This is a genomic window from Terribacillus saccharophilus (assembly GCF_000725365.1).
In the GTDB taxonomy this organism is placed as follows: Bacteria; Bacillota; Bacilli; order Bacillales; family Amphibacillaceae; genus Terribacillus; species Terribacillus saccharophilus.
Genome location: NZ_CP008876.1, coordinates 285,845 through 343,515, shown reverse-complemented (window position 1 = coordinate 343,515; position 57,671 = coordinate 285,845). Strand labels below are relative to the sequence as shown.

The 57,671-nt window shown below is 43.8% G+C and carries 60 protein-coding genes, 1 pseudogene and 1 riboswitch (2 of these 62 running past the window's edge); of the genes and pseudogenes, 18 read left to right on the top strand and 43 right to left on the bottom strand.

All coding sequences use genetic code 11. The annotated features are described in order from the left end of the window. Positions 1-217, bottom strand: the 5' end (the start) of a protein-coding gene (locus tag GZ22_RS01775) for a bifunctional ADP-dependent NAD(P)H-hydrate dehydratase/NAD(P)H-hydrate epimerase (RefSeq protein WP_038558129.1). It extends 1,295 nt beyond the left edge of the window; 217 of the gene's 1,512 nt are visible here — the first part of the coding sequence; it begins with the start codon at positions 215-217; its stop codon lies beyond the left edge, outside the window. Positions 218-278: 61 nt separating this feature from the next. Continuing rightward, the gene (acpS, locus tag GZ22_RS01770) at positions 279-644 is read right to left on the bottom strand and encodes a holo-ACP synthase (protein ID WP_038558127.1); all 366 of its coding nucleotides are present in this window, start codon (positions 642-644) and stop codon (positions 279-281) included. A 157-nt stretch (positions 645-801) separates the two neighbouring features. Here acpS and GZ22_RS01765 point away from each other — a divergent pair, with 157 nt between their 5' ends. After that, positions 802-1,572 carry a rhomboid family intramembrane serine protease gene (locus GZ22_RS01765; RefSeq protein ID WP_038558125.1) on the top strand — a complete coding sequence of 257 codons (771 nt, stop codon included), beginning with the start codon at positions 802-804 and terminating at the stop codon, positions 1,570-1,572. A gap of 26 nt (positions 1,573-1,598) precedes the next feature. On the opposite strand, the gene GZ22_RS01760 is transcribed toward GZ22_RS01765, so the two are convergent. The 6 genes from GZ22_RS01760 to GZ22_RS01735 form a co-directional block, all read right to left on the bottom strand. Continuing rightward, positions 1,599-3,041 (bottom strand): PH domain-containing protein, encoded by a 1,443-nt coding sequence (locus tag GZ22_RS01760; RefSeq protein ID WP_038558123.1) that lies wholly within the window; start codon positions 3,039-3,041, stop codon positions 1,599-1,601. After that, positions 3,034-3,513 (bottom strand): PH domain-containing protein, encoded by a 480-nt coding sequence (locus GZ22_RS01755; RefSeq protein WP_038558121.1) that lies wholly within the window; start codon positions 3,511-3,513, stop codon positions 3,034-3,036. Before GZ22_RS01755 ends, GZ22_RS01760 begins: the two co-directional genes overlap by 8 nt. Positions 3,514-3,651: 138 nt before the next feature. Continuing rightward, positions 3,652-5,157 (bottom strand): degradosome RNA helicase CshA, encoded by a 1,506-nt coding sequence (gene cshA / locus GZ22_RS01750; RefSeq protein WP_038558119.1) that lies wholly within the window; start codon positions 5,155-5,157, stop codon positions 3,652-3,654. 328 nt (positions 5,158-5,485) lie between these two features. After that, entirely contained in the window at positions 5,486-6,178 is a 693-nt protein-coding gene (locus tag GZ22_RS01745) for an alpha/beta hydrolase (protein ID WP_038558117.1), read from the bottom strand. A 26-nt stretch (positions 6,179-6,204) separates the two neighbouring features. After that, complete coding sequence (locus GZ22_RS01740; RefSeq protein ID WP_038558115.1) at positions 6,205-6,732, bottom strand: YppG family protein; 528 nt, start codon at positions 6,730-6,732, stop codon at positions 6,205-6,207. A 104-nt stretch (positions 6,733-6,836) separates the two neighbouring features. Beyond that, a complete protein-coding gene (locus GZ22_RS01735; RefSeq protein ID WP_038558113.1) occupies positions 6,837-7,112 on the bottom strand; it encodes a glutaredoxin family protein in 276 nt (91 codons plus the stop codon). 193 nt (positions 7,113-7,305) lie between these two features. On the opposite strand from GZ22_RS01735, the gene GZ22_RS01730 reads away from it, so the two are divergent. Next, positions 7,306-8,193 carry an SDR family oxidoreductase gene (locus tag GZ22_RS01730; protein WP_038558111.1) on the top strand — a complete coding sequence of 296 codons (888 nt, stop codon included), beginning with the start codon at positions 7,306-7,308 and terminating at the stop codon, positions 8,191-8,193. A 31-nt stretch (positions 8,194-8,224) separates the two neighbouring features. Here the strand turns inward: GZ22_RS01730 and abc-f are convergent, their stop codons facing one another. The 6 genes from abc-f to GZ22_RS01705 all read right to left on the bottom strand — a co-directional run bounded on the left by abc-f (position 8,225) and on the right by GZ22_RS01705 (position 14,160). Next, positions 8,225-9,847 carry a ribosomal protection-like ABC-F family protein gene (gene abc-f, locus GZ22_RS01725; protein WP_038565440.1) on the bottom strand — a complete coding sequence of 541 codons (1,623 nt, stop codon included), beginning with the start codon at positions 9,845-9,847 and terminating at the stop codon, positions 8,225-8,227. Positions 9,848-10,014: 167 nt separating this feature from the next. Then, positions 10,015-10,122: an RAxF-45 family protein gene (locus GZ22_RS19075; RefSeq protein WP_353615327.1), complete on the bottom strand. Its 108-nt coding sequence runs from the start codon at positions 10,120-10,122 to the stop codon at positions 10,015-10,017. Between the two features lie 63 nt (positions 10,123-10,185). Beyond that, positions 10,186-11,079 carry a YegS/Rv2252/BmrU family lipid kinase gene (locus GZ22_RS01720; protein ID WP_038558109.1) on the bottom strand — a complete coding sequence of 298 codons (894 nt, stop codon included), beginning with the start codon at positions 11,077-11,079 and terminating at the stop codon, positions 10,186-10,188. An 87-nt stretch (positions 11,080-11,166) separates the two neighbouring features. After that, positions 11,167-12,507, bottom strand: a complete 1,341-nt coding sequence (locus GZ22_RS01715; protein ID WP_038558107.1) for an Nramp family divalent metal transporter — start codon at positions 12,505-12,507, stop codon at positions 11,167-11,169. A 128-nt stretch (positions 12,508-12,635) separates the two neighbouring features. Then, positions 12,636-12,956 carry a thioredoxin family protein gene (locus tag GZ22_RS01710; protein ID WP_038558104.1) on the bottom strand — a complete coding sequence of 107 codons (321 nt, stop codon included), beginning with the start codon at positions 12,954-12,956 and terminating at the stop codon, positions 12,636-12,638. 64 nt (positions 12,957-13,020) lie between these two features. Further along, positions 13,021-14,160: a CapA family protein gene (locus GZ22_RS01705; RefSeq protein WP_038558102.1), complete on the bottom strand. Its 1,140-nt coding sequence runs from the start codon at positions 14,158-14,160 to the stop codon at positions 13,021-13,023. A gap of 132 nt (positions 14,161-14,292) precedes the next feature. On the opposite strand from GZ22_RS01705, the gene GZ22_RS01700 reads away from it, so the two are divergent. Beyond that, complete coding sequence (locus GZ22_RS01700) at positions 14,293-14,814, top strand: cupin domain-containing protein (RefSeq protein ID WP_084160615.1); 522 nt, start codon at positions 14,293-14,295, stop codon at positions 14,812-14,814. On the opposite strand, the gene argS is transcribed toward GZ22_RS01700, so the two are convergent. Beyond that, on the bottom strand, positions 14,758-16,440 hold the full coding sequence (gene argS, locus GZ22_RS01695; protein WP_038558100.1) for an arginine--tRNA ligase: 1,683 nt from the start codon (positions 16,438-16,440) through the stop codon (positions 14,758-14,760). The two genes, GZ22_RS01700 and argS, sit on opposite strands and share 57 nt — an antisense overlap. Positions 16,441-16,806: 366 nt before the next feature. Here argS and GZ22_RS18400 point away from each other — a divergent pair, with 366 nt between their 5' ends. The 4 genes from GZ22_RS18400 (at position 16,807) to GZ22_RS18950 (ending at position 20,590) form a co-directional block, all read left to right on the top strand. Then, the gene (locus tag GZ22_RS18400; protein WP_174416608.1) at positions 16,807-16,944 is read left to right on the top strand and encodes a hypothetical protein; all 138 of its coding nucleotides are present in this window, start codon (positions 16,807-16,809) and stop codon (positions 16,942-16,944) included. A 103-nt stretch (positions 16,945-17,047) separates the two neighbouring features. Beyond that, positions 17,048-17,746, top strand: coding sequence for an ABC transporter ATP-binding protein (locus GZ22_RS01690; protein ID WP_038558098.1), 699 nt, complete (start codon positions 17,048-17,050; stop codon positions 17,744-17,746). After that, on the top strand, positions 17,743-19,059 hold the full coding sequence (locus tag GZ22_RS01685) for an ABC transporter permease (protein ID WP_038558096.1): 1,317 nt from the start codon (positions 17,743-17,745) through the stop codon (positions 19,057-19,059). Before GZ22_RS01690 ends, GZ22_RS01685 begins: the two co-directional genes overlap by 4 nt. Positions 19,060-19,165: 106 nt before the next feature. Then, a complete protein-coding gene (locus GZ22_RS18950) occupies positions 19,166-20,590 on the top strand; it encodes a collagen-like domain-containing protein (protein ID WP_051747940.1) in 1,425 nt (474 codons plus the stop codon). Positions 20,591-20,619: 29 nt separating this feature from the next. Here the strand turns inward: GZ22_RS18950 and GZ22_RS01675 are convergent, their stop codons facing one another. The 4 genes from GZ22_RS01675 to GZ22_RS01660 all read right to left on the bottom strand — a co-directional run bounded on the left by GZ22_RS01675 (position 20,620) and on the right by GZ22_RS01660 (position 24,963). Beyond that, positions 20,620-20,922 carry a YkvA family protein gene (locus GZ22_RS01675; protein WP_038558094.1) on the bottom strand — a complete coding sequence of 101 codons (303 nt, stop codon included), beginning with the start codon at positions 20,920-20,922 and terminating at the stop codon, positions 20,620-20,622. A 108-nt stretch (positions 20,923-21,030) separates the two neighbouring features. Then, positions 21,031-22,857, bottom strand: a complete 1,827-nt coding sequence (gene typA, locus GZ22_RS01670) for a translational GTPase TypA (RefSeq protein ID WP_038558092.1) — start codon at positions 22,855-22,857, stop codon at positions 21,031-21,033. A 100-nt stretch (positions 22,858-22,957) separates the two neighbouring features. Next, positions 22,958-24,274, bottom strand: a complete 1,317-nt coding sequence (locus GZ22_RS01665) for a sensor histidine kinase (protein WP_038558089.1) — start codon at positions 24,272-24,274, stop codon at positions 22,958-22,960. Next, the gene (locus GZ22_RS01660; RefSeq protein ID WP_038558087.1) at positions 24,271-24,963 is read right to left on the bottom strand and encodes a response regulator transcription factor; all 693 of its coding nucleotides are present in this window, start codon (positions 24,961-24,963) and stop codon (positions 24,271-24,273) included. The genes GZ22_RS01665 and GZ22_RS01660 overlap by 4 nt, the downstream gene beginning before the upstream one ends. 179 nt (positions 24,964-25,142) lie before the next feature. On the opposite strand from GZ22_RS01660, the gene GZ22_RS01655 reads away from it, so the two are divergent. The 3 genes from GZ22_RS01655 (at position 25,143) to GZ22_RS01645 (ending at position 28,753) form a co-directional block, all read left to right on the top strand. Then, positions 25,143-26,537: a S1C family serine protease gene (locus tag GZ22_RS01655; RefSeq protein WP_084160614.1), complete on the top strand. Its 1,395-nt coding sequence runs from the start codon at positions 25,143-25,145 to the stop codon at positions 26,535-26,537. A gap of 177 nt (positions 26,538-26,714) precedes the next feature. Then, a complete protein-coding gene (locus GZ22_RS01650; protein WP_038558085.1) occupies positions 26,715-27,161 on the top strand; it encodes an NUDIX hydrolase in 447 nt (148 codons plus the stop codon). Positions 27,162-27,202: 41 nt separating this feature from the next. Beyond that, on the top strand, positions 27,203-28,753 hold the full coding sequence (locus GZ22_RS01645; RefSeq protein WP_038558084.1) for a glycosyltransferase: 1,551 nt from the start codon (positions 27,203-27,205) through the stop codon (positions 28,751-28,753). Here the strand turns inward: GZ22_RS01645 and GZ22_RS01640 are convergent. Then, positions 28,719-29,387 carry a class I SAM-dependent methyltransferase gene (locus GZ22_RS01640; RefSeq protein ID WP_051747938.1) on the bottom strand — a complete coding sequence of 223 codons (669 nt, stop codon included), beginning with the start codon at positions 29,385-29,387 and terminating at the stop codon, positions 28,719-28,721. The genes GZ22_RS01645 and GZ22_RS01640 overlap by 35 nt on opposite strands. A gap of 114 nt (positions 29,388-29,501) precedes the next feature. Continuing rightward, positions 29,502-30,215, bottom strand: coding sequence for a TraR/DksA C4-type zinc finger protein (locus tag GZ22_RS01635; RefSeq protein ID WP_038558082.1), 714 nt, complete (start codon positions 30,213-30,215; stop codon positions 29,502-29,504). 106 nt (positions 30,216-30,321) lie between these two features. Between GZ22_RS01635 and GZ22_RS01630 the strand changes: the two genes are divergently transcribed. Continuing rightward, on the top strand, positions 30,322-30,987 hold the full coding sequence (locus tag GZ22_RS01630) for a Type 1 glutamine amidotransferase-like domain-containing protein (RefSeq protein ID WP_051747935.1): 666 nt from the start codon (positions 30,322-30,324) through the stop codon (positions 30,985-30,987). Between the two features lie 18 nt (positions 30,988-31,005). On the opposite strand, the gene GZ22_RS01625 is transcribed toward GZ22_RS01630, so the two are convergent. Then, complete coding sequence (locus tag GZ22_RS01625) at positions 31,006-33,222, bottom strand: ribonucleoside-diphosphate reductase subunit alpha (protein ID WP_038558079.1); 2,217 nt, start codon at positions 33,220-33,222, stop codon at positions 31,006-31,008. A gap of 479 nt (positions 33,223-33,701) precedes the next feature. Between GZ22_RS01625 and GZ22_RS01620 the strand changes: the two genes are divergently transcribed. After that, positions 33,702-34,580 carry an NAD(P)-dependent oxidoreductase gene (locus tag GZ22_RS01620; protein ID WP_038558077.1) on the top strand — a complete coding sequence of 293 codons (879 nt, stop codon included), beginning with the start codon at positions 33,702-33,704 and terminating at the stop codon, positions 34,578-34,580. A 26-nt stretch (positions 34,581-34,606) separates the two neighbouring features. Here the strand turns inward: GZ22_RS01620 and GZ22_RS01615 are convergent, their stop codons facing one another. The 4 genes from GZ22_RS01615 to GZ22_RS01600 all read right to left on the bottom strand — a co-directional run bounded on the left by GZ22_RS01615 (position 34,607) and on the right by GZ22_RS01600 (position 36,690). Then, complete coding sequence (locus GZ22_RS01615; RefSeq protein WP_038558075.1) at positions 34,607-35,509, bottom strand: AEC family transporter; 903 nt, start codon at positions 35,507-35,509, stop codon at positions 34,607-34,609. A 19-nt stretch (positions 35,510-35,528) separates the two neighbouring features. Then, positions 35,529-36,104, bottom strand: coding sequence for a xanthine phosphoribosyltransferase (locus tag GZ22_RS01610; protein ID WP_038558073.1), 576 nt, complete (start codon positions 36,102-36,104; stop codon positions 35,529-35,531). Position 36,105: 1 nt separating this feature from the next. Beyond that, the gene (locus tag GZ22_RS01605) at positions 36,106-36,411 is read right to left on the bottom strand and encodes a hypothetical protein (RefSeq protein ID WP_038558070.1); all 306 of its coding nucleotides are present in this window, start codon (positions 36,409-36,411) and stop codon (positions 36,106-36,108) included. Positions 36,412-36,492: 81 nt separating this feature from the next. Then, positions 36,493-36,690, bottom strand: a complete 198-nt coding sequence (locus GZ22_RS01600; RefSeq protein ID WP_038558067.1) for a cold shock domain-containing protein — start codon at positions 36,688-36,690, stop codon at positions 36,493-36,495. A gap of 462 nt (positions 36,691-37,152) precedes the next feature. Between GZ22_RS01600 and corA the strand changes: the two genes are divergently transcribed. After that, on the top strand, positions 37,153-38,121 hold the full coding sequence (gene corA, locus GZ22_RS01595) for a magnesium/cobalt transporter CorA (protein ID WP_038558065.1): 969 nt from the start codon (positions 37,153-37,155) through the stop codon (positions 38,119-38,121). 113 nt (positions 38,122-38,234) lie between these two features. Further along, positions 38,235-39,197 (top strand): oxygen-dependent tRNA uridine(34) hydroxylase TrhO, encoded by a 963-nt coding sequence (gene trhO, locus GZ22_RS01590; RefSeq protein ID WP_038565423.1) that lies wholly within the window; start codon positions 38,235-38,237, stop codon positions 39,195-39,197. Between the two features lie 27 nt (positions 39,198-39,224). Here trhO and GZ22_RS01585 read toward each other — a convergent pair whose 3' ends face one another. Next, positions 39,225-39,593, bottom strand: coding sequence for a VOC family protein (locus GZ22_RS01585; protein ID WP_038558061.1), 369 nt, complete (start codon positions 39,591-39,593; stop codon positions 39,225-39,227). Between the two features lie 105 nt (positions 39,594-39,698). Here GZ22_RS01585 and GZ22_RS01580 point away from each other — a divergent pair, with 105 nt between their 5' ends. Then, complete coding sequence (locus GZ22_RS01580) at positions 39,699-40,187, top strand: glutathione peroxidase (RefSeq protein ID WP_038558059.1); 489 nt, start codon at positions 39,699-39,701, stop codon at positions 40,185-40,187. Positions 40,188-40,249: 62 nt separating this feature from the next. On the opposite strand, the gene GZ22_RS01575 is transcribed toward GZ22_RS01580, so the two are convergent. Continuing rightward, complete coding sequence (locus tag GZ22_RS01575; protein ID WP_038558057.1) at positions 40,250-40,453, bottom strand: hypothetical protein; 204 nt, start codon at positions 40,451-40,453, stop codon at positions 40,250-40,252. Positions 40,454-40,625: 172 nt separating this feature from the next. On the opposite strand from GZ22_RS01575, the gene GZ22_RS01570 reads away from it, so the two are divergent. Then, a complete protein-coding gene (locus GZ22_RS01570; protein ID WP_038558055.1) occupies positions 40,626-41,396 on the top strand; it encodes an SDR family NAD(P)-dependent oxidoreductase in 771 nt (256 codons plus the stop codon). Positions 41,397-41,425: 29 nt separating this feature from the next. Here GZ22_RS01570 and GZ22_RS01565 read toward each other — a convergent pair whose 3' ends face one another. From GZ22_RS01565 to ribE, 8 genes and pseudogenes are all read right to left on the bottom strand, one after another. Next, a complete protein-coding gene (locus tag GZ22_RS01565) occupies positions 41,426-42,052 on the bottom strand; it encodes a hypothetical protein (protein ID WP_038558053.1) in 627 nt (208 codons plus the stop codon). Continuing rightward, positions 42,049-42,498: a permease prefix domain 1-containing protein gene (locus tag GZ22_RS01560; RefSeq protein WP_038558051.1), complete on the bottom strand. Its 450-nt coding sequence runs from the start codon at positions 42,496-42,498 to the stop codon at positions 42,049-42,051. Before GZ22_RS01560 ends, GZ22_RS01565 begins: the two co-directional genes overlap by 4 nt. After that, on the bottom strand, positions 42,498-42,794 hold the full coding sequence (locus GZ22_RS01555) for a PadR family transcriptional regulator (RefSeq protein WP_281176665.1): 297 nt from the start codon (positions 42,792-42,794) through the stop codon (positions 42,498-42,500). Before GZ22_RS01555 ends, GZ22_RS01560 begins: the two co-directional genes overlap by 1 nt. A gap of 140 nt (positions 42,795-42,934) precedes the next feature. Beyond that, positions 42,935-43,480, bottom strand: a complete 546-nt coding sequence (locus GZ22_RS01550; RefSeq protein WP_038558047.1) for a P-loop NTPase family protein — start codon at positions 43,478-43,480, stop codon at positions 42,935-42,937. Then, positions 43,477-44,304, bottom strand: coding sequence for an alpha/beta fold hydrolase (locus GZ22_RS01545; RefSeq protein ID WP_038558045.1), 828 nt, complete (start codon positions 44,302-44,304; stop codon positions 43,477-43,479). The genes GZ22_RS01550 and GZ22_RS01545 overlap by 4 nt, the downstream gene beginning before the upstream one ends. Positions 44,305-44,380: 76 nt before the next feature. Continuing rightward, a complete protein-coding gene (gene ribH, locus GZ22_RS01540; RefSeq protein WP_038558042.1) occupies positions 44,381-44,845 on the bottom strand; it encodes a 6,7-dimethyl-8-ribityllumazine synthase in 465 nt (154 codons plus the stop codon). 106 nt (positions 44,846-44,951) lie between these two features. Then, positions 44,952-45,554, bottom strand: a pseudogene (gene ribB / locus GZ22_RS01535) (3,4-dihydroxy-2-butanone-4-phosphate synthase); the annotation flags it as partial. A gap of 11 nt (positions 45,555-45,565) precedes the next feature. Then, a complete protein-coding gene (ribE, locus tag GZ22_RS01530; protein ID WP_038558040.1) occupies positions 45,566-46,213 on the bottom strand; it encodes a riboflavin synthase in 648 nt (215 codons plus the stop codon). A gap of 333 nt (positions 46,214-46,546) precedes the next feature. Beyond that, positions 46,547-46,687: riboswitch (FMN riboswitch) on the bottom strand. Positions 46,688-46,843: 156 nt separating this feature from the next. On the opposite strand from ribE, the gene GZ22_RS01525 reads away from it, so the two are divergent. Together GZ22_RS01525 and GZ22_RS01520 are read left to right on the top strand one after the other, a co-directional pair. Further along, complete coding sequence (locus tag GZ22_RS01525; protein ID WP_038558038.1) at positions 46,844-47,464, top strand: ArsR/SmtB family transcription factor; 621 nt, start codon at positions 46,844-46,846, stop codon at positions 47,462-47,464. Positions 47,465-47,466: 2 nt separating this feature from the next. Then, entirely contained in the window at positions 47,467-48,735 is a 1,269-nt protein-coding gene (locus GZ22_RS01520; RefSeq protein ID WP_038558036.1) for an MFS transporter, read from the top strand. Here the strand turns inward: GZ22_RS01520 and GZ22_RS17910 are convergent, their stop codons facing one another. The 7 genes from GZ22_RS17910 to queE all read right to left on the bottom strand — a co-directional run. Beyond that, complete coding sequence (locus GZ22_RS17910) at positions 48,736-49,308, bottom strand: VanZ family protein (RefSeq protein ID WP_051747931.1); 573 nt, start codon at positions 49,306-49,308, stop codon at positions 48,736-48,738. 148 nt (positions 49,309-49,456) lie between these two features. Beyond that, positions 49,457-50,407, bottom strand: a complete 951-nt coding sequence (gene argF / locus GZ22_RS01510) for an ornithine carbamoyltransferase (protein ID WP_038558034.1) — start codon at positions 50,405-50,407, stop codon at positions 49,457-49,459. Continuing rightward, positions 50,404-53,607, bottom strand: coding sequence for a carbamoyl-phosphate synthase (glutamine-hydrolyzing) large subunit (carB, locus tag GZ22_RS01505; RefSeq protein ID WP_038558031.1), 3,204 nt, complete (start codon positions 53,605-53,607; stop codon positions 50,404-50,406). Before carB ends, argF begins: the two co-directional genes overlap by 4 nt. After that, positions 53,600-54,685, bottom strand: a complete 1,086-nt coding sequence (locus tag GZ22_RS01500) for a carbamoyl phosphate synthase small subunit (RefSeq protein ID WP_038558029.1) — start codon at positions 54,683-54,685, stop codon at positions 53,600-53,602. The genes carB and GZ22_RS01500 overlap by 8 nt, the downstream gene beginning before the upstream one ends. Positions 54,686-54,774: 89 nt before the next feature. Continuing rightward, positions 54,775-56,190, bottom strand: coding sequence for an argininosuccinate lyase (gene argH, locus GZ22_RS01495; protein ID WP_038558027.1), 1,416 nt, complete (start codon positions 56,188-56,190; stop codon positions 54,775-54,777). Further along, entirely contained in the window at positions 56,187-57,446 is a 1,260-nt protein-coding gene (locus GZ22_RS01490) for an argininosuccinate synthase (protein WP_038558025.1), read from the bottom strand. Before GZ22_RS01490 ends, argH begins: the two co-directional genes overlap by 4 nt. A 186-nt stretch (positions 57,447-57,632) precedes the next feature. Beyond that, positions 57,633-57,671, bottom strand: partial view of a 7-carboxy-7-deazaguanine synthase QueE gene (gene queE, locus GZ22_RS01485; protein ID WP_038558022.1) — the end only. 693 nt of this gene lie beyond the right edge of the window; only the last 39 of its 732 coding nucleotides appear in the window; its start codon lies beyond the right edge, outside the window; the stop codon is at positions 57,633-57,635.

Genomic DNA, 57,671 nt, shown 5'->3' with positions numbered 1-57,671 from the left:
CTTCATTCAGCAGCGTCCTGGCTACTACATATCCATCGCCGCCATTATTGCCGGAGCCACAGAGAACTAGTATCTGGTCCGTGGTTCCGATCAGCGGTTTCATTCGTCCTGCAATGGCTCGGCCGGCAGATTCCATTAAAATGCTGCCGCTGATCCCTATTTCCTCCATCGCATAACGATCCACTTCGTACATTTCCTTTGCGGTGACAATATACACGCTGTTCCCTCCTACCCGCACTACAATTTATGAGACAGGCCCAAATAATATGCAAACAAGTCTATTTATCCTGTGTAATGATCACTTGCGCAGCAGCGTATGAATCCGAATGGGTAATCGATAGGAAAACATGCTCGCCTTCTGCTTGATCGCTAGCTGTAAGTACTGGTGCACCTGCTTCATTCGGCATTATCTCGATATCATGGAGACCCAATTTACCTAATCCGGTTCCCCTTGCTTTTGCGTAGGCCTCCTTTGCGGCAAAACGCCCCGCAGCAAATTCAACTTTACGTTTATCAGACACCAGTGAATCATAGTGCGTTTGTTCTGATTCGGTCAGGATCCTGCTCAGGATCCGCTCACTGTGCACAATCGCTTTTTCGATACGTGCCAATTCTGTAATATCTAAACCGATACCCTTAATCATAATAGTACAACCCACCTTCCTTTTAGAATTCTCTACCGAGTATTGTACCCTATATGTATAAAAGCAGGGGGGAAAGTTATAAGATGTTATGACAAGCAATTTGCATTGGTTTACGCTATGCTGATAGCTAATAGAAGGTAATGAAGGAGGGATTGGATTGTTCCGCAGAAATGAAAGCTTTAAAGAATATTTATATGCCTATCCTGTCATTAGCTTAATCGTAGCAGTTAATCTGCTGCTTTGGATCATAACAGGACTTTTCCCAACTGAATACGGAAGCAGCCTCTATCAATTAGGAGCAGGTGTGAATCTATTCATCTCGAGCGGAGAATACTGGCGGCTCGTTACACCTATTTTTCTGCACGCACCCGGAAGCATTTCACATGTTCTTTTCAACTGTTTCTCCCTGGTAATATTCGGACCCGCTCTCGAGCAAATGCTTGGGAAACTGAAGTTTACCTTGTTTTACTTGCTTGCTGGTATTATTGGAAATGCCGTCACTTATGTAATGGATCCTTATAGTTTTGTCAGTCATATAGGGGCATCCGGCGCTATCTATGGATTGTTCGGAATCTATCTGTTTATGGTTTATTTCCGCAAGCACTTGATAGATCCCGGAAATGCGCAATTAATCGTCATCATCTTCATTGTCGGTATCGTCATGTCCTTATTCACTGCAAATATAAACCTAACAGCGCATCTGGCAGGAGCTGTGGCAGGGTTTATACTTGCTCCGATCTTCCTTATTAAAGCAAAGCCTTTCTCCATCTATCGGAACAAACGTCCACGCCAGCGTGATGACGATGTAGGTTTTGATGCAGACCGCTGGAAAAAGCGTCCTTATGGAAAGCGCACCAATAAGAAAGTTATTTTGTGGATTATTATTGCAGCTTTAGTGCTTATCGGTATCTACGATTATATGAATTGAACCGCACAAATATTGTGCGGTTCTTTTTAAATGCGGAATGAATACCAGTCAAAGGCATCCTCTACATCATGTTCCTCCAAATGCTTCACTTTGAATCTGCTTCCCATAGTCCCGCCCGATGCAACAGCAATTTTCAAGGTACCAAGCTGTTTTTTTGATTGAAAGTAATGCTGTGATCCATAGAAAGCCTGCACCTTTTTACGATTCACATGGACAGTAACACGCGTAAGCTCCCGATAACGCATTGTAAGCATATCTGTCGTCCAGGATACGCCAGCATCCCGATAGCTTAAGATACTGAATATAACAGTCAGTAAGACGAGCGGAATAGCAAATAGTCCATACCCGCCGAAATAGTAAATAAGTATTCCAGTAACTAAAACAGTGATGATGGATGACAGAAATAGATACCGAAGTAATGCCCGTTTTGGCGGCTTCTTGTATTCTGGCTGCACGACAAATTCAGGTAACAGCTCATCCAAGAAGGCGCTGAGCTCAGATTTTTTCAACAACGGAAATAGAACAGTAGAAAAGCTATGCTTGTCAGCATCAGCTGCTCCGCCTGCAATTTCTGCGCTCACTGCAAGTAAGCCAAACGGCTGGCGAAAAATATTTTCTTCTACTTTCAACGCTTGGATTCGGTGCAGCGGTATAGTCATTTCCCTTTTTTCAAGCAGCCCTCTTCGTATGAAGAGCTCGTTTCCTTGCTTGGTTATTTCAAAGAAGCAATATTTTAAAATGGTTCCAATCATGGCTACCATCCACGTAACCGCCAAGCTGCCAATAACAAAAATAACTGATAAGAACAAGCTCTGTTTTAATAACCAATCATAAGCAAAGGAATAGATGTTTATATTGACTACCTCATCTGCTTGCTGCGTAATTGCAAAAAGAAACCCAAAAATGACCCCTGTGCCACCTGAGGTAGCAGCGGCTACTAGTAAACGACGGAAACTTAGCTGGTAGCTGGTCCGTTCCTCTCGAACCTGCACATTTTCCGTATCTTCCTGTAAAACAATATTCTCTTTCCTTTTTACAAATTGCTGTATATCCGCAGCGTCCAGCTTGGAAAGGGCCGGAATCATCCCTTCAGCCTCTTTTCCGCCGCCGGCTGTCTGCACTTCCAGTTTGACCAGACCAAAAAGTCTGTGAAGGATATTTGCACTTGTATTCACAGAGTGGATGCGATGTCTGGATATATAACGCTTTTTCCGCACAAAAATGCCGGATTCGATTCGAAGTTCATCTTCTTCCATCCGATATGTAAACCGGTACCAATATAAAAATCCAAACAGACCGCTCAGCAGCAATATAACTCCAACAAGTGCAAACGGACTCCACCAAAATAGCTTAGTCATATCCCTTAGTAATGCGATAAAAGCAATAGCAAGCGGCACGATGGCGTCTTTGATGAGCTTCAGCATCCGGAGGACGATACTGATTGGATGCATCCGTTTTGGTTCAGACATCTTCTTCCTCCACACGAGCGAGTATTCCGATTCGATCGCGCAGCTCCAACGCTTCCTCCAAAGCTAGAGCAGGTATATTGTGCGTCGTTGCAGCTGTAGATACAGAGACCGTGGCTAAACCGAATTTCTTCAGCACCGGTCCTTGCTCGGTATCGACATGCTGCACCCGGATCATCGGTACAATTGTCTGCGTAACAACAAAAATTCCACTTTGTATGTATATTTCTTGCTCAAACACTTCATAACGCCACCTTCTCCATCGCAGCGCCGGAAGCAGCCATATAAAGAAAATTAAACAAGCAATGATGATAACCCAAGCAATATAAATGAAAGAATCCGGAATGGACCAGGTATTCCAGAAATACGTAAGAACCCCTGCTGCAATGACCGGCAGCAGCATATACAGACTTGCATTGATACGCCAGACCTTCTTTGCATTGACTGCGATTCTGTTACGTGGCTGTGACTTCATGTTCTCCCCCCTCTTCCAGTCTTACCATACGTTTAGCCTAAGAATTTGTTTCGTTTTTGAAAGAAAAAAGAGCCTTGGAAAAAATCCTCCAAGACTCTTGCCATAAAAAAAGACACCCTTTCAGGTGTCTTTTTTTAATTAGTTATCGTTATTGCGCTTGCCACGGTAGCCGCCGCCACCGCCGCCATTACGTTTGCCTTGTCCTTGGTAGTTACGGCCACGCGAGTTGCTGTTACGGCCATAGCCGCCGCCACGTCGGTCACCATTACCGCCACGGGAACCGCCGCCACGATATTTCTTTTTGTCTTTGAAGTTGCCTTTTACGCTGATTGGAGCGATGGAAGTAATACGAACCGGTGTATTACGACGCTCTTTTGTCAGCATTTTCAAAGCAGCTGCAACAACTGTTTCAGCACCGAACTGGTTAATAAGTTCGTTTGCTTTTTCGTTGTATGCTTTTAGATCTTTGTTTTCGATTGTGCGCATCATTTTATCGATAGCAATCTGTTGCTGCCCTTGTGCTGCTTCGTCATTTGTCGGAGCATCTTTACGTGCAATTTTGCTCTTCGTAGTTTTTTCGATCAAGTGCAGGTGAGAAATCTCTCTTGGTGTGATAAAGGAAACTGCTTGTCCCGCTTTACCAGCACGTCCTGTACGACCGATACGGTGTACATAGCTTTCCGGATCCTGTGGGATATCGAAGTTATATACATGTGTTACGTTAGAAATATCAAGACCACGTGCAGCAACGTCAGTTGCTACCAAAATTTCTACACGGCCATTTTTAAATTTGTTCAACACGGACATACGCTTGCCTTGTGTAAGATCGCCATGAATACCTTCTGCGCGGAAACCGCGAGCCTGCAAGCCTTCTGTCACTTCATCAACACGTTTTTTCGTTCTGCCGAATATAATTGCCAATGTTGGCTCATCGATATCAAGCAAGTTAGAAAGTGTATCGAATTTCTGTCTTTCTTGAACTTCGATGTAAGTCTGATCGATATTCGTTACAGTCATTTCTTTTGCTTTTACTTTAACTTCTGTAGGGTCTTTCATCAATCTTGTACCGATATCACGGATTTCTTTCGGCATTGTCGCACTGAATAGCAATGTCTGACGCTCTTCAGGGATAGATGAAAGAATTTCGCGGATATCGTCGATGAAGCCCATGTTAAGCATTTCGTCTGCTTCATCCAATACAGCAGTGTGAACATTGCTGATATTGATTGTTTTGCGGCGGATATGGTCAAGTAGTCGACCAGGAGTCGCTACGACGATATGTGGACCTTCTTTTAATGAACGAATCTGACGGTCCATATGCTGACCACCGTATACTGGAAGTGTACGGATTCCTTTGAATTGACCAAGACGGTGAAGCTCTTCTCCTACCTGGATAGCAAGCTCACGAGTCGGTGCAATAACCAAACCTTGGATTTGGCGTTTAGAGCGATCGATTTTGCTGATCATAGGGATACCGAAGGCAGCAGTTTTACCAGTACCAGTCTGCGCTTGACCTAGTACGTCTTTGCCTTCTAGGGCGAATGGAATCGTTTCGGCTTGGATTGGTGTAGCCTCTTCAAATCCCATTTTATCTAATGCTTTCAAAATTGGTTCCGAAATACCTAATGAACTAAATGTTGTCAATTTCTTATTACTCCTTTATATAAAAAAAGTCTCACTGATGAAGCACGGCAGTTATACACAATAAAAAAGCCTTCCTCCACGCTTGGGAAGAGGCCTTAAGCAAGCATTCATTGGATTTAATTATAGTAACACACTATTTGTCCGAATTCTACCTATATCTATGATTACACGTACATATACGTGTATTATTTATCATTAAAGCCCTTCCAAATATCTAACAGTATCTTGGAAAGCGTTATATTATTTTCAAGCAGCAATCATACCGGCTTTCACAGCTTTGCTTCTATTTTCTCCTTCAGAGTAGATCTTAAACCCTTTCCGGAAAAAATTAAGCCTCCAGCAGGAATTCTTCAACCTGCGTACAAATTTGGTCTATATCCGGACCAAGGCATAAAAGATGCCTCGATTCATCAAATAGAACCATCTTTTGCTTTTGAGAGCCAAGATGTTTATGCAAATAGTTGACCGTACGGTGCGGCACCATGCTGTCTTGGATTCCTTGTACGATGAATACCGGACAAGAGACAGCAGGCAATGCTTTTTTCGTATAGTCTATACATTTTTTGAATTCCCAAAAAGCACGGAACGGAATTCTTCCTTTTTTATCTTCCCGCAGTTTGGTCAAATCATCCAGAATATCGCCGCTCAGCTGCTTTTTCATGTTTTGCCAAGCCTCGATCGTCAGCAGCTTCCAGTTCAGATATTTACCCGATGCTGATAGCAGCACAAGCTTGTCAGCACCGTATTTCGCTGCTAAATGAGAAGCTATCATTCCGCCCATTGAAAAGCCTATTACATAAACTTGGGAGCATTCTTGCGCAAGTCGCTCATATGCTTCCTCACAGGCCTTAATCCATTCCCTGTGTCCGACTCCGCGAAGAGACAGCTCATCTGCCTTTCCATGACCAGGCAAAGCGACCATTTCTACTTTCCATTCCGTATGATTCATTAAATACTCAGTTAAGGGCTCCACCTCGTACGTACCACCGGTGAAGCCATGGATACACAATATTCCAGTCATTCGATCATCTTCGCTTTCCTTATTGTTTATCTTAGTATCTTCAAAAAAGAACCAAGTGATTTTACGATTGGAGAAACCTGCTGAACCGTCGATGCCATTTGCCCGACGGTCGACATCATCTTATTAATATCCATTTGACCATTCTTATCCTGAAAATAAGTTGCGAGTCCTTTTGTCAGCTGAGCTTGCTGTTTTGGCTGCTGAATATTCGTCGGCTGGGCATACGCATGCCAATACGGTGCAAGAGGGGGTTTTTTGAAATACTCATACGGCGTGACCTGCTGCGGCGGCTGCGCTTGCTGAGCTTGCTGCCACCCTCCCCACTGGCTGAAGTACTCAGGAGGATATGGATTATAGGTATAAGGCTCAGTCTGTCTGTTAGTATCACCAACATTTTCATTTGCTTGCATCCATGTATGATCATATATTCTATCATTATATTGCTCTGTAGGCTCAGTTTGAAAAACAGGTTCGTAATAATAACGCTGCCTGCCATCGCTCATCTGTTGTTGCTGCACATGGGAGCGTGGCTCTGTCGTATTATAATAATACATCTCCACACACCTTTCCTATTTCTACTTTATCGTATGTTAGGCGAAGGAAGGGCGTTATACTTAACCATAAAAAGAAAGCAAAAACCACCGCAGATGATTTTTGCTCAATAGCTGAACTGTGTCCTTGAAGAATGCATTCTGTTAATCAACCCGAGCATCTGCTGGAGCTTGTTTTTTTGAAATCCGTGCACCTTTTCTCCATTGACAAGGACAAGCGGAGTGCTGTATACGGAATGTGCTTGCATTTCCTTCAGTACAGCTGGTGAATTTGTGATATTTTTGACACTGTAAGAAATATTCCACTTATCGAGCTGATCCATCACTTGCTCGGATTGTTTGCAATTATCACTAATGAATACTTCCACATTACGATGTCTCATCTGCATTCTCCTTTTGCCTCTTAATCAATGTTGTTATACCAATTTTTACCCTTACTCCTAGTACTTAAAACCTATTTTCAATATATTTTACGCTTCTTTTTATGGAACCCTTTACATTACTAAAATGCAGTTTGAACTCTGTCGTACGTGGTATCAATAGCATATACACAAAACGAAAAGGAGCTGTCTTAACATGCCAAAAGATCCAAGAACACAATATTATCATGATACGTATCCGAAACAATATCAGGATCCGCCAGGTTTGCAGAAGGAAATGAACCCAAAGCCTGATTGCGGAGAAGAAAGTTATAAAGGGTCTGGAAAACTGACAGGACGAAAGGCACTTGTTACAGGCGGAGACTCCGGTATCGGTCGTGCAGCTGCTATTGCTTATGCCAGAGAAGGTGCCGATGTAGCTATCAACTACCTTCCAGACGAGCAGCCTGACGCAGAAGAAGTGAAGGAGCTAATTGAGGCAGAAGGAAGAAAGGCCGTACTTATACCTGGTGACCTTCGAAACGAAAGATTTAACTATAAGCTTGTAGAGGAAGCAGTTGAGCAATTAGGCGGTCTTGATATCCTTGCACTTGTCGCTGGTAAGCAGCAAGCTGTTGAGGACATTGCAGACTTGACTACTGAACAACTGAAAGCGACATTCGAAACGAATGTATATCCGCTTTATTGGCTGACAAAAGCTGCTCTGCCACATCTGCCAGCGGGGTCCTCCATCATTACTACAACATCTGTAGAAGGATTTAACCCTTCTCCGATGCTATTGGATTATGCAGCTACGAAAAGCACAATTATCGGATTCACAAAAGGTCTTGCTAAACAGATTGCCGATAAAGGCATCCGTGTGAACTCTGTTGCGCCAGGTCCAATTTGGACACCATTGCAAATTTCCGGCGGGCAGCTGCAGGAAAACATTCCTGAATTTGGCTCTAACACACCGCCAACACCTGCGGGACGTGCAGGACAGCCTGTTGAGCTCTCCAGTGTGTATGTGTTCCTTGCATCTGAAGAATCTAGCTATGTAAGTGCGCAAGTATACAGCATCACTGGCGGAATCCCGACAGCATAAAGAAAAGCTGTGAGCATACGCTCGCAGCTTTTTATTGTTTAATTATTTTCCAGTGGCCCTTTGTTTCTTCATAATTACCTGGATAACGATGCAGCATCCCGTTCTCCAAGTAAGCTGTATGATCAAAACAGGAATTTAAGAGATGTCGATCATGGCTGATACCTAGCACTGTTCCATCAAAACGCCCAAGAGCTTCCTCCAGTACTTCCCTTGATTCTAAGTCAAGATGATTCGTCGGTTCATCCAAGATAAGCAAATTGATGCCTTGATGCATGAATATGGCTAGTTTTAACCTCATTCTTTCTCCCCCGCTTAGGCGACCGATTGGCTGGAAGACTGCATAGCCATAAAACATGAAAGCTGCCAGCAAATGCCTTGCTTCTGCTTCTGTGACAGAAATCACCGTTCGGAAATAATCAATCATTCGCATAGCAGGATCAGCATCCTCCAATGGATGTTGCGGCAGGTAGCCCACCTGCACTGCACTCCCGACTTTTACTATTCCGCTGTCGGCAGTTAAACTGCCAAGGACTATCTTAATCAGTGTCGACTTGCCGCTGCCATTATCACCTACAATTGCTACTCTTTCCTTATATCGCACATGAAGCATAATATCCCGCAGCACTTCTCTTTCACCAAAGCATTTGCTGATTGATTCTAGACGGATGACATCCTCTCCGCTGCGTTCATCTGCAGAAAGATTGAGCTTCATTTTAGCCGGATCAATATTCGGTCTGGAAAGCTTCTCCATTCGCTCCAATGCCCGTTCCATATTACGCGCACGCTTATGCAATCCTTCATTCGGCGGGTTCGCCTGATTTGCCCATAGTTTCAGGCGCTTGATTGTTTCCTTCATTTTCTTGATCTTTTTCTGTTGTTCCTTGTATGCTTCGAATTCCTGTAGAAGCTTTGCTTCCTTTTGTTTCAGATAAGAGGTGAAATTACCGGTATAGACCGTCACCTCACCATCCTCCAAATCAGCAATGCGCCCTACAGTTGCATCCAGAAAATACTGATCATGCGAAATGATGCATACAGCTCCCACATAATTCGCCAAAAAGTTCTCCAGCCATTCAATCGCTGATAGATCCAGATGGTTTGTCGGCTCATCCAACAGCAGCAAATCTGGCTGCTGAAGAAGAACATATGCCAAGCCAACCTTTGTTTTCTCTCCTCCGCTCAATCTGGAGAAGGGTTCCTCCAGTAACTGTGCAATATGCAAACCATTTGCTGTCCGAGCAATTTGTGCATCCATTTCATAACCGCCGGCTTCTGCAAATGCTGTTTGCACCTCTCCATAAGCAACCAATGCTTTTTCCATTTTTTCCGGATCCAGCATTTGCTCCTCTAGTTTTCGCATTCTTTCCTGCAAGACAGCAAGCTCATCAAACGCCCCCATCAAGTACTGCTTTACAGTGCCCTTATGTCCAACAGGAATTTGCTCCAAATAACCTATTTTTGCTTGCTTGCGTATAAATACTTGCCCATCATCACACATCTCCGTTCCGGTGATCAATTTAAAGATTGTTGATTTACCACTGCCATTTCGACCGACTAGACCTAGCTTTTCTCCTGGTTTTAATTCCAAGTTCAGCTTTTCAAACAATATATTACCGCCCATGATTTTCTTGACGTCCTTCAATGTTATTAACATGTAATCCGCTCCTTTTTCTATAAAAAAAGCCAGACAGCAAGACTGTCTGACTCTGACAAATTCGAAAATAGGGTACAAAAAAACCACACGCAGGGTGTGGTTCTCTTAAAACGCCTATACTAATTAATCGTATCGTAGAGAAATAGATCCTGCACATTATCCATTATTCAGTTGGTAAAAAAGGGCATACGTATCCCGTTACCAACAAAACCATGAATAATCGCGCGGCGATGCAATAGATTCTGATCGGCTTCGCGCGAAAGTGTGTGCAACATCTGATTCCCCTCCTTTTCCTTGTAAGTATTTCCAGTATAGAGGCTGTGGATCAAATTGTCAAACTATTCTCCGATTATCATTTCAAGGTGTCCAGGCAGGATTTTCACTTCACCAGACGTCTCTTGATAAACCTCTCCATCCATATCAATTGGTTTGCCAGCAGGTGATAAAAAGCGAATTTTCTCTGCTTCCTGTATACCTACCTCTGTCAGATCTGACAGAACCGTTTTATCTTGTTTCATCTGGAGGAGCTCTTTAAAACTGGTTAGATTGGAATTCTTCACAAATATAACATGCAGCTTACCATCATCCGGCCTAATATTTGACCCTGCGAACTCTCGCGTACCGATAAACCGGCCGTTCATCACCAAAATCATAACTGCTTCTCCGGCTATTTTCTCTCCGTCAATTTCGATTTCATATGCAAATGGTTCCGCCTGATTAACCGTTCTTAAGGTGCTGATAAAATACGATAGCACGCCTAAGCGAGATTTCTGATCTTCATCGATATTATTCGATGCATCCGCAATCAGCCCCATTCCCCAGAAATTTAAGAAGTACGAATCTTCATACTGGCCAATGTCTATCGAAGCGGTCTTCCCGTCAGCGATTGCTGCAGCTGCTTTCCCTAAATTCTGCGGCAGACCTAACATTCGGCTGAAGTCGTTGCAAGTACCTCCGGGAATGATTGCAACTTTTGGGCGCTTCGGTAAGGGTGCAATCGCATTGATAACTTGATGTATGGTACCGTCACCACCGTGTATGATCAATAAATCAATACGCTCTGCAATCTCTCGGCTATAACTCACTAACTCCTCCAAATCTTTCGTTTGCTTGACCTCGAGCTGTTTAATCGATGCCGCAAGCTTCGGCAGAGTCTGACCTAATTCCCGCTCAAGCTGATCGTTATCCATATTCCCATTCACTACATATACAGCACGTTCGAATGTTTGCATCGTTCTCCACTCCTTCCCTATTATCGTTCCCTACACCTTGGATAGGCTAAACTTTGACAAATAAAAAAAGCCGGCTGTAAACCGGCTTTATAAAGCATGTCCTGTCACGATCATATATCCGAGCATGAATGCATTCAGTGATACAATTAATCCTGTCGCTGTCCACGCAAGCACTTTGATATGAGGCTTATTCACAAATGAGCCCATCTTTTTCTTACTGCTTGTAAAGAGTACTAACGGAATAACGGCAAAGGACAACTGCAGGCTAAGAATTACCTGACTCCAAACGAGTAAATCACCCGTGCTTGAAGGGCCGTAAATCCCGACAACAATAAGTGCCGGAATGATGGCGATGATTCTCGTAACTAGCCGTCTGACCCAAGGTTTTATACGAAATTGAATGAATCCTTCCATTACGATCTGTCCAGTCAATGTTCCTGTAATAGTCGAAGATTGACCAGATAAAAGCAACGCAAAACCGAACAGGAAGCTAGCGGCTCCAGCACCAATAGCAGGACTTAACAGCTTGTATGCATCCTCAATTCCTTCCACATGCTGTCCGATCGTATGGAAAGCAGCTGCACCAAGTATTAAAATTGCTGAATTGACGAAGAAAGCAATACCGAGCGAGAAGGTCGAGTCTATATATGCGAATTTCACTGCTTCCTTCTTACCTTTTTCAGTATCTTGATAATTCCTTGTTTGCACAATTGAGGAATGCAGATACAAGTTATGCGGCATAACGGTTGCACCGAGAATACCAAGTGCCAGGAACAAGACCGATGGATTGGTCACAATTTCTGGTGAAGGAATATAACCTTTTACCGCTTCCGAAAGTGCAGGATGTGAGAAAATCATCTCGAAAAGAAAGCAGCCTGCGATGGTGACCATCAGTACGGTGATGATTGCTTCCATCCAGCGAAATCCTTTTTTCTGCAATAAAAGAAGCAAAAGGACGTCCAACGCTGTAATGATAATACCTACCATAATCGGTATATGAAATAGTAAATTAAGCGCTATGGCAGAACCTAATACCTCGGCCAAATCCGTTGCTATAATGGCAAGCTCTGTCAGCAGCCATAGTACCACGACCACTTTTGGATGAAAGGCATCCCTTGTCGCCTGCGCTAAATCACGGCCAGTTGCGATCCCGAGCTTGGCAGAAAGCCCCTGCATGAGCATGGCTATTAAGTTAGAAAGCAGGACGACGGAAAGCAGCATATAGCCAAAGGAAGAACCTGCTGAAATGGAAGTCTCCCAGTTACCCGGATCAATGAAGCCGACCGCCACAAGGACACCTGGTCCCATAAAAGCGAATAGCTTCTTGAAGAAATTTCCGTTCTCAGGAATTGCCACACTATGGTTCGACTCTTCCAGACTTGCATCACCAGCTCTGCTAAGCCAGCCCTTATCTCGTTCTTTTCCCATAAGAATCGCTTCTTTCTAGTTATTATTAGCGCAAGTTTACCAAAGGAAACATTTTTAGTCAAAGAAAAGATGCTGTTATAAAAAAAGCTTCCCTTCTAATCCAGGGAAGCTTTTTGTGTTACTACAAATTATCCAAGCTGCTGTTGAAGGAACGAGATAACTTCTTCAGGAGATTTTGCATTTGCACTATGCAAGTGCGCCAGCTTCTCACCGTTTTGGAATAGGAGAATGCTTGGAATCCCCATTACATCCTGCTCGGCTGCAACATCAGGTACCTCATCATTATTTAACTCATACCATTTATAATTGCCATATTCCGCTAGCACCTGATCGATAAACATATTCATACGTGTGCAGTCCGGACACCAGTCTGCGAAGAACTTAACGATGACCGGCTCTTCACTCACGATAATTTCTTTAAACTTCTCTTTTGTATTGATTTGTTCCATTGTATTTTCCCCCTTCTGCTTTTCCTTCTAAAGATACGGTACACACACAGCGGAAATCAAGCAGTTAGCTCGATACTTCCGTTTCGATGAAGGAAAGATCTGGTGCAAGCTTTGCCATATGCTTCTTCTTTGCTTCATAATCGCTTTTCATTTCCGGCAATTGATACATAGGCTGAATACGGTAATGCTTCCAATCAGTAAAAGATAAGTACGTCAGCAGCATTCTTGGGGACTTCGCAGTTACTGTCTTTCCATCTTTCTCAATATCAAATTGAAAAGCCGCACCTATACGCCGATCCGTTTCTTCCTGAGCAGCGATGAAATTCCCGAGAGAATAGATGACGAGAGTTTTATTGCCTTCTTTTCCTGTCAGCCATTCAACAGGCTGCAGCACATGCGGGTGACAGCCTAAGACTGCTGTTGCACCCTGGTCAGCAGCGAACTGAGCAAGTTCCTTTTGTTCCTTGTTAGGATCATCTTCATATTCAACACCGAAATGTAAACTAACAATAACAGCATCTGCTTGCTGTTTAGCTCGGCTGATGTCATCTTTTATTTTCTGCTTATCAATTAGATTGACCAGATAGTCCTTGCCATTGGGTACAGCAATTCCGTTTGTTCCATACGTATAACTTAGAATAGCGACCGAGATACCTTCTGCTGTTTTTTCTATCGTTAGCTTTTCGCTATCTTCCTTGTTCGCATACGCTCCAGTATATGCCATATCAATCTTCTCGTACTGAGCAGCAGCATGCTTCACCCCAGCTTCTCCTTGATCCAATGTATGGTTATTAGCCATCGTTACTACATCTACTCCGACATCCTTCAAAGTGTTTCCAATTTCATCGGGACTGTTGAAGGTCGGATAAGTAGATACACCTAGCTCTTCCCCGCCCATAATGGATTCCTGGTTAGCAACAGTGAGTGTCGTACTGTCTAAATAGGGTTTAACATCTTGAAACATCGGATCAAAGTCATAACCTTTCTTTGTCTTTGCATCATAATAAATGGAGCTATGCAGGAGCACATCCCCGATAGCAGTAATAGAGATTGACTGACTAGCAGGCATCTCTTTGGGTTCCAATTCCACTATATTTTGCTGCACTGCCTGCACTGCTTCTGTTTGCTGTTCCGGAACTCCTCCACTGCATGCCGTAAGAATGACAAGACCCGCCAATGCGACAAAAAACGCTTTTATTTTCATGCGTAACCGCCTGTCTGTGAGTATTTATCCGTATTATATACGCAGACTCGCACGAAAAATAGTATGGTTTGCATAAAAAGGAATATAATTCTCGAATAGTCGGGTAAATGATACTGAAAAAGGAGGTATACCATGCAAAAATTCCATTTCCAAGACGATGGCACCTATCCAAATAATAAATTACCTGTTCTTTATTATGAGCATGCTTTCGAAAATACTGATACAATGCAAGACGTTTTCGAGTCCAACCTCTGGCGAAACAGCTGGGTCAATGGCGTATTCCCCTATCACCACTACCATAGCACTGCCCATGAAGTACTCGGAGTTTTGAGTGGCCATGCAACTGTTCAGCTCGGCGGTCCAGATGGCGAACAGCTGAATATATCAAGCGGTGACGTTATTGTGCTGCCCGCCGGAACAGCCCATAAACGAATTCAGCAATCCGATGATTTTCAAGTGCTTGGTGCCTATCCAGATGGCATGTCCTTTGACACAAAAACCGATAAACCAGGCGAATACGACCAAGCGCTACAGCATATACCGAATGTCCCGATACCAAAACAAGATCCTGTTACCGGAGATTCGATCTGGAGCTGGTTACATTTGTCTCGGTGCACGGATCCCCAAGAGTCGGAGACCTTCTTCCAAAACTGATGCAACAGCTGCGACGACTGTTAAGCGGGCACCGATTTTTTCATCTTCTTCCAGGATGCGCACCTTTCCATAATAGCTATTGAACGCTTGGGCAAGATCGATCACATACTTGGCGATTCTGGAAGGATCGTAGTTGATTGCTGCATTGTTAACTGCATCTGGGAACTGCAGCAGCAGGGAAAGCATTGGCCAAGCTGCTGCAGCTGTCTCACCATCGACTTCCGGTCCACCCTGGTTTTTACCTCCCTTGGAGAGCAGCGTACTAGCTCGCGCATGCGTATATTGAACATATGGCCCTGTCTCCCCTTCCACACGAAGCATATCTTCCAAAGAAAACTCAAAATCATGGATGCGTTCATGCTTTAAGTCGTGGAAAAGGACAGCACCGACACCGACCTGTCTCGCTACTTCTTCCTTATCGGCCAAATTCGGATTCTTCTCTGCAATATTGGCAGCAGCCAGCTGGATTGCCTGCTCCAGCACTTTATCCAGCAGTACCAGCTTTCCTTTTCTTGTCGACATTTTCTTCCCATCCTGAAGTACCATACCGAATGGAATATGGGTGATTCCATCCGACCACGCATAACCCATCTTCTCTAGTACAAGTTTCAGCTGCTGAAAATGCAGACTTTGTTCATGTCCGACAACATACAGACTCTTAGAAAATTTGTATGTTTCCTTACGGTAAATTGCCGCTGTAAGATCACGTGTTGCATATAGTGTAGCGCCATCTTTTTTCTTTATTAGACTAGGCGGAAGATCAAATTCATCCAAACGAACAACTTGGGCACCCTCCGACAGACTGAGCAGATTTTTCTGTTCCAATTCCTTTACTACACGTTCCATCTTGTCATTGTAGAAGGCTTCCCCTGCATCCGAATCAAAGTGTACGCCCATCAGCTCGTAAACACGCCCGAACTCCTCCATTGATACGTCACGGAACCAGCGCCAAAGCTTATTTGCATACGCATCTCCTTGCTCTAATTTTCGGAACCAGTCTCTGCCTTCCTGTTCCAGCTGCTCATCCTGAGCTGCTTCTTCATGGAAACGGACATACAGCTTCAGCAGCTCCGGAATCGTATTGGCACGTACCTTCTCTTCCTCTCCCCATTTTTCATAAGCACAAATAAGCTTGCCAAATTGCGTGCCCCAGTCACCCACATGATTGATTCTTACAACATCATAGCCTTGCTTTTCCAGTAAAAGGCTGATGCTGTTCCCGATGACGGTAGAGCGCAGATGCCCCATCGAGAAGGGCTTTGCAATATTAGGGGAAGAAAGATCGATGGTCACTGTCTGGCCTTGTCCAATAGCTGTATTTCCATAGGCTGCTCGCTGCTGAAGTATATCTTTTAGCACGCTGCTGCCAGCAAGCTTTTTATCTAGCGTGAAATTTACATACCCTCCCACTGCTGTAATAGCAGAAAATTCTTCATGTGATAATTCTGCTGCTAGTTCAGCTGCAATGCTTTGGGGTGATTGTCTCTTTTCCTTTGCCAACGCAAAGCAAGGAAAAGCATAGTCTCCATGCTGCAGCTGTTTCGGTCTCTCGATTTGTTTAATCGTTTCCTCTGCTGATTTGTTCAATGCTTTAGCTAATAATTCTGCTGCAGTTGATTTGTACATTTCCCATTTCCTCCTTCAAATAAAAAAACCGCCTCTTCCACTTGGAAGAGACGGTTTAATCCGCGGTGCCACTCTAATTGTCCTAATCGGACCTGCTCAATTGGATAACGGGAATGATGTTTCCCGGCAGCCCCTACTTAGCGTTCGTTCAGGGCTGCAGCCAAGAAAGTCCGGTTCCTGCTGCTTTCCACATCCCGCTTCCACCGTCCGGGACTCGCTTTTGTTTCCAGCTACAGTACTCTCTTTCTTATCGGCACACATATATTGTCCTTTATTATAGCGTTTCTTATGGAAGATGCAACCCCTGTTTAGATTACAAAGTCCAAGGGCACACTTTTGATAACCTGTAAAAAGGAGGATGATCGCATGGCTAAGCAATATGGCAATTACCAGCCTGTACGCATGAATGGCGTTAGTTTATCTGATGCCCGCGAAGTCGCATTCCGCAAAGAGTTCAAACGCGCGGATATTGCCGGCGGTTTCCGCCAAAAGAAAGGCAAATAAGCCCTAAAAATCCTGCTGTCCGACATGACAGCAGGATTTTTTTGTATACTTTTTCTTCTTGCTAGCGTCGTTATTAATAGCAGGCAAAACAGGGGGAGAAAAAATGATAACGATCAAACAAGTCTCTCATCACTACACGATGGGAAAGAAAGCAAAGGAAACGATAGTTCCCGTATTACACGGAATTGATTTACACGTGGAAAAAGGCGAAATTGTCAGCCTCATCGGAAAAAGCGGTTCCGGCAAATCGACTTTATTGCATATTATCGGCGGCTTTATTCAACCAACCAGCGGGCAAGTAGAAATCAACGGGACACCAATCACCGGCTGGAATGAAGGACAATTAGCAGATTTCCGTCTGCAGCATATCGGCTATATTTTTCAAAACTTCCAGCTGATACCGAGCATGACAGCGGCTCAAAATATCGAACTGCCTCTCATTTTAAATGGAACACCAAAACAAAAGCGCCAACAAAAAGTAGAGAACATATTACGCCAAGTCGAGCTGGAAGCATTTTCAGAGCATTACCCATCTGAATTATCAGGCGGACAGCAGCAGCGCGTTGCAATTGCCAGAGCACTTATACTTGATCCGCCACTGATTTTAGCAGATGAGCCAACCGGAAGCTTAGATAGCGATACAGAAGCAGAACTACTTACTCTCATTCGCAAACTGAATAAACAAAACGGTATCACGTTCCTTATCATCACACATGATCAAGAAGTTGCAGCAATTGCAGACAGGCAGCTTGAAATTAGAGATGGTCAAATGAAAAAAGTGAAAGGTGTGATGCCGGTATGACATTCAAAGATAAATGGCGTTTTGTTCAGCAGAATATGAAGAAGAATAAAGTACGTGTTTTCATGACGATACTCGCAGCTGCAATGGGTAGTTGTTTTCTAATTGTCCTGGCGTCTGTAGGCTTTGGGCTGCATGACTCGTTAATCAAGGATGAGCTGGAAAGCAGGGCTGTCACAAAGATTGATATTTACGGTACTGACGATGAAGAACAGCTAGGTTTTACGACTGAAAATATAGCTGAATTAAATCAGATTGAGAATGTTGATGCAGTGCGGCAGATTCAAAGTTTGGGCGAAACTAACTTTCATCTAGATGGATACACAAACGAAATGCCTTCCGCTATTGCTGTTGATTTTGAAAACGAAAAACAGGCTGGAATAGAACTTGGCAGCGGGAGGTTGCCTGAGAAAGAAAATGAAATCGTAGTCAGCAGTGATTTTGCTGAATTCTTAGGAAAAGATGATGTCGAAGAAAAGGACAAATTCACAGAGGATGGTACGATTAAACCTGAATATCTATACACGGATGAGGTTCTCAACAAAGAAATCGAGCTTGAGGCATCTACTTTTCCGGAAGATGGGAGCGAGCCTCGCACAGCAACGGAAAAAGTCCAGATTGTCGGAATTGAAGCAGCACCGGCAAACGAATACATCTACACGAATTCCGTGAAGACAACTCCTGAGCTGAAAAGAACGCTTGATGAAGCATTGAATGTAACAGACAGCTATACAGAGCAAGGAGATCCGCTGTACGACCAAGTAGAAGTTTATGCTTCCAATGCAGAAGCAGTAGAACCTATCCTGAACTCTTTAGATGAGAAAGGTTATCTAGCTTACTCGAATTTGGAGGAGCTGAAAAACATCAACATTCTGTTCAATGTTGCTAAAGCTGGACTCATAATTGTAGGTACGATTGCAGTCTTAATTGCATCCATTGGAATTTATAATACAATGACGATGGCAGTAACCGAACGTGCACCAGATATCGGCATAATGAAAGCAATCGGTGCAAATCCTAAAACAATCAAACAGATTTTTCTTATGGAAAGTACTTTCATCGGACTGGCTGGTGCTCTGATTGGTACAGCTGTCGCTTATTTGATCAGCTTCCTAGTGAATGTCGGAGTTCCATTGATCTTGGAGCAGATTTTCGAAGAGGAAATCCCTGCTACGCTGCAGCTTTCTTCTATTCCGTTTCTATTAGCTGCCATTAGCATCACTATCTGTCTGATTGTTACAATCATGTCCGGATCAAGACCAGCAAAACAGGCAACGAATGTAGATGTACTTCGGGCATTGAGACGCGAAATATAAATTATCCTGAATCTCCGCTAGCGCGGAGATTCTTTTTTATGCCTCGCAAGCTTTTCTCTTCGTTCATAGAATAGAAGGATGCTTTACATGAAAGAAGGTTCTTAACGTGGGAAAATATATCAAAGGTTGCTGCGGTGGTACTCGCTATCGCTTTCCTTTTGGCAGCGGTGTGCCAGGTGCAACCGGAAATTCCGGTGAAACAGGATCAACTGGACCACAAGGACTTCCAGGACCTACCGGATCAACCGGGAACACAGGTCCTGTTGGAATAACTGGTCCTACAGGCCCTACAGGAGCTTCTGGCATTACAGGTACTACTGGCGATACGGGACCTGCAGGAATCGCTGGTGTCACTGGGACTACCGGACTTCAAGGTATTCCAGGTCCTACTGGAGCTACTGGATCTCCCGGCATTACAGGTACTACTGGCGATACAGGACCTGCTGGAATCGCGGGCATCACTGGGACTACCGGACTTCAAGGTATTCCAGGTCCTACTGGAGCTACTGGATCTCCTGGGATTACAGGTACTACTGGCGACACAGGTCTTGCCGGAATCGCGGGCGTCACTGGAGCTACCGGACTTCAAGGTATCCCAGGTCCTACTGGAGCTACTGGATCTCCCGGCATTACAGGTACTACTGGCGATACGGGACCTGCTGGAATCGCGGGTGTCACTGGAGCTACTGGCCCTCAAGGTACTCCAGGTCCTACTGGAGCTACTGGATCTCCCGGCATTACAGGGACTACGGGCGATACGGGACCTGCAGGAATCGCAGGTGTTACTGGGACTACTGGACTTCAAGGTATTCCAGGTCCTACTGGAGCTACTGGATCTCCCGGCATTACGGGGACTACGGGCGATACGGGACCTGCAGGAATCGCGGGCGTCACTGGGACTACCGGACTTCAAGGTGTTCCAGGTCCTACAGGAGCTACTGGATCTCCCGGCATTACAGGGACTACGGGCGACACAGGAATACCTGGTATCACTGGCGCTACTGGTCCAACCGGACCTCCTGGAACAGGCGGAAGCTCATCGATTAACTATGAGACAGTAAAGCTTGGCGACATCAATACAACAATTCCGTTTAACGCAGGTTCAGGCAATAATCAAGCAATTGGAGCACTAGTATTCGGAGATGGATCACTTGTTTCGGTCTTAACGACGTACATCGTACAAACGGGAGCTGCAACAGGTCCTTTTCAGATGGCTGTCATTCTTCCTTCTACTAGCGCTGTCGGAACAGTTGTCGCAATAACTGATTTGGTTACGTCTATTTCTGGCGGAATCTTCCGCTTACCACTTCAGTCTCCAGTTATATTAGATGATGGTACCGTTTATTATTTTGCGGTTTACAACCTAGTGAATGGTTCAGCAATAGCTGGTCGTTCAACTGGACTAGGAACTACTCAAGATGGACCGCCGATCAACTTCCGTTCACAAAACCTGCCTGGATTTGCTGTCGGTGATACCGTAAGTGTCAGTGATGGAAGCTTGCTCCTATCCCCTTGGATTGCTGGCCACTAAAAAAAGGCGCCCATTTGGGCGCCTTTTTCTTATATATTTATAACCTTATTGTCGTTTCGATCAACATCAAACTTGTCTTTCAAGTGTGCTGGTGCCATTTTGATAATGAGCTGCAGAATTATTGTTGCTACTGCAAGATCATCCACGATACCAATTCCAATGAGAAAATCAGGTATCAAGTCGAATGGGAAGACAAAGTACAGGACTATCAATGCAACTGCTGTTACTTTCTTGGCTGCTGCCACCTCTTTAGCTGTGAAGAAGGCTTTCAGAAATGGAACCGATTTGCGGAAATTGAACAGAAAACGGAGCCTGCTCCATAGTCTGGTCATATCATCCTTCCTTTCTGCCCCAAATAGAGCTATTACCATTTTAAGGGTTAGGAGACTTTTTCACAACTTATAAGCAAAAAGCCCAGCAATGAATGCTGGGCTTCCTTTTTATGCTTTTTTCTTTTTCGTTGCTTTTTCACGTTCGTTCTTGTTAAGGATTTTCTTACGAAGACGGATAGATTCCGGTGTTACTTCGCAATATTCATCATCGTTCAAGTACTCGATTGCCTCTTCAAGAGACAAGTCACGTGTTTTACGAATTGTAGACGTTTGGTCTTTGTTTGCTGAACGTACGTTAGTTAGGTGTTTTTCCACAGTAATGTTAACTGTAAGATCATTATCACGGCTGTGCTCTCCAACGATCATTCCAGCATAAACATCTGTACCAGGAGCTACGAAGATAATACCGCGATCCTCAAGCTTCATGATACCGTAAGTGGATGCTTTACCTTGTTCAAGGGCAACAAGTACACCTTTCGCTCTTCCGCCAACCTGACCAGCAATAACAGGCTCATAGCCATCAAATGTGTGGTTCAGGATACCGAATCCGCGTGTCTGAGACATGAACTCAGTAGAATAACCGATCAATCCACGGGAAGGTACACGGAACTCAAGACGAACTTGACCGTTACCTTGGTTGATCATGTCGACCATTTCCCCTTTACGGGAACCTAAGGACTCCATAACAGCACCTGTGTAATCTTCCGGTACGTCTGCTTGTACGCGTTCTACCGGTTCACACATTTTGCCATCGATTTCCTTAAGGATTACCTGTGGTTTGGACAATTGAAGCTCATAGCCTTCACGGCGCATGTTCTCAATTAGGATGGAAAGGTGAAGCTCTCCACGTCCGGATACTGTCCAAGCATCAGGAGAATCGGTTGGATCTACACGAAGACTTACATCTGTCTCAAGCTGGTTAAGCAAACGTTCTTCGATTTTACGGGAAGTGATATATTTACCCTCTTTACCCGCAAACGGACTGTTGTTTACTAGGAATGTCATCTGCAATGTTGGTTCATCAATACGAGGAACTGGCAATGCTTCTTGAACATTTACTGAACAAACAGTTTCTCCAACGTTGATATCTTCAAGACCAGCAACGGCAACGATGTCACCAGCTTTTGCTTCTGTAATTTCAATTCGTTTCAAACCGATGAAACCGAATAGTTTTGTGATACGGAAGTTCTTCACAGAACCGTCTTTCTTCATCAGGGCAACCTGATCACCGACTTTAACGGCACCACGGAAGATACGACCAACACCAATACGACCAAGGAAGTCGTTGTAATCCAAGATAGTAACCTGGAATTGCAATCCTTCATCAGAGTTATCGATTGGAGCAGGGATGTTGTCCATGATTGTTTTGAAGATCGCATCCATGGATTCCACTTGTCCTTCAGGTTCTTCACCAGAAGTACCGTTCAATGCTGACGCATAAACAACAGGGAATTCAAGCTGATCGTCATCCGCACCAAGTTCGATGAATAGATCAAGTACTTCATCGATTACATGCTCAGGACGTGCACTCGGTTTGTCGATTTTGTTCACAACTACAACCGGAGTAAGCTTTTGCTCCAAAGCTTTTTTCAATACGAAACGAGTCTGAGGCATTGCGCCTTCGTAAGCATCTACAACAAGTAAAACGCCATCTACCATTTTCAGTACGCGTTCTACCTCACCACCGAAATCGGCGTGTCCTGGTGTGTCCAATATGTTAATACGTGTATCGTTATAATTAATCGCAGTGTTTTTCGCAAGAATTGTAATTCCGCGCTCTTTTTCCAAGTCATTGGAATCCATTGCGCGCTCATCCACGTGCTCATTATCACGGAAAGTACCAGAATATTTTAGCAACTGGTCAACCAAAGTCGTTTTCCCGTGGTCAACGTGGGCAATAATCGCGATATTGCGAATATCTTCTCTTAATTGCATGTATACATGTCTCCTCTTCTTCATGTAATCCTATCCGACTACAACCTGTTAATTATACCACAGTTCATGTGCGGCACAATAGGATAGGCAAACATTAACATTATAATATTATTGTAAAGCTTGCTCCGCCTAAGTCAGACTTCCCTGCTCGAATGATTCCGTTATGCCGTTCAACGATCGCGCGGGAAATCGCGAGGCCGAGTCCAGTCTCCCCGCCTTCACCTTTAACAAAACGCTGAAACATATTCGGCAGCAGGTCCTCCGAAATACCCGGTCCATCATCATTAATGGTAATCTCGACTTGCCGGATGCTGCTTGGCTGAACAGAGATATGCACCTGACTGCCAGCATGACGGACTGCATTGGACGTTATATTCATCATTGCCCGAAGCAGTTTCTCTTTATCCCCATTAATCACAATTGCAGGAAATTTATTGTAGGTAAGTTGGATATCCTTGTCGCTTGCGATTGGTAAGGCACGGTCAATTGTCAGATTGACTAGCTCTTTTATTTCTAATTGCTCTTCTTTATAGATTCCTTCTTCACTGTCGAGCTTGGCTAAGAGAATCATTTCATTGATTAGCTGTTTCAACCGCTTAATCTCAGACACAACGACTTCAAGTCCATGCTCTTGATCCTTGCCTGTGAAGACACCATCTTTGATTCCCTCTGCGTAGCCTTGAATTGTCATGAGCGGTGTTTTCAGTTCATGACTTGCGTTTTGGAAGAACTGACGCTGGGATGTAATATAACGATTCAGTTCCTTAGCCATCTCTATTGCGCTTTGTTCTACTTCTTTGATTTCGCCGCTTGCTTTTACCGACTTAATATTATCGAATTCTCGTCGCTGTATTTTCTTCAGCTGGTACTTCAATTCTGTCAAAGGTTTTACCAGTCGCTGTGTCAGGTACGTGCTAATCAGAATAGCTATCATGACACCAATCAAAAAGACAAGGAAAATGCGCTGGAAGAAGCTTTCTTGCACTTCTTCCAATTCGCGAATCGGACGTAGGATGACCATATTCTGATTTTCACCAGTTGCTATGGATTTGACTACATAACTGTTTCGATTATCTTGCCAAATTGTATTCTTTTGAGTTGGCGCAGTATCGTATTTTTCTGCAAATCTTTCTGCGTCTGCCCGAACAAGATTGGTATAGGTCAATTCATCTTCGCTTTCATCATAAAGAAACATCTTTAGATCCAATTTATTAAGTATATCATCAAGAGTACCAGCAGGAATTGTCTCTACACCGCTAATTGATGTAAGCAGAAGCTGTCCACTTTCCTCTAGCTGCCTAGTCTCATTCGTCACAAGCATCCCTTTCAACTGCGAATACAAAGTAATTGCTGTGAACCCCATCACAATAATAAGCAAAGTTGTAAATGCAATATTCAGTTGTGTCTTCAGTCTCATTCTTCATTCATCCTGAATCGGTAACCAAAGCCCCAGACTGTTTCAATCGGAATGCCGTCCATTTTCTTGCGCAATCGTTTGACTAAATCATCTACAGCACGATCGCTTCCGAAGTAATCTTCTCCCCATACTTGTGTCAGCAATTCATCACGTGAAAAGGCACGGTTTGGGTTCTGCACAAGGATAACGAGCATTTCGAACTCCTTTGCTGTTACTTCAACTTCTGCTTCATGCCAGTAAATGCGTCGTTCGCCTAATTGCAGCTGCAGGTTACCTGCTTGAAGATCCATTTGCTTCACTTGCTTTGTTTCTTGATTTGTCTGTGGATTCCATCTTTTAAACAGGCGCTTTACACGAGCAACCAATTCCCTCGGACTGAAAGGTTTGGTCAAATAATCATCCCCGCCAAGCTCCAAGCCGAGAATTCTGTCGATTTCTTCATCTTTGGCTGAGATGATGATGATCGGCACCTCACTCGTTTGGCGAATTTTATTACAAAGTGCGTATCCATCCATGCCCGGAAGCATGATATCCATGATCCACATGTCCGGCGTTTCTTTATCCGCAATCTCAAGCGCAAGCTCTGCTGTTTCCGCCACGCTGATCTGATAGCCCTCTTTTTTTAGGTAAGCTTCTACTATATTTCTTATATTGTGATCGTCTTCGACAACGATTATATGATGTGACATTTGATCGTACTCCTTTCCTCTCTACGGTTATTTTCCCACAAAATCGCAAAAAGAAAAGACTTTCCTGCTATTTGTCCATTCCACATATTTTACATAATTGCTCCGAAAAGATGCCAAATCCAGACAGTAGAATGTGTATTATAGAACAACGAACACACAACACGAAAGAGGTGCCTTACATGAACAGAGACAATGACAAACCATACAATGAGTATCCAGATGATCAGCAGCGCTCTTCTTCATATGAACAGGAAAACTCCTATCCGGATGACACGAATACACCTTCCGAAACCGAAGAAGAATCGCCTAAATACACTCAAGCTATTCAAGTAGACGAACCAGTTAATCAGCCGCAGCAGCAGAAACAAAAAGGGAAGGTTTGGACAAGCTTCATCAGCGGCATAGCTGGCGGAGTTTTGGTACTCGCAATCGTTGCAGTGCTAGTATTTACGAATGTCATATCCTTTAGCTCTAATGCAGCAAGTCCTGCAACGATGGGAACTAATAATACATCAACGACAAAATCAAGTAACCAGACATTAGCAACACAAACAAGTACCGAAAACCTGACCACCGCTATACAAGACGCATCTGCAGCAGTAGTTGGAGTAGAAAATCTGCAGCAGACAGATTTATTCTCTGAGTCTGAAGAAGCAGGATCCGGATCCGGTGTCATCTATAAAAAAGAAGATGGCAAAGCATACGTTGTGACTAACCATCACGTTGTCGATGGTGCAACCAGCTTGGAAGTAACCCTTTCTAACGGACAAAAGGAAAAAGCAACCTTACTAGGATCCGATGAAATCAGTGACTTAGCCGTATTAGAAATCGATGGTACAGATGTAGATCAAGTAGCAACATTCGGTACTTCAGATGACCTAACTGTCGGACAGCAAGCGATCGCTATCGGTAACCCATTAGGAGCTGAATTCGCTGGTTCTGTGACACAAGGTATCATCAGTGGACTGGATCGTTCTGTAGCAGTTGATTCCAATAATGACGGTACAGAGGATTGGGTAACAGAAGTATTACAAACAGATGCAGCAATCAACCCTGGTAACAGCGGCGGTGCCTTGATAAACGCAAACGGCGAAATCGTTGGCATCAATTCTATGAAGATTGCTCAAGAAGAAGTCGAAGGTATTGGGTTTGCCATTCCGATTGATGCAGCTAAACCGATCATCAATCAGCTTGAGTCAACTGGCAAAGTGGAACGTCCTTACATCGGTATCGGTGCAGTCAGCTTGGATCAAGTACCGCAAGTAAATGCGCAGGAAACATTGAATCTTCCTGAAGATGTGACACAAGGTGTTGTACTCGCTCAAGTAGTAGAAAGCTCTCCAGCAGCAGATGCAGGTCTGCAGGAATACGATGTTGTTACGAAAATCGATGATCAGGACATTACCAGCATGGTCGACTTGCGCTCTTACCTTTATTCCGATAAAAATATCGGCGATGAAGTAACAGTTACGTATTACCGTGATGGAAAGAAGGAAACAACAAAGCTAACGTTAGCGAAGGAACAAACAACACAGTCCGATCAATCTACACAACAACAACAACAACAACAATAAGCGCTGCTTATTGATCAGATAGATGGCGGCCGCACCCTTAACAAAACATGATATCCCCAAAATGTCATTTTAAGCGGCCGACTACGCTCCCCCCAGAGCTTATCAAGAAAAAGCGATTACCCTACTGCATGGGTGATTGCTTTTTTTGTATATAATCATAAATGGAGGTGGGATAATTTGGTTGAAAAAGTTCTAGCATACATCATATCGATCCGTAACAATACGTATCAATTGCTTGTCCATGAACACAAGGATATACCCGAAGCAGGGTTACAAGTTCCTGGAGGGACAGTCGATCCAGAGGAAGACTCGGCAACCGCCTTGCAGCGGGAAATCTATGAAGAGTCTGGATTGCGTGACCTGCCTGCCAGTGAATTGGTTGCAAGTGCACCATTCCTTCATCCGGACAAACAAGAACTCCAGCTTCGTCATTTCTACTTGATTCAAACAAAGCAGCAGCTCCCCAATACATGGGATCATCATGTCTTCGGAAATGGGGCTGACAACGGGTTAGTTTTCCGTTATACATGGTACGATCTCGCTTCAATTCCGCCACTGGCCGTTTCCCAAGATCAGTTTCTGCATCTGGTCAGAAAAATAATACAGGCACATCCACGCTCTTAAAAAAATACATTATTAACAGACTACATAAAGGAGCATGGTGCATGTATAAGGTATTGATTGGCACAACAGTGAAACAAGACCCCGACATATTAGCTGCCTATTTGGATTCGCTAAGCAGTTTGCAAATAAAAAAATCTCATGTTACTTACTGTTTCATCGATGATAATGACGATCCAAAATCGAGCTCTTTACTATCCGCTTTTGCAGCTGAACACGATGCTATGATACTGCCCTCGGAAGCTGCTGATACCTACCAGAAGGATGAACATACCCACTATTGGACGGAAGCTCTTATCTGGAAAGTAGCTGCTCTGAAAAATAAAATCATTTCCTATGCAATCGAGCAGAAAATGGATTATATCTTTTTCGTCGATTCCGACATTATACTCCACCCTGCTACACTGGAACAGTTGCTTGCCAGTCAACAAGATATTATCTCCTGTATTTTCTGGACCCAATGGCAGCCTGGTACACAAGCTCTGCCTCAAGTCTGGTTAAGAGATGAATATGAACAATTCAGCCACCATCGCGGCGAATCTTTATCAGATACAGAACGTGCAGATCGGCACCAGCAATTTCTTAAACAGATGCGGAAACCCGGAATATATGAAGTAGGCGGTTTAGGTGCTTGTACACTTATCAGCAGGAAAGCTCTAAATAAAGGCGTCCATTTCGGGGAGATACCTAACCTCTCCTTTTGGGGAGAAGATCGCCACTTTTGTATCCGTGCAGCAGCACTAGGCATTTCTCTTTTCGTTGATACACATTACCCCGCTTTCCACCTTTACCGTAAAACAGATCTGGCGAAGCTTCCCGCATTCAAATGGGAGCATAAATGGCCAGGATATAACCTTCGCAGCACGAAGGAAACCGGTAATACTCTCACACTATCCATGATTGTAAAAAATGAATCCAGACGCTATCTGGAGCGTTCGCTGAGATCCTCTCTGCCCGCGGTTGATCAAGCAGTCATCATTGATGATCATAGTACAGATAATACAGTAGCCATTTGCCAGAACCTGTGTAAAGAATATAATATTCCACTGAAATTGATCGAAAACCCTAAGTCTGAATTCAGCAACGAAATAGAACTGCGGAAACAGCAGTGGCAGGAAACAATTGCTGCAGAACCTGATTGGATTTTGAATCTCGATGCGGACGAAGTACTGGATAGCGTTTTTCTCACAGAAAGAGACCAGCTATTGAATCAAGCTGATCTCGATCTATATTCGTTCCGCTTATTTGATTTTTGGGATGAAGATCATTACCGAGAAGATCAGCACTGGCAAGCACATTTATTTTACCGTCCATTCCTGCTGCGCTATCAGCCCGCTTTTCCGTATGAATGGCGTGAAACACCGGTTCATTGCGGCCGCTTCCCTGAAAACGTCTTTCAGCTACCGAATGGTATAAGTACTATTCGCATTAAGCATTTTGGATGGGCCAGAGCAGAGGACCGTATCCAAAAATACGAACGCTATCGTTTGCAGGACCCAGAAGCAATCTACGGCCAGAAGGAACAATATGAGAGCATCTTGGATCCTGACCCAAAGTTAGTCAAGTGGATGGAGGTTTCTTCTTTCGAAAGATAGCACGATAACAATACAGTCTTCCCCACTGATCATTGAATAGCGCATCTGCAGGCATTTCCGTTTCAACTGGTCCAGCATATTCAAAGCCACCCAACTCTGCCAACGTCTCAAGAATGCTAATATCGACTGTTGGGTAGTCGAACGTCATGATGATATGACCGTCTGGTTTCAAGACACGACTGAATTGCTCCCAAGCACGTTTTTGTACACTAACATCCAAGTGTTCCATCACTGAAATACAGAAAACTTTATCGAAAAAGGCATCTTCATATGGCAGCGATGTCAAATTCGCTTCAGCACGATGGATATTCCGGAGCAAGTTTTCCGGTAAACGCGCCGCTTCCTCTGGACCAAAGTCTTTGGTCACATCCGCCATAATCGCCTGATCATCTGTAATCCTGCTATCTATATCACATGCATAGACTGTTTTAGCTGAAGTCGCCAAATGAAACTTAAATGGATGGCTGATTCCTGATGCAGCATCCAATACAATATCATCTGCTTCCACAAAGGAAGCAGCCCATCCATATTCATAACTGCGGCTCCACCAAGCATCCGGTAATTTCAGCACAAAATCGCGCTCCTTACGATCATCATGCTTGAAAAATCTCGAAGTCCATGCTTCTGTCAACATGCTTCAACCCCTTTTTTAGAATACGTAGCGTGTAATAAAACGTATTCCGCTGGATAAGCATGTATGCAAGTTTCTCTGTACAGCAAAAGAGCCGGGCATATGAGCCCGGCTCTTTCATTCATCATATAGTATCGATTTGACGTCTGCATCATCCAGATAATCCTCGTATTTCTCATGGTCTTCATTAACACCGCTGAACTTCCCATCCATATCAGCAAGCAGGAAATTTTCGATATCTTGTGCTCCGCCAGTCTCTTCATCAGAATCTACCGCCATATAGTCATAATCTTTTTCTGTGTTGACGAAATCAGAAGGCGTTTCGGATGAGCCATAGGCTTGCAGATCTTGCAAGGTATCTTCTCCGTCATAAAAGTTATGCTCCGTGTCTTCTTCATCATCTTTCCCTTCCAAGTCTTCAAGTCTGGGATGGATGACAGCTTCCTCAGCCGGACGATCATGCAGTGTCATTCGCTGAGGCTTATATTCTACAAGCGTTTCTGCTGTAGGCATCGCCAGTAGCCGTTCTTCCGGAATCGGTTTTCCTGACTTTTTGCAAATCCCGAAAGATCCATCTTCTATTCGTTTTAAAGCTGCTTGAACATCCTTCATCTCCTGCTCCAGATGATCATTCAGTGCAATATCCTTTTCCCGCTCAAATAACTCTGTTGCTGTATCTCCAGGGTGGTTATCATAGTTACTTAATTCGCCCATAGCATCCTTCGTGTAGGACATCTCGACACCAAAATGATCCTTTAGCGCCTGTTTCAATTCCTGCAAACGATTCTCAAGTATTTCCTTACAGGCATTCAATGTCTCTTGTCTGACCATGCACTTTCCTCCTGTTCATTTCCTGCTGTCAGTAGTATGTGACAGAAAACGCATCTCTATTAAGAGGGTGCATATTGTATAATCAGGAAAATGGAGGCGATTGCTTATGCAAACAAGAAAACTATATCTGCTCGGAGGGAACACCTCACAGGAAGAAGCGAATATACACTTTGCCAAAGCAGCAGGCGGAGAAAATGCCCGCATCGCATTATTAATTGTATATCGGGAAGGCTGGGAAGCATTCCTGCCTCGTTATACAAACCATTGGATCGCTCAAGGAGTTCGCGAGAACAATATATCTGTCATCGTACCGAATGAAAAGGGTGAATTAGATTTAGCAAAAGCGGCTGAAATTGTTTCAGATGCTACTGGAATTTTCATCGGGGGCGGTCATTCGGAAACATATTACAGCTTATATACCAAAGAGCCATTTAAGCAGCTGTTAAGAGGAAAATATGCCGCCGGTACACCGCTAGCAGGTAATAGCGCCGGAGCCTTACTTATGCCAAAAACCGTCCTGCTATCCCCACATGATACGGATAATCAGCAAGCTTGGAGCGGATCCGGTCTCGGTATCCTCCAAAACCAGCTGATCAGTGTCCATTTCTCTCAATGGCAGGATGAACCGAACCTTATTTCCGGCTTGCATCATCTCAATATTCCAATCGGATATGGCATAGATGAAGATGCTTGTTTATTTCTGGAAAACGAGAAGCCAGTAAATGTTTTCGGTAGCGAACAAGTCAAACGCATAGAAAAAGGGACCCTGTAAAACAGGGTCCCTTTTGTATTAGTTAGATGTAGAACGCAAATAGTAAGATGTCTTGATACCAGAATCCCAAACAGCAATATGCAAATCAAGCAATTCTTTTGCTTTGATGGAGTTCGGAACATACATATTGAAAGAAATAGCTTGGTCAATATGCTTTTGGCGCGCTGCATTTTGCTTCACGCTCCACTGCTGGTCGATTTCATAAGCTGATTTATAGAAACGATCTGTTTCTTCATTCAAATCAGGTGCAGTAACCGGAATCTTGTAGTCCTTCTTCTCTTCAGAATAGAACTTGCTGAAGATCGGATCTGTCGTAGCCGTACTTCCTGCAATCAACGCAGTAGAAGAGTTTGGTGCTACCGCCATCAAGTACGCGTTACGCATACCATTTTCTTTAACCTGCTCCTGCAGACCTTTCCAGTCAAGCTCAGAATCACCAGTTGTATAGCCTTTATTATCGAAGTAGCTTCCATTTTCCCAATCAGAACCTTCGAAAACAGGATAAACACCTTTTTCCTTCGCTATTTCCATGCTGGATTGAATTGTCAGGTAAGCAATTTTCTCATACAGTTCATCTGCATATGCAACAGCTTCATCACTTTCCCAATCGATTTGTTTCAATGCAAGCAAGTGATGCCATCCAAACGTTCCGAGTCCAATGGCACGGTATTTCTGGTTTGTAATCTGGGCTTGCAAAACAGGAATTGTATTCAAATCAATAACATTATCCAGCATACGAACCTGGATTGGAATCAGGCGTTCCAAGACGTCTTCTGTAACTGCCTTCGCCAAAGAGATGGAGGAAAGGTTACATACAACAAAGTCACCTGGTTCTTTCGTGATAATGATTTTACCGTCTTGTGTAACTTGTTCTGTCATGATAGTCGGGCTTTGGTTCTGCATGATTTCCGTACAAAGGTTACTAGAGTAAATCATACCAGCATGCTTGTTGGCATTTTGACGATTGACTTCATCGCGGTAGAACATGAACGGGCCGCCTGTTTCCAGCTGGCTGCGCAGAATACGCTTCATCACATTGATAGCCGGAATCTCTTCCTTATGCAAGTCTGGATTCTCTACACATGCCCAGTACTTTTCACGGAAGGAACCGTCGCCTCTTGTCTCATCGTAGAAATCTTCCAAAGAAAAGCCCATTACGCGACGTACTTCATGCGGATCAAAGAGATACCAATTACCGCGTGATTGTACTTGTTCCATGAAGATATCAGGCAGACAAACACCAGTGAACAAATCATGTGTACGCTGACGCTCATCTCCATTATTCAACTTCGCATCAAGGAATGGGAAAATATCTTTATGCCAAATATCAAGATACGTGGCAATTGCACCTTTACGCTGACCAAGCTGATCAACACTTACCGCTGTATTGTTAAGCTGTTTCATCCAAGGAAGCACACCAGAAGATGCACCTTCAAAGCCTTTGATTGCACTGCCTCGGCTGCGGATCTTACCTAGATAGACACCGATACCTCCGCCATTTTTAGACAGATTCGCAATGTCTGTATTGCTGTCGAAAATCCCTTGCAAGCTGTCATCAACTGTATCAATGAAGCAGCTGGAAAGCTGACCATAGCTCTTTCCGGAGTTAGACAATGTCGGTGTAGCGACTGTCATGTATAGGTTGCTCAATGCCCAGTAAGCTTCTGTTACAAGCTCTTTGCGCGTTTCCTTAGGCTCCTTGCTCATGACTGTCATTGCGATAATCATGAACCTCTCCTGCGGAAGCTCGTAAGTTCCGCCCTTGTGGTCGGTAGCCAGGTAACGATCTGCCAGCGTACGCAAACCAATATATGTGAACAGTCCGTCTTTTTTATAATCGATCAAGCTGTGGAAATGATTGATTTCATCTTCACTGTATGTGTCGAGAAGGAATTTATTATAGATACCGATCTCAGTCAATTGCTGAATCAAGCTGTAGAATGATCCGTATTTTTCTTCGAAATTGTAACCTCGGTTTTGTGATGCTTGGAAATAAAGCTGTTCAAGATACAAGCTAGCAGCGATATATGTCCATTGCGGCTCTTCTTCATCCAGCTGTGACAAGCCTTCCAATATAAGTTGGTTCAACCACTCTTTATCGGATGACCAGGCCTTCTGCTCCATCAGGCGCTCACCATATTGAATCAGATGTTTTGCATCAGCTTCTGCAAAGCGTGATTCGAGCACGGCTGCTACATGCTCTTTCCAATTGACTGTTTGTGTCGTATCTAACATGTTGAAACTTCCTCCTCCAAAATACAGGTGTAATTGTAAGTACTTCTTCCCCTAAACGCACAAAGTGAGCAACTACCAGGAAACTGTCTATTCTGTCCGCACTACTAGATACAGTAGTAACATAGATCAGAATCGACAAATAAAAAGTGTCTGAGAACACTGTCTATCAAGCAAATGAAGCGATTTCTTCATCTACTATCGATACCCGGCTTGCTCGCCTTCGAAACTATATATAGTATTAAATTATGTCTTCACTAACAAGATGTTGTATAAATGACTTTACCATATATCCATAACTCTTTCAATCTCTACTTTTTTCAACGGCCGTATTTCACAATCTATCGCAAAAAAGAAACTGCCATCTTTCGAGGTTTTTTGCTGTCGAAAAATTGTTTGTGATTTTTGGCGATTCTATCTCCAGCACTCGACATTCCTAAAGCTTAAAGGTACGATAAAAGTGCATGCTAAGGAGGGATTATATGGGAACTATCAAGAAGGTAGGATTCATCGGTACAGGCGTTATGGGAAAAAGTATGAGCCGCAATTTAATGCAGGCAGGCTTTGAACTGGCTGTCTATACACGAACGAAAGCGAAAGCTGAAGAATTGATTGATGCTGGTGCAGTTTGGCACGATACACCATCGAGCCTCGCTGCCAGTGTGGATGCAGTAATTACGATGGTTGGCTACCCAAGCGATGTTCGGGAAGTCTACTTTGGCGAAAATGGTATTATTCATCACGCACGCCCAGGCACCTATGTAATCGATATGACGACCTCGAAGCCAGCGCTTGCCGAGGAAATCCATTCTGAAGCGAAAGATAAAGGTATCTTCGCATTGGATGCTCCTGTTTCAGGTGGAGATGTTGGTGCGCAGAACGGAAAGCTCGCCATCATGGTCGGCGGTGAAGCAGACGCATTTCAAGCTGTCCTTCCAGTGTTCGAAGCAATGGGCGAAAACATCATTCTTCAAGGACCTGCCGGTTTCGGACAGCATACGAAGCTGATCAATCAAGTAACCATCGCTAGCAATATGGTCGGCGTTTGCGAAGCGATTGCTTATGCAGAGCACGCAGGCATGGATCCATCAAAGGTGCTCCAGTCGATAACGACAGGCGCTGCCGGAAGCTTCAGCTTGAGCAACCTTGCTCCCCGGATGATCAAAGGAGATTATGATCCTGGTTTCTACGTGAAACACTTCATTAAGGACATGAAGCTCGCTTTGGAAGCAGCCAATGAAATGGGTATGACTACACCAGGACTAAACTTGAGCCTCTCCCTATATGAACGACTTGCCGAAAATGGCGACGAGGATCTCGGAACACAAGCACTGATCAAATTATTCACTAAGAAAGCATAAAACAAGAGGCCAGGAAACTGGCCTCTTTATAATAATATATATAATAAGACAGGTAAGGTAATAAGACTAAGCAGCGTACTGATTAACGTTGCACTCGACACATAAGCAGGTTTAGCGCCAAATTCAAGTGCATATAAAGTCGTATTCGCCGCTGTCGGCATCGCAGCGACCAGGATCATGATCTGCTTGACCATGTCATCCACTGGCAGCATCAGTGTGAACAAATAAGCAATCACCGGTGAGATAAGCAACTTTAAAACGAGCGCATAAGTTAGACGCTCATATTCAAAGGATTTTAATGAGATATTAGCAAGCTGCATACCAAGCACAATCATCACTGTAGGGATTGCTGCATCCGCAACAAGGTGGACAGCCTCGGTAATCGGCCCGCTAAGCGGAATGGATAAGACTTGGAACAAAATACCGAGTATCGCTCCATAGATGATTGGAATCTTCAAAACAGAAAGGAAGGTAGCACGAGGCGACAGCACAGCCCCTCCGCCTTTAGCTGCTATAAAGACACCGATCGTCACCATCACGAGCTGCTGTAATACAAGCAGGATAACCGCATAATCAAAGCCTGCTGCACCGAATACGAATAGAACAAGCGGAGTTCCGTAATTGCCATTGTTCATGAACGAAGCACCAAGCATTAAGCTATACGTATCCTGTCGGTCAAAGCCGCGCAAAAGACTGATCACGTAACAAATCAAGACCAATGCCAAACAAATGCCGACAACAAAAATGGCTAAATAGATATAATCTGTACTTAGCCGGTTCTCATAAAACGTTTGGAAAGCCAGTACAGGTGACAGCAGATAAACCGACATTTTTGAGATGCTTCGGATGTCGAATTTCAAAAGCTTCTGTCCAACAAAACCAAGAAGAAAAATGCCGAAGATTGGCAATAAGGTTAATATGTATGCCACAAACTATCATCCTATCAAGTTATGAATTCAAGAATTCTATTTTCCCCTCACCAATACGTGCAATACGCGCAAGGGATACTACTTCAATACCTAGTTCTTCCAGACGTGACCTTCCTCGTTGAAAGCTCTTCTCGATGACAATTCCGATACCAGCAACAGTAGCACCCGCTTGATTAAGAATACTAATTAAACCAGCAGCTGCTTCCCCGTTTGCAAGGAAATCATCGATAATCAGCACGTGATCCTCCGGCGATAATCTATCCTTTGAAATCGTCACATCAGAATGTACCTGTTTTGTGAACGAATAGACAGACTCGACATAAACATCACCCTTCATTGTCAGTGACTTTTGTTTTTTTGCATAAACAACCGGGACATTGAAAGCAAGACCGGCCATAAGCGCCGGAGCAATTCCACCTGCCTCAATCGTTACGATTTTCGTTACAGGCTTGTGCTGGAATTGACGACGGAACTCCTGGCCTATCTCATATAAAAGGGCCGTGTCCATTTCATGATTCAGAAAGCTATCTACTTTGACGATTGTTTCCCCTATAATCGTTCCTCTTTCTTGAATTGCTTTTTGGAGCAGTTCCATCTTATCGCTTCTCCTTTCGTTCCTCTGCCACAGATGCTACAACGAATGCCAAATTATCATTTCCAAAGAACTGCAGCACTTCCACTACCATCTCATCTGAAATATCAGAGGCTTCTTCTTTAGGAAGAACTTCTTCCAACGCTTCTTTAAGCGCTTCATTTTTTCCTTGGTTCGGATAAGCTTGTTCATATAAGAAAACAGCATCAAGATTATGATTCGTACACCATTGGGCAAAGATCCGGATCATCATCCGTTCATCTTCTTGGTATTTTTCAATGATCTTTTTGGAAAGCTCGTCTTGACTCATCAGCGCTCATCTCCCCTTAAAAATGATAAAAGACGCATCCTGGAAAATTCCAGAATGCGCCTCTGTCGTCATTGTATGAAATTACAGACGAGTTACGTTAGCAGCTTGTGGGCCGCGGTTGCCTTCAACGATTTCGAATTCAACTTCTTGACCTTCGTCAAGAGTTTTGAAACCTTCAGATTGGATAGCAGAGAAGTGTACGAATACGTCGTCTCCGTCCTCTCTTTCGATGAAACCAAAACCTTTGTCTGCGTTAAACCATTTTACTTTTCCAGTCATTTAAATGACCTCCTTACAATAGAAGTACAAAAGTACAGGTATTGAATCGTTATACCTTTACACCACTTATTGTGAAAGAGATCGTAAAGATTATTCAACCGTACCGTTTCCTTTTGCTACTTAAGAGTACCTTTTTTTGAATAAGAATGCAAGTCAATTACAACTATTTTTCCAAAAATAGTTCATAATGAGCCGTACGCCCTATAAAAGCGCTTTCTTTAACGATATCACTTGCGGAATACGCTTACACATAGACGCATATATACCTGTGACTATAGTCACGGTTTTTGCTCCAAAATCCGACAAACGCGCCTATTTACTTCCAGTTTAGCCACTCTACTTCTTTTTCATACCCTCTTGCGAGAAGAAATATTCCTGTTGACAGTTCTTACCCCATTTTTTTATAGTGACTATAGCTTACGAACATTGTGAAATAATAAACGTAACGGAAGGGGTGGCACAATGATTAAGACGTATCTCTATGATCATCAGACTGACACGATGCATACAAATATCTCTTTGAAAAACAGCAATCGTCATTTGGAGGATCCTGACAATCTCTTGTGGATTGATGCCTATGATGTACAGTCTCACGAGTTGGATGAAATTGCCGGGATATTTGATTTCCACCCGCTGGCAATCGAAGACTGCTTACATGATAGCCCCCGCGCTAAAGTCGATGATTATGATGCATACAAATTCTTCGTCTTCCATGCCCTGCGTTACAACGAGGAAAGTGACAACGAAATCACGACCCTTGAACTGAATGTTTTCCTGGGCCCGAATTATGTAGTGACCATCCATAAGCATAAGCTTCGCTGGCTCGGTCAGATGGATGCCATCTGCTCACGTTCTTCCCGATTCATGAATCAAGGAGCTGACTTCCTTCTGTATGCACTCGCAGATGGCATTACAGATGAATACTTCCCTGTCTTGGATCGTATTGGAATCCGGATTGAGGAACTGGAAGATGAAATGTACAGTGAAGGCGTTAAAGAGGTAACGGAGGAATTCCTTGCCTTAAAACGGACAATTATCTTGATAAGAAGGGTGATTCTGCCTCAACGGCGGATTTTCCTGAATGTGAACGGAAAATGGAAATTCGATATTAAGGAAGAGAATGTGCCCTTCTATACGGATCTGATTGATCACTTGGAACGTATTGTCGACTCAACCGAAACATTCCGTGATTTGGTAAACAGTGCTTTGGATACGTATTATTCCATTATCAGTGCCAAATCGACGGAAAAGCTTAACGTCCTGACGATTATCTCGACAGTCATGCTGCCGCTTACGTTCGTGACTGGATTCTTCGGAATGAATCTTCCAATACCGTATGCTGATAGTCCATGGACGACAGCTGGCGTAAGTGTCTTGCTAGTTTTGATCACTTTCGGCATGTGGCATTATTTCAAGAACAAGCTGTTTTAAAATTCCATTTGTACTGGACTTCCTTTCGTGTTAAAATATTTGATTGCAAGAGTATAAATAACGACATATCGCCTAATTTTGTATCTTGCAAATATAAATGACAGGTGGAAAAAATAATGAGTGATTATCGAGTATTACTGTATTACAACTATGTAGATATTGAAGATCCCGAAGCTTTTGCCCAAGAACATCTAAAAGCATGTAAGGAACTCGGACTTAAAGGCCGTATCCTTGTAGCAAAAGAAGGTATCAATGGTACTTGCTCCGGAACAATTGAACAAACACAAGCTTATATGGATATGATGCACGCGAAACCTGGTTTTGAAGAAATGGTCTTCAAAATCGACGAAGCGGATGAACATGCTTTCAAGAAAATGCATGTGCGCGCACGTCCTGAATTGGTAACGCTGCGTCTTGAAGATGATATAGATCCTCGCGAGATGACAGGTAATTACCTATCTCCACAGGAATTTTACGAAGCGATGCAGGACGAGAACACCGTCGTTTTGGATGCACGGAATGATTATGAATTTGATCTTGGTCACTTCCGCGGCGCAATCCGCCCTGACATTGAAACATTCCGTGACCTGCCAGACTGGGTCCGTGAAAACAAAGATATTTTAGAAGGCAAACGCGTTTTGACATACTGCACAGGCGGTATCCGTTGTGAGAAGTTCTCCGGCTGGCTAGTCCGTGAAGGTTTTGAGGATGTCGGTCAATTGCATGGCGGTATTGCCACTTACGGGAAAGATCCTGAAGTACAAGGCAAACTTTGGGACGGCCGCATGTACGTGTTCGATACACGTATCTCCGTACCGATCAACCAAACAGAACACGTTATAGTTGCTAAAGATTACTTCGATGGACAGCCTTGTGAACGTTATGTTAATTGTGCAGATCCTTCCTGTAACCGCCAGATTATCTGCTCTGAAGAAAATGAGCACAAATATCTTCGCGGCTGTTCCGACAGTTGCCGCCGTTCTTCTCGTAACATGTACGTTGCAGAACACGGCTTGTCTGAGGAAGAAGTGGAAGCACGTCTTGCGAAATTAGATAACGAAACAGTAACAAACTAAAAAGAACCCCTCGACGGGGTTCTTTTTTTAATGCCATTCCAAAAATTCCAGTCTGTTGCCGAAGGGGTCATTCACATAAATACGATCAGCACCCGGTAAGTCAGTATCATCGATGAAATCCACATCGTGTTCATCTAAATGACGTCTGAGAGACAGCAGCCCCTCTACTTCAAAAGCAGGATGGGCTTTTCGTGCTGGTGAAAAAGGTTCCTCTACACCCATATGAACGATAATATCGTTACAGTTGAACCAAACTCCACCTCTCGCTTGTAAGATGGCTGGTTTCTCAATTTCTTCAAATCCGAAAATACCCACGAAAAACTCCCTCGCCTGCTCTTCGCTGCCGCTTGGACAAGCAAGCTGTACATGATCAAATCGTTTCAGGAAAAACTCCACAGGAACAACCCCCTTTTTCTACATTCTACCATTAAGGGACTGATTGTTATCGCTTCTTCACTGTTTGTGCTACATTGTAAGTGCAGACAAGAGGAGGAGAACGACATGACAGTATACGATTATTCTGCTGTTACTATAGACGGGAAGGAAGTTAGTTTAAAGGAATACGCTGGAAAAGCACTCGTCATCGTAAATACAGCAAGCAAATGCGGTTTTGCACCTCAGCTGGAACAGCTGCAGGAATTGTATAAGGATTATCAGGACGACGGTCTCGTGATACTTGGTTTCCCATGCAACCAATTTATGAACCAGGAACCTGGCAGCAGTGAAGAAATTGCCGCAGTATGTCAGCGCAATTACGGCGTCAGCTTTCCGATGTTTGATAAAGTAAAAGTGAATGGACCAGATGCCCACCCACTTTATAAGCATTTGACCAGTCAGGCCGGCGGACTATTCTCCAAAAATATCAAATGGAATTTCACAAAGTTTCTCGTAGATGCGGATGGAAATGTCGTTGAGCGATTTGCACCAAAGACCAGTCCAATGGATATGAAACCTGCAATCGAAAAACTGCTAGAACAGTCCAGCAGATGATGTCTACATGACACATCTGCTTTTCTTATTCATAAAAAAAACCCGCATCCACTTATGCAGGTTCATTCTTCCGGATCTGAGTTGGAAGCTTGCTTTGTCCGATGTTTATGTCGATCATCTTGTAGGTCTCGTTCTATTTCATCCACAGGTACATCATCTACCAGCATATCCTGTTTATTTTCAAGCTGTTTTTCCCTGTTCTCACTTTCTGCCTTAGAGAAGCCATGTTTGTCTTTGTCGCCTTTAGCACCGTTTTTCTGTACCATTTGTTTCCCTCCTTCTTCCTTTGTAAGCCCTTTCCCTTTCTTCTGTAGAGAAAAACCTCACAACCTGTTGGTAACCAAACGGTGCAAAGGGTATACTAAAAGTAGATAGCGTTTCTTCCGCCCGGCAACAGGGTACATATTTATAAAGATTGTCAAAATGAGGTGAAGCACAATGAAACCAACTGCTCTAATTACAGGAGCTTCCAGCGGTATTGGCTACCATATAGCGAAATGGTTCGCCAAAGCGGGCTATGATTTAATCATCGTAGCGCGTTCCAAGGATAAACTCCTATCCCTGCAAACAGAACTGCAAGATTCGAATGTGACTGTCATTCCTCATGATTTGTCCGTACCTAACAGTGCATATGAACTGTATCAAAAGATTCGTGATGAAGGAAAAACCGTCGAAGTGCTTGTGAATAATGCTGGCTTCGGACTTAGTGGCAAATTTGAGGATACGAGCTTTGAAACCCAGCAAAAGCTGCTGCATCTGAATATGGTTTCATTGGCAAACCTGACTCGTCTGTTCATCGATGATATCATTCACTCCCCATTCAAGAATGTACCGAATGGAGTACTGAATATTTCCAGCATGGCCGCCTTCCTGCCTGGTCCATATATGGCTGCATATCACGCATCCAAAGCATTCGTCCAGCGGTATTCGGAAGCACTTTCAGAGGAATTGGCAGACAGCGGCGTAACAGTTACGGCACTTTGTCCAGGTCCTACGCAGACCGAGTTCTTTAAACGTGCCGGCAACGATAAAATTATGTCTTCGTTCCGTGATGCACCCGAGGATGTGGCAAAACAAGGTTTTCTTGGATTCGTAAAAGGAAAACGAGTCGTCTTCCCATCAGCGAATATCCACGCAGCCGTCCTGCTCATGAAGCTAATTCCAAGCAGTCTGCTAGGTAAGATAACCAAGAATATGTATTCAAGATAAGGAAAAGACACCCTGGAGGGTGTCTTTTTTCAATTACTGATATGGCGGCGATAGCTATAGAAATAAGCTGCTAACGGCCACCACGCCGCGGCGAAGATAGGATAAATCGCCCAGATTACCGATGGCGAATAGGCTATATTCACAAATAGGAAGAACACACTGAGCGCTCCGAAACCTAAAACGGAAAAGAATAAGCTGGAACTTCGATGACCGATGATGGAGAGCGGCCACCAGCTCATTGCGAAAATAATAAAGCCATACCAAGGTGTTTCATGTCCGAAATACTGATGCAGGCCGAAATAATATACGCAGACAGCCAAGCTGATAATTAGAGCTACTCCCATATTCGCCAGATGTCTTCGAAGCATAACGGCAATTGCCCATAACGCCAAAGCTCCTAATGTGTACAAATACCATGGTGTCGCAGGTGAATCAGACATATTTTCGTTCACAAGTACTGCTCCAACAACAATTGCCGACAGCCACGTCACCACCGTCAATTGGTTTGGAAAAAGGATCTGCAGAGCAATGATGATACTAGCACCTAAACTAAATGTATACCAAATCTCCTCCGGCGTGGTCATCAAGTTAATATAAACAGAGAAGCCACCCAGACTCAGCAGCATAAATGCAACGAACAATCTCCATGGCTTCATCGCTGCATCACCTTTCTTTTCCTAGCTTTCATCCAGACAAAGGCCATACTCACCGGCCACCAAAGAATAGCGAATGTTGGAAAGACGAACCAAATCTCATCTGGTGTATAATACATATTTACAAAAACAAGCAGTCCGATAATCAACAAACTTCCGCAAATGGAGAAACCGAGATTTAACGTGCTCATATCTTCTTTTTGCTTTTTGTTTCTTACTGTTGATTTCTGCGGTGCATGTTCGAGCTGGAATTCTCTCTTGATTTCAGCCAAATTCCCGAAATCGACAATAGCCTTATTGACCGCATCTTCTTCTGATTTACCATCCAGCATAAAATCAGCTGCCTTTTCTTCCATCGAATCCTTTATTTCTTCCTTCAAGTTCACTATCTGCTCTGTTTCCGGCAAGTCCGCGAATTGCTCTTCCACATACATATTGATCTTCTGCATCAAACACCCTCCATAAATACATCGATTAATTGTTTCGCTTCTTTCCACTCTTTTGCCGCTTCATGAAAATACGCCTTCCCAAGCGTCGTAATCGTATAATATTTACGCTTGCCCCCATGCGATTTTTCTCCCTGATAAGACTCAATTAATTCTCGTCGCTCCAGTCGCTGGAAAACAGCATAAAGTGTCGCTTCTTTGATTAGAAACGCATCATTTGTCCAAGCTGCTATGTCTTTCGATATCTGGTAACCATACTTATCTCCGTCCATCAGCAGACGAAGGATAATGGAATCCAAATGCCCTCGAATCGTATCACTCCGAATGTGGCACCCCTTCTTTCTAAATTACTCTATCTGATAAAGTAATCATAAAACATATTACTCTGCGTGTCAAAGTAATTTCTGTATCTTTTTACCAAAAACAAAAAAACAGGCTATTAACCTGCTTCAGACTTCCTTTCTATAAAGGCCAAATATTCGATCACATCTGATATACTTTCTGCAATAATCGTTTTATGACCATAAACAGAAAAATTATCAAATATATAGGGCTTAGCCGTACGCTCAAAATAACGATTCCACTTGAACATGTTCAGAAAAATACGAAATGACGGTCTGTAATTAGCAGTCTCCATTTTTAGTTTTTGGCGCAGAAACCGTTTGATGATCCGGATATTTCTTATACCATATGCCGGTTCTAGCAAGATAATCAATTCAGCATTCAGAAGACTGTCTTCTATCCAGTCATTTGTATGAACCCCCTCGATAATCCAGCCATCAGAATCAATGATATCTTTTAAGATTTCTCTTTTTTCCTTGTCAGAACGGCGGCTGTCACCCTCTACAGAACGTTCCCAAACAACGTTATCCAGTTCGTAATGAGCAGCACTCAAAATCACTGACAATTCCTTGGCCAGAGTCGTCTTTCCACTGCCGACAGAACCAATGATATGTATTTTTCGGGGTGATTTATTCTTACTCAATCAGCAATACCAGAACTTTCAATATCCTCAATAATGCGCCTTACATCTTCTATAAATCTTTTTGGTTTATCAAGCATGATTAAATGGTCAGTACCTTCGTAATAAAGGACATCTGTATTCCTATGTGCATTGCTTAATACTAATAAGTCTTCCTCCACATCAGTTTTCTGCTGCTGTTCATTTAAGGCAACCATAATCGTAATCTTTTTTGAATCTGGTAGTTGTCTAAGCGCATCTAGTGGATCGAAGTAATATAGTGCCTCCAAGTAATCTTGCTGTATAGCTGATGAAGCCTTTTGTTTGTACACTCCCTCTTTTGGATTGTAAAACAACTGATCAGCAACTGCTGTAGCTATATAATCATTCCATAAGTCAGGATTATCACTTCTCATAAATCGGAAGTAGGCATCCATTGTTTCAAATGCATGTGCAGGCGGCGCTTCATAAGTCATGTCTTCTACGCAAAGACCGCCTATTCGGTTCAAAGCAGTAAAACCCCCATCAATTAATATGACTCCATCCGCGTTATACTTGTTTCCATAAACCAGCGCTACCGCAGCTCCTAAAGAACTGCCTGCGACATAAAGATTACTAACTGGTGTAAGTGCGATTTCTCGATGAATCATATCAGCTATAACTTCAAAATCACATTTATTAGTCTCTTCACTTTCACCATGTCCTGGCAAATCTATCAGTACTAGTCTGTAATGTTCTTTTAGTGCTTCTTGTACCTCATTCCAAATTCTCTTTGTCCACCCTAGACCATGGATCAGTAATAATGTTGGTTTAATCATATCCCCTATGATTTCATAGTGTATTTTCACGCAAACACCCCCACCACAAATATACATTATTTTCTATATGCAAAAAAGAAGCAGAGGTCACCCTCTGCTTCTTTGCTTATATTTGTTTTAGTAAGTTGGCCATTTCAATTGCAGAGACAGCTGCTTCTGCACCTTTATTGCCTGCTTTCGTACCTGCACGCTCAATTGCTTGTTCGATTGTATTTGTTGTCAGCACACCAAAGATAATCGGGATTCCTGCTTTGCTGGCAGCACTTGCTACTCCTTTTGCCACTTCATTGCTAACATAATCGAAGTGTGGTGTAGAGCCTTTAATAACAGTGCCTAATGTGATGACAGCATCGTATTTTTTGCTCTCGGCAAGTTTGTCAGCTACAAGAGGTATTTCAAATGCCCCCGGCACCCATGCTACATCCACTTTTGTTTCATCCACGCCGTGACGTTTTAACGTATCAATTGCACCGCTCAATAGCTTGCTTGTGATAAACTCATTAAATCTTCCTACAACAATCCCAATCTTCAAATCAGATCCTACTACATTTCCTTCTAATACGTTAACCATATGATTACTCCTTTGTATAAGGGACTTTATTTGTCCGCTTCTTTTTGTATTTAGATAATGTTTTTATGCTTGCTGTTCTTCCGTATTTCTTTACTGTTTATTTCGTTTCATGCAGCTGCCGATACGCAATCAAATCAGCAATCGTGATGATTGGCAGTTCATGCTTTTCGGCTAGTTTTTCTAGTTCTGGCATACGCGCCATTGTGCCGTCTTCATTCATGATTTCGCATATATAGCCTGCTTCTGCTGTTCTGGCCAATTTAGCTAAATCGACAGCAGCTTCCGTATGTCCAGGTCGCTCCAGCACACCATTTTGCTGGGCAATTAGCGGGAATATATGCCCCGGACGCTGGAAGTCAGATGCTATGCTCGCGGTATCCGTCAGTTTCGCGATTGTATGGGATCGCTCGAATGCACTAATGCCAGTGGTAGAATCGATATGATCAATGCTGACAGTAAAAGCTGTCCCATGTGGATCTGTATTATTAGCTACCATCGGGGGCAAATCTAATCTTTCGGCAATTTCCCGGGAAATAGGCGCACAGATAAGACCTTTTCCGACAGAAGCCATGAAATTCACTGTCTCCGGGTTCGCATAAGCCGCTAGAGCCAGCAAATCTCCTTCGTTCTCTCTTGCTTCATCGTCTGTGACAATGATTGCCTTGCCACTTTTCAAGTATTTTATAGCATTCTCTATTGTCGTCTTCATTCATTTCCCTCCTAATCCAAGAATCCGTTCTCTGCTAATGTCTCTGCTGTAATGCCAGAAGTCTGTGGGCTTTCTCGGTGCTCCAATAGTCGTTCCATGTATTTGGCAAGCTGGTCAAATTCAATATTCACCAAATCCCCAGCTCTCTTTTCGCCTAAGATTGTCGCTTTCCTCGTTTCCGGAATAAGCGAAATAGTAAACGTATCTTCCCTGACTTCGAACACCGTTAATGACACACCATCAACTGAAATTGAGCCTTTGGACATCAAGTACTGCAGTCCTTTTGTTACAGCAATGTCAATGTAACGAGCATTTGACTCATCTCGGATGGATAAGATGGATCCTGTCGTATCTACATGACCACTCACAAAATGACCACCAAGTCTGCCATTGGGCTGAAGTGCGGGCTCCAGATTCACTGCTTCGGAACTTTGCAATTTGGATAAGGAACTGTAGTGAAACGTTTCCGGCATAACATCTACCTGAAAAGTATGCGGAGTAAAGCTGGTAACGGTAAGACAGACGCCGTTAACAGAGATACTGTCTCCAATATGCATATCTTTCGTCAGTTTTTCACTGGCAATAGTGAGCTGCATCGCCTTATCCTGTCTTTTCACGTCAATCATGCTGCCTACTTCCTGAATGATTCCAGTAAACACTTTTCTCCTCCTTTACTTCTGCGAGCTTCTCAAGAACACAAGAAGCTATCTTACGCTTGCTGTCATGCATTACGAATGGGAATATTACCGTCTCGGGGCTGTGTGACGGTCAATCGGGGATGTATCTTTCAAGAATCTTTTTATCAAAATTCTTAAAAATGAATGACTCGAATAAGGTGCAAGCTGGCTGCTGCCAATTTGCTCCTTCCTAGCACTAACTTTCATATAAAAAGCCCCAGAATATTGGATTCTGGGGCTTTGGCTTTAAAAGTATAGCGAAACAAGCTATCGTCCATCGACGAAAAGCTTTAGTTGGCGTGTGGATAGCACACCGTTTCCTCTTTCCCATCCAGACTATACTGTCGGCTTTGGAATCTCACCAAATCCACCGTTATAAAAACGGGTCACGGACTGAAGACAGCTAAGCTGTCTATCACCGCCGGTCGGGAATTTCACCCTGCCCCAAGAGAAAACCTATTCGATTGCTTTTACCTTAACATATTTTTTATCTTGTTGTACAGCAGGAAAAAAGTCCGAAAATTAGATTGACAATATGTGGAACTGATTATAAACTTAAGCCGTAAAATAAATCTGACCGTTCAAGAAATGTTTACCGAGGAGGAAAACCAAATGAAACAAGCAATGGCATTGACAACCTTTGAGCAGCTGAAAGCAATCAGTGACCCGCTGCGCGCCGAGATGATCATGAAGCTAGTCGAAACGTCTTATACTGGTCAGCAGCTTGCTGTCTTGCTGGAAACAAGCAGACCGAAGATTCATTATCACTTGAAAGAGCTGGAGAAAAACAGCTTGATTGAAGTAATCCGAACTGAGGAGAAAAATGGCATCTTACAGAAATTTTATAGAGCTGCGGCAAGAGGCTTTTTCCCATCTGAGAACTTGCTTCCTTACGCAGAAGAATTGAGCGAATCGACGAGGCAGCTGTTTGTACAAATGTCCCATAAAACGAGATCAGCCATCCTTACAGCACCAGAGTCATCTTTTGCCAAAGCAGCCGGCTCTACCGATCCAAAAGATTGGGATGCCGTTGGCAGCATTTGGGAAATTAGCGCTACTGAAGCAGATTTCAAGGAATTCATCCAAGGCTTCTTCGGTTTGATGCAAAAGCTGCGTGATAAAAGTGAGGCAGCTGAAGATGATCCCAATGGTAAGCTGTATCATTTCTCCGCCTACGGTTTTGAAATCGACACACCTTCGTTTGATCAAGTGGAAATGGAAGAGGATGATTGAAGATGTTTGCTATACTAAAACAGCGTAATTATGGCTTGCTTTTTTCAGGGCGAATTGTAACGAATATCGGCGACAGCATCTACTTTATTGCCGCTATGTGGCTCGTTTACGACCTGAGCGGCAGTGCGTTTTATTCTGGTTTGGCCGGTTTCCTGACACAAATTCCAAATGTATTGCAATTCTTGATCGGTCCGCTCGTTGATCGCTGGCCGATTCGCGCAACGTTATTGTGGACGCAGGCACTACAAGCCTTGCTTATCCTAATAATTCCCCTAGCGGCTTGGCTGGACTTTCTTTCTGTCACGCTGGTGCTTGTTATCATGCCTATTTTGACTAGTATTGACGCTTTTGCCTATCCAACTGAAACCAAAGCATTGCCGCTCGTACTAAAAAAAGAAGAACTGCCTGCCGGAAATGCCCTTTTCTCCTTTGCTTATCAAGGGGTCGACCTGATATTCAATGCCATCGCTGGAGTCATGATCGCATTCTTTGGCGTAACCCTTTTATTCATTATTGACTCCCTTACCTTCTGTCTCGCTTTCCTTTTGTTCAGCTTCCTTAGAATTCCACATCAAAAAGCACAGACCAAAACTTCTGGCACTGCGCGCACAGCCTTAAACTCCTACTTCACTGAATTGAAAGAAGGACTTAAAATTCTATTCACAACTATATTGTCTGCTGCACTCATGGGGGCAGTATTATGTAATCTGGCAATCGGTGCAGCGATGGCTGTTATGCCTGCTTTTGCAGACGAGCGTCAAGGACCTGCTGTATATGGTTTGTATTTGGCAGCCATGTCTTGCGGTGCATTAGTAGGTGCACTATTAGCAGCTTCCTTCAGCAAACTTCCAATAGGTAAAGCTACAATCCTCACGATGTTTTTAGCTTCTGCAATCTGGGCTGCTGCTGTATTCGTTCCATGGACTTGGCTAAGTGTAGTCTTATTCGGACTAGCTTGGGTTCCTGTCGGCTGTATCAATGTTACTTTCGCAACGATGTTACAGACCTTGCTTCCTGTTTCCTTAATCGGCAGGGTGACCAGCGCGAGTGCAAGCTTCAGCACAATTGCAATGCCGCTCGGATCATTAACTGGCGGTTATGCAGCCACCCTTATACCTGTGGCTTGGGTGTTTTGCGCTGCAGGTATCGGCCTTGCCTTGCTTTCTGTAACGTGGCTTTTGTATCCGAAGCTGCGCAAACTCGGGCCTCTTGCCTCCCTTTCAACCGAGATAATCGGACTCAAGGATTATTCCCAGCAGGAAACAAGCTGATCACAGCTTGCCCCTTTTCAATAATGGACGAAGAGCGATCCGGTAGAATGCATACCCCAGCATAGCTCCTAAGACGTTCAGGATAATGTCATCAATATCGACAGAGCGGTAATTGTATCCAACAAAATAATTAAGCAGCCCTTGCGTTGACTCGATTGCAGTACTGAATACAAGTCCGCAGAGAACCACAATAAAAAACGATCTTGTTCGGCGAACGAGCAAAGGCAAATAAAAGCCTAACGGCACAAATAAAAGGATGTTACCACCTAGATTTTTAAGGGCAAGTCCATATCCGAAGCCATCGATTTGTGTTGTGTGCCAAATTTGCATAATGGAAGTGAGCGGCGATGTATTCCAGCGATAACTTGTTTCCAACTGCTGATTTTCTTCGATAAGATTCTGATCCACAGGTAATGGGAAAAAGGTTAGACAGATGACTGCGATCACATAGATAGCGAAGGATGCCATCAATAAATGTTGTTTCTTAGTAATTCCGACCGTCTGGTGAAACGGAATAATTGACAATAAATAGACAAACGCCAAGAATATAGCTGGCGCTACGTAAGTTAACATAGTAATTATTCTCTCCTGTATCCTAGAAGCCCCTCACGTATAGTAAGTGGACATATACTCTTTAGTCTACATGATTTTCCAAGTCTTGTGAACGCATAGATAAAGAAAAGAAACCACCTTTTTATGGGCGGTTTCTTTTCTTTATTATTTATTTTCCCATAACAGCAAGCATTAGCGCTTTTTGAGCATGCAGACGGTTTTCAGCCTCCTGGAATACTGCCGATTGCGGACCATCAATGACAGCTGCTGATACTTCTTCACCCCGATGAGCCGGCAGACAGTGCAAGAAGATAGCATCTGACGCAGCAGAATTCATAAGCATTTCATTCACTTGGTATCCTTGGAAAGCTTTCAGTCTAGCCGCTGACTCTTCCTCTTGCCCCATACTCGTCCAGACATCTGTATAAAGTACATCTGCACCTGCGGCAGCTTCTTCCGGGCTTTCTGTAATAAGAAGAAAATCTGGATCATCACCGATTTTTTTCGCCTTTTCAACGATTTCAGGCAGCGGCTGATATCCAGCAGGAGCTGCAATTCGAATTTGCATTCCTGTTTTCGCTGCTGCAATCATTAAACTATTCGCTACATTGTTAGCATCACCGATATAAGCTAGCTTCACGCCTTCTAATGTTCCTTTATACTCTAAAATCGTCTGCAAATCAGCCAGAGCCTGACATGGATGGAACAAATCGGTTAAGCCATTGATTACCGGAATAGCAGCATGTTCTGCCAGTTCTTCCACCATCTTATGCGAATTAGCACGGATCATGATAGCATCCAGATATCCAGATAGAACCTTCGCCGTATCGGCAACCGGTTCGCCTCGGCCAAGCTGCAAATCCTTGGAGTTCAAATACAGCCCCATACCACCAAGCTGATAAATACCTGTTTCAAAAGAAACGCGTGTCCGTGTGGATGACTTTTCAAAAATCATTCCTAACGTCTTCCCAGCCAGCGGCTGAATGAGCTCGCCTTTTTGATGCTGACTTTTCAGCTCAGCAGCCAGATCAAGCACATAAAGAATTTCTTCCTTCGTCAAATCCTGCAGAGATAGCAGGCTTTTACCTGCCATGGATTGTTGCTCTATCGTCTGTTTCATTGCACATGCTCCTTTTCCGCTTGCTCCAAATAATCCGACATAGATAGGCTGTCAGCCAGTTTTTCTTGACTAGCCAGCCAGTAACTTTTCATCGTCGCCAAACTTGTCATACACGGCGTCTCTGTCTTCCAAGCCGATTCACGGATACCTTGGAATCCTTTTCTCGTACTGCATACAGCTGTCATCTTTTGATCTTCAACCAAAAGGATGGCTTCTTCATAGGAAACGACTTCGAATGAAGAACTGTCCTTTAGAAGCGCTGCGGTCTGCTCTGTCAGTACAACATGTGCTTGCTGCTGTCCAAGTAATTCTTCTAGTCCATCCAAATCCGAGGATTCTACATCTAAGAGGATTTGGGCATCATCTGTTAAAGACCGCAGTGTCTTTTCCTTCCAGCCAAATGCCTTATTCAATGCTTCGGTAACCGTCTTGCCTAATCCAATTGCTTCTCCCGTTGATTGCATATCCGGTCCAAGAAGCGGATCGACACCTGCCAATTTTGTAGTGGAAAAGACAGGCAGCTTAACCGCATAAAACGGTATTTCTTTTTGCAGTCCGAGTGAATAACCAGCATTTTGCAAAGCTTCTCCCATTTGTATTCTGGTAGCTAAATCTACCAATGGGATCCCCGTCACTTTACTGGAAATAGGAACTGTACGGGACGCGCGTGGGTTAACCTCCAGGACATATAAAATGTTACGGTCTTCACTAAAGACAAACTGAATGTTCATGATGCCTTTTAATTCAAGAGAATCCGAGATTCGACTTGCATAGCTGACGATCATATCTTTCTCTGATTCACTCAAACTAGGAGCAGGGAAAATTGCTGTACTGTCTCCGCTATGGATTCCAGCTGGTTCGATATGTTCATAGATACCAGGGATAAGGATGTCAGCACCGTCACAAACAACATCCACCTCTACCTCCATGCCTGGAACATATTTATCAAGAAGCAGCGGGAATAGACGGGAAGTGTGGATTTGCTGTTGAAGCTCTTCCAGATAAGTTTCCAGCATATCTTCAGAATGCAGGATGACCATACCTTGACCACCAATTACATAAGATGGACGAATCAGAATTGGATAACCGATTCGGCGAGCTTCGTCATGCAATGAAGCTGTATCCATTACAGTCGTGCCTGGAATATGCGGGATATTCAGCGTATGCAGCAAATCATAGAAGGCTTCTCTATTCTCCACGCGGTCTATCGAGGACGTACTCGTTCCGGCAATTGTTACACCAGCTTCCTCCAAATCTGCTGCTAGATTGATCGCTGTCTGACCTCCGAACTGAACGAGCACCTCGTCTGCTTGTTCTTTTTCGATAATGTGAAGCACATCTTCTTTCGTAAGAGGCTCGAAATACAGATGATCAGCTGTATTGAAATCCGTACTGACAGTTTCTGGATTATTGTTAATAACAACAGAACGAATTCCTTGCTCTCGCAATGATAAAGCCGATTGTACAGAGCAGAAATCGAATTCGACACCTTGCCCGATCCGGATCGGACCAGAACCTAGTACCACTACTTTTTTGTCTGTTGCAGATAGTGGTTCGACCTCATCTTCTTCCTGCCAGCTGGAATAGAAATAAGGCGTTTGCGCAGAGAATTCAGCTGCACATGTATCGACCATCTTGTAGGAAGGCTTGATTTCCTGTTCCTTGATTAATCCTTCTACTACTGCTAATGGCTGATTGAAGACTTTAGCTAAGGCAACATTACTGAAACCTAGTGTCTTTGCTTTTCGGAGAAGTACCTCATCCGGCTGCCAGCCGCCTTCTTTTAACTCTTGCTCAACATCGATAATTCGCTTCATCTCATGCAGGAAGAATGTCGTAATCTCTGTCCAGTCATGCAATGTCTCGATCGTTACTCCGCGGCGTAATGCTTCAGCAAGCAGAAACAGTCTGCGATCATCAGCATCTTTAAGTCCTTGTTCCAGCTCAGCATCCGTCAATGCTTCAGCCGACGGCAAACGGAATTCCTCCAAGCCGATTTCTAAAGAACGAATCGCTTTATGCAGACCAGCAGGCAGGTTACGGGAAAGTGCCATAACTTCCCCCGTTGCTTTCATTTGTGTTCCAAGCAGACGATCAGCCTGAGTGAACTTATCAAATGGCCAGCGCGGTATTTTCACCGCTACATAGTCGATGGCAGGCTCGAAGCTTGCAAATGTATCTCCTGTAATCGGATTCGGCACCTCATGCAGATGATAGCCAAGTGCTAGCTTTGCAGCAATCCGGGCGATCGGATAGCCCGTTGCCTTGGAAGCTAAAGCACTGGAACGGCTTACCCGAGGATTCACCTCAATGATGACGTACTCATCACTATGTGGATTCAGTGCGAACTGGATATTACAACCTCCAACAACACCTAGCTCGCGGATAACTTTACATGATACAGTCCGGAGCATTTGATACTGCCTGTCTGTCAGTGTTTGGGAAGGTGCTACAACGATACTGTCTCCTGTATGTATTCCGACAGGGTCGATATTTTCCATATTGCAGACGATGATGCATGTGTCATTTGCATCCCGCATCACTTCGTACTCAATTTCCTTCCAGCCTTTCACACTCTGCTCGATAAGCACTTGATTTATCGGACTTGCTTGCGTTCCGCTTTTTACATATCGCAGCAGTTCCGGCAGGTCGTTTGCGATTCCTCCACCAGCTCCTCCTAGTGTGTAGGCAGGACGGATGATGATTGGAAATCCTGTATTCTCTGCAAAAGCTTTTGCTTCGTCGATTGAAGTGATTGGAAGACTTTCCGGAACAGGCTCATTGATTTCCTGCATCATCTGCTTGAATAGCTCCCGATCTTCTCCGCGCCGAATTGCATCAAGCGGTGTACCCAATAATGTAACGTTGTATTTCTCCAGTACACCAGCCTGATCCAAACTCACCGCCAGGTTAAGACCTGTCTGCCCGCCTAAAGTAGGCAGCAGTCCATCTGGTCTTTCCTTTTCGATGATATTGGTCAAGGATTCGCAAGTCAGCGGCTCCAAATACACCTGATCAGCAAATGCCTGATCCGTCATAATTGTCGCAGGGTTATTATTAACGAGGATGACCTCTACGCCTTCTTCCTTCAAAGCAAGGCATGCTTGTGTGCCTGCATAATCGAATTCTGCTGCCTGCCCGATTACGATCGGGCCAGAACCGATGACAAGGACTTTCTTGATGTGAGCTTGCTTAGGCATATGCTGTCACTCCTCTATTACGTACCGAATTCAAAAATTGTTCGAACACATCATAGGTATCGCTCGGGCCAGGATGTGCCTCTGGATGGAATTGAACGCTCATGATTGGTTTTGAGCAATGCTGCAGCCCTTCCACCGATCCATCATTCACATTGCTATAAAGGATGTTCCAACGGGACTGTGAAATAGAAGCTTCGTCGACGACATATCCATGATTTTGGGAAGTAATCGATACCTTTCCGCTAGGCAAATGCTGGACCGGATGATTGCTCCCTCTATGTCCATAAGGCAAGCGCATTGTATTACCGCCGAATGCAAGCGCCAGAAGCTGATGTCCGAGACAAATTCCTAAAGTCGGGTAATATTCTGCAATCCGTTTGATTTCACCAGCTAAATAGTGCAGAGATTTTGGATCTCCAGGACCATTCGACAGCAGTACACCATCCACTTTTGCTTCCTTCAGCTCTTCAAGTGTTGTATCAAAAGGAAAGACTGTGACGTCGCATTTATTTTCCAGCAGCATATCTCGAATCGAATGCTTATAGCCGTAATCAATAATGGCCACATGAGCTACTGACTGACCCTCTGCCGGGTGGAACTGCACCTTTTTCACCGATACGCTTTCCACAATCTTTTCGGATACTTTAGCTTTTTCCGGAACAGCTCCAGGTGTTTTGGTCATCTTTCCATAAACGTCCCCATGCTTACGGATGATTTTTGTCAGTTTCCGTGTATCTACCTGTGCAAGGATTGGAAAGTTATGTTCATTGGCAATATCCTGCAATGTTTGAGTTGCTTGGTAATGAGCGGGTGTTTCACATGGAGTTGAAATGACAAGTCCATGGATAGACGGTGTATGGCTTTCCTTATCATGCGTATTAAAACCATAGTTTCCGATCAATGGGTACGTCATCGTAACAATCTGCCCAGCATAAGAAGGATCTGTCATCACTTCCTGATAGCCTGTCATGGCAGTATTGAAAACCATTTCCCCATCCGATTCCGTTGTTTTCCCCAGCCAGACACCTTCCAAAATATCTCCTGTACTGAGCATCAAATAACCCTTTGTCTCTTCCATTCATGCTGCTCCTTTCTGTAACGAACGTTATCTTTATTCTTTAAAACTAATAAATATGCATTTATAACAAAAGAAAGGTGAGCAGCTGCTCACCCCTCCAGTTTAGCAGCCTGCTCTTCTGTCCACTGTCTATTCGTTTCCAGCAAGGCTTCTATATCATTTACTTGCTCTTGAACCCGTACCTTAGCTGTACCTCCAGGAATATTCCTGGCTGCAACGACTGTCTCCGGTGCAAGTGCTTCGTAGATATCTTCTTCTATCAGATTAGAAAACTGCTGCAGCTCTTCAAGTCCAAGATCCAGCAAATATTTCCCCTGCTCGATACTATACAGCACTGTCTGCCCAACAACAGCATGTGATTCCCGAAACGCCATCCCTTTTGCTACGAGATAATCCGCTAAATCGGTTGCATTCGAAAAATCATTCCGAACAGCTTGATACATATTATCCTGCTTCACATGCATCGTCTCAATCATCGGAGCAAAAAGACCAAGTGCGCCCTTCAATGTTTCTACCGTATCGAACATGCCTTCTTTGTCTTCCTGCATATCCTTATTATAAGCAAGAGGCAATCCTTTCAGAGTTGTCAGCATCCCCATCAAATGTCCGAAGACACGGCCGGATTTACCGCGGACAAGCTCCGCTACATCAGGGTTCTTCTTCTGCGGCATCATGCTGCTGCCTGTAGAAAATGCATCATCCAATTCTATGAAGTTGAACTCTGCGCTAGACCACTGAACCAACTCCTCCGAAAGCCGTGAAAGATGCATACTGATCAGACTCGCAGCTGACAAGAACTCCACCACGAAATCACGATCACTTACACTGTCCAGACTGTTTTCAGTGATAGCATCAAAATGCAGCTGCTCTGCCACAAAATGCCGATCAATCGGGAATGTTGTACCAGCCAAGGCACCTGCTCCAAGCGGCATCTTGTTTACACGCTTCCAGCTATCCTGAAGCCGCTCCACATCACGCTGCAGCATATATGCATATGCCATAAGATGATGGCCGAACAGCACCGGCTGCGCCCGTTGCAAATGTGTATAACCTGGAAGAATTGTATCCAAATGCTGCTTCGCCTGTTCAGTCAGCGCTGTCTGAACAGCACCAAGCAGCCCGATAATTTCTACAATTGCTTCCCGCAAGTACAGACGCATATCCAATGCTACCTGGTCATTACGGCTTCTGCCTGTATGCAGCTTTCCTCCTACAGGACCGATTTGTTCAATCAATAATCGTTCGACATTCATGTGAATATCTTCATCTGCCTGCGAGAGCGTTGCTTCTCCTGCCAGGATTTTGTTCAGTACATCCTTTAATCCATCAGCAATTGTTTCAGCATCTTCTTGTTCGATGATGCCGCATTTGCCGAGCATTGCTACATGTGCCAGGCTGCCTTGAATATCGTATTTAGCCAGTTTCTGATCAAAGCCGATGGAGGAAGTGTATGCGTCTACTAATTCATTGGTCGGCTTCGTGAATCTTCCTCCCCAGAGCTTCATTGTTTTACAGCTTCTTTTTTGTCAATTTTAAGCAGCGATGGTGCCTCCGTTTGTACTGTCTGCTTACGAGCAACCTCTGCCTGAACCTTCGTTGGCAGACCCCAAAGCTGAATGAAACCGAGTGCTGCATCATGATCGAATTTATCTTCTGGTTTGTAGGTTGCAAGATCAAAGCTGTATAGAGATTCCGCAGATTCTCTGCCGACAACAAGTGCATGTCCTTTGTACAGCTTCACTTTGACATTACCGGAAACTGTCTGCTGCGTTTCCTCAATGAATGCTTGCAGCGCTTTTGTAAGCGGTGAATACCATAGACCATCATAAATTGTCTGTGCAAGTTTTTGCTCGACAATCGGTTTGAATTGAGAAATTTCACGTGTCATCGTCAAAGCTTCCAATTCCTGATGCGCCGCAATAAGCGTTACTGCTGCCGGGCATTCATAGATTTCACGAGATTTGATTCCTACTAATCTATTTTCCACATGATCGATACGTCCGACACCATGCTTACCTGCAACTTCGTTCAACTTTAGGATAAGTGCATCCAATGGATAAGCTTCCCCATCAATTGCGACTGGCTTTCCTTTTTCAAATGTGATTGTCACGATCTGCGCTTCATCCGGTGCATTTTCCGGATCAACTGTCAGCCCAAAAGCATCGCTTGGCGGCTGCTCCCATGGATCCTCTAAAATACCGCACTCATTGGAACGTCCCCATAGATTCTGATCGACACTGTATGGGCTCTCTTTCCCAACAGGAACTGGAATACCATGCTTCTCCGCATATTCAATCTCTTCATCACGGCTCATTGCCCATTCACGAACAGGAGCAACAATCTTCAAATCTGGATCCAATGCCGTGAAGCTCACATCAAAACGTACTTGGTCATTTCCTTTACCAGTACAGCCATGTGCTACGGCTACAGCACCTTCTTCTTTCGCAATGTCTACTAGCACTTTTGCAATTAAAGGACGGCTAAGTGCAGAAACTAACGGATATTTTCCTTCATAAAGTAAGTTTGCTTTCAAAGCTGGAAGCACATATTCCTCTGCATATGCAGCTTTTGCATCCACTGTATAAGATTTAATAGCACCAACTTGAAGTGCTTTCTCCTGAACGAAATCTAAATCCTTGCCTTCACCAACATCCAAACCAACTGCAATAACATCATAATTATATTTATCCTGTAACCATTTGATTGCTACAGAAGTATCTAAACCACCAGAGTATGCGAGTACGATTTTATCTTTTGCCATTATGAATCTCCCTCTCCGTGCTGAATGCTCGATTTATTTATGTGAATTATTATGCATTATTACTAATATAAATTCAAGCATTTTTTATTAATTTAACGACTTGGTATCCTATTAATCTTGTGAATAAAAGGTGCCTGCCCACTTTTGGGCACAAAAAAAGACGAGTTTAATAACTCGTCTTTCTGTTTATACACCGCGTTTATTTCCCCATACAAGCGTATGAAG

Excerpts from the sequence above, each read along its gene's own strand:
- acpS (WP_038558127.1), bottom strand. The coding sequence starts at position 644 with ATGATTAAGGGTATCGGTTTAGATATTACAGAATTGGCACGTATCGAA.
- GZ22_RS01760 (WP_038558123.1), bottom strand. The coding sequence starts at position 3,041 with ATGTCTGAACCAAAACGGATGCATCCAATCAGTATCGTCCTCCGGATG.
- GZ22_RS01755 (WP_038558121.1), bottom strand. The coding sequence starts at position 3,513 with ATGAAGTCACAGCCACGTAACAGAATCGCAGTCAATGCAAAGAAGGTC.
- GZ22_RS01745 (WP_038558117.1), bottom strand. The coding sequence starts at position 6,178 with ATGACTGGAATATTGTGTATCCATGGCTTCACCGGTGGTACGTACGAG.
- GZ22_RS01740 (WP_038558115.1), bottom strand. The coding sequence starts at position 6,732 with ATGTATTATTATAATACGACAGAGCCACGCTCCCATGTGCAGCAACAA.
- GZ22_RS01735 (WP_038558113.1), bottom strand. The coding sequence starts at position 7,112 with ATGAGACATCGTAATGTGGAAGTATTCATTAGTGATAATTGCAAACAA.
- GZ22_RS01730 (WP_038558111.1), top strand. The coding sequence starts at position 7,306 with ATGCCAAAAGATCCAAGAACACAATATTATCATGATACGTATCCGAAA.
- abc-f (WP_038565440.1), bottom strand. The coding sequence starts at position 9,847 with ATGTTAATAACATTGAAGGACGTCAAGAAAATCATGGGCGGTAATATA.
- GZ22_RS19075 (WP_353615327.1), bottom strand. The coding sequence starts at position 10,122 with ATGTTGCACACACTTTCGCGCGAAGCCGATCAGAATCTATTGCATCGC.
- GZ22_RS01720 (WP_038558109.1), bottom strand. The coding sequence starts at position 11,079 with ATGCAAACATTCGAACGTGCTGTATATGTAGTGAATGGGAATATGGAT.
- GZ22_RS01715 (WP_038558107.1), bottom strand. The coding sequence starts at position 12,507 with ATGGGAAAAGAACGAGATAAGGGCTGGCTTAGCAGAGCTGGTGATGCA.
- GZ22_RS01710 (WP_038558104.1), bottom strand. The coding sequence starts at position 12,956 with ATGGAACAAATCAATACAAAAGAGAAGTTTAAAGAAATTATCGTGAGT.
- GZ22_RS01705 (WP_038558102.1), bottom strand. The coding sequence starts at position 14,160 with ATGAAAATAAAAGCGTTTTTTGTCGCATTGGCGGGTCTTGTCATTCTT.
- GZ22_RS01700 (WP_084160615.1), top strand. The coding sequence starts at position 14,293 with ATGCAAAAATTCCATTTCCAAGACGATGGCACCTATCCAAATAATAAA.
- argS (WP_038558100.1), bottom strand. The coding sequence starts at position 16,440 with ATGTACAAATCAACTGCAGCAGAATTATTAGCTAAAGCATTGAACAAA.
- GZ22_RS18400 (WP_174416608.1), top strand. The coding sequence starts at position 16,807 with ATGGCTAAGCAATATGGCAATTACCAGCCTGTACGCATGAATGGCGTT.
- GZ22_RS01690 (WP_038558098.1), top strand. The coding sequence starts at position 17,048 with ATGATAACGATCAAACAAGTCTCTCATCACTACACGATGGGAAAGAAA.
- GZ22_RS01685 (WP_038558096.1), top strand. The coding sequence starts at position 17,743 with ATGACATTCAAAGATAAATGGCGTTTTGTTCAGCAGAATATGAAGAAG.
- GZ22_RS01675 (WP_038558094.1), bottom strand. The coding sequence starts at position 20,922 with ATGACCAGACTATGGAGCAGGCTCCGTTTTCTGTTCAATTTCCGCAAA.
- typA (WP_038558092.1), bottom strand. The coding sequence starts at position 22,857 with ATGCAATTAAGAGAAGATATTCGCAATATCGCGATTATTGCCCACGTT.
- GZ22_RS01665 (WP_038558089.1), bottom strand. The coding sequence starts at position 24,274 with ATGAGACTGAAGACACAACTGAATATTGCATTTACAACTTTGCTTATT.
- GZ22_RS01660 (WP_038558087.1), bottom strand. The coding sequence starts at position 24,963 with ATGTCACATCATATAATCGTTGTCGAAGACGATCACAATATAAGAAAT.
- GZ22_RS01655 (WP_084160614.1), top strand. The coding sequence starts at position 25,143 with ATGAACAGAGACAATGACAAACCATACAATGAGTATCCAGATGATCAG.
- GZ22_RS01645 (WP_038558084.1), top strand. The coding sequence starts at position 27,203 with ATGTATAAGGTATTGATTGGCACAACAGTGAAACAAGACCCCGACATA.
- GZ22_RS01640 (WP_051747938.1), bottom strand. The coding sequence starts at position 29,387 with ATGTTGACAGAAGCATGGACTTCGAGATTTTTCAAGCATGATGATCGT.
- GZ22_RS01635 (WP_038558082.1), bottom strand. The coding sequence starts at position 30,215 with ATGGTCAGACAAGAGACATTGAATGCCTGTAAGGAAATACTTGAGAAT.
- GZ22_RS01630 (WP_051747935.1), top strand. The coding sequence starts at position 30,322 with ATGCAAACAAGAAAACTATATCTGCTCGGAGGGAACACCTCACAGGAA.
- GZ22_RS01625 (WP_038558079.1), bottom strand. The coding sequence starts at position 33,222 with ATGTTAGATACGACACAAACAGTCAATTGGAAAGAGCATGTAGCAGCC.
- GZ22_RS01620 (WP_038558077.1), top strand. The coding sequence starts at position 33,702 with ATGGGAACTATCAAGAAGGTAGGATTCATCGGTACAGGCGTTATGGGA.
- GZ22_RS01610 (WP_038558073.1), bottom strand. The coding sequence starts at position 36,104 with ATGGAACTGCTCCAAAAAGCAATTCAAGAAAGAGGAACGATTATAGGG.
- GZ22_RS01605 (WP_038558070.1), bottom strand. The coding sequence starts at position 36,411 with ATGAGTCAAGACGAGCTTTCCAAAAAGATCATTGAAAAATACCAAGAA.
- GZ22_RS01600 (WP_038558067.1), bottom strand. The coding sequence starts at position 36,690 with ATGACTGGAAAAGTAAAATGGTTTAACGCAGACAAAGGTTTTGGTTTC.
- corA (WP_038558065.1), top strand. The coding sequence starts at position 37,153 with ATGATTAAGACGTATCTCTATGATCATCAGACTGACACGATGCATACA.
- GZ22_RS01580 (WP_038558059.1), top strand. The coding sequence starts at position 39,699 with ATGACAGTATACGATTATTCTGCTGTTACTATAGACGGGAAGGAAGTT.
- GZ22_RS01575 (WP_038558057.1), bottom strand. The coding sequence starts at position 40,453 with ATGGTACAGAAAAACGGTGCTAAAGGCGACAAAGACAAACATGGCTTC.
- GZ22_RS01570 (WP_038558055.1), top strand. The coding sequence starts at position 40,626 with ATGAAACCAACTGCTCTAATTACAGGAGCTTCCAGCGGTATTGGCTAC.
- GZ22_RS01565 (WP_038558053.1), bottom strand. The coding sequence starts at position 42,052 with ATGAAGCCATGGAGATTGTTCGTTGCATTTATGCTGCTGAGTCTGGGT.
- GZ22_RS01560 (WP_038558051.1), bottom strand. The coding sequence starts at position 42,498 with ATGCAGAAGATCAATATGTATGTGGAAGAGCAATTCGCGGACTTGCCG.
- ribH (WP_038558042.1), bottom strand. The coding sequence starts at position 44,845 with ATGGTTAACGTATTAGAAGGAAATGTAGTAGGATCTGATTTGAAGATT.
- GZ22_RS01525 (WP_038558038.1), top strand. The coding sequence starts at position 46,844 with ATGAAACAAGCAATGGCATTGACAACCTTTGAGCAGCTGAAAGCAATC.
- GZ22_RS01520 (WP_038558036.1), top strand. The coding sequence starts at position 47,467 with ATGTTTGCTATACTAAAACAGCGTAATTATGGCTTGCTTTTTTCAGGG.
- GZ22_RS17910 (WP_051747931.1), bottom strand. The coding sequence starts at position 49,308 with ATGTTAACTTACGTAGCGCCAGCTATATTCTTGGCGTTTGTCTATTTA.
- argF (WP_038558034.1), bottom strand. The coding sequence starts at position 50,407 with ATGAAACAGACGATAGAGCAACAATCCATGGCAGGTAAAAGCCTGCTA.
- carB (WP_038558031.1), bottom strand. The coding sequence starts at position 53,607 with ATGCCTAAGCAAGCTCACATCAAGAAAGTCCTTGTCATCGGTTCTGGC.
- GZ22_RS01500 (WP_038558029.1), bottom strand. The coding sequence starts at position 54,685 with ATGGAAGAGACAAAGGGTTATTTGATGCTCAGTACAGGAGATATTTTG.
- argH (WP_038558027.1), bottom strand. The coding sequence starts at position 56,190 with ATGAAGCTCTGGGGAGGAAGATTCACGAAGCCGACCAATGAATTAGTA.
- GZ22_RS01490 (WP_038558025.1), bottom strand. The coding sequence starts at position 57,446 with ATGGCAAAAGATAAAATCGTACTCGCATACTCTGGTGGTTTAGATACT.